This window comes from Haloarcula sp. K1, assembly GCF_001647155.1.
Taxonomy (GTDB): domain Archaea; phylum Halobacteriota; class Halobacteria; order Halobacteriales; family Haloarculaceae; genus Haloarcula; species Haloarcula hispanica.
Genome location: NZ_LRHL01000017.1, coordinates 1 through 55,239, shown reverse-complemented (window position 1 = coordinate 55,239; position 55,239 = coordinate 1). Strand labels below are relative to the sequence as shown.

Here is a 55,239-nt window from a genome sequence, read left to right as displayed (position 1 = left end):
ACGCAACACGTCTCGGTTACGAACGGCGAAGCCGTAGGCGTAGCGACTCGCGAGATTGCGGTCGCTGTCTGTGACGCTGTTTCTAACTCTCTGCTGACCCAGCTACGGCGGGCCGACCGGCTTCGCTTCGGCCCAGTGTTCTTCAAAGGCCTGGCTGATATCGGCAGTGAAATCGGAGTCCTTCATGTCGATGACGCCGAAGGTTTCCTCGCGGCCGAGGGGGTGTGGGACCTCGATACAGACCTCGACGCCGTCGAGTAGCTCGAACGTGGTCCTGATGTTCGGGCTAGCGCGGGCGCTGTAGTTGTCGTAGTGGAAGAGGCGCTCGTAGTACTCGCGGTTGGCCTCCTCGGGAAGGCTCTCGAACAGATCCGGTCGGACGAGCAGGGACACCTCGACGCCCCGTTCCAGCGCCGCTTCGAGTTCATCGACGATCCGCTCGGTGCCGGAAAGAATGTCCACTTGCCGGGCGGGTGCCGAGCCGACCATGATGATCTCGTCGTCGGCGGCAGCCAGCCGTTCGAGCAACAGGTCAAGCGAGTCGTTGGGGCCGACGGCAGCCGTCCAGAACGGCTCCTCGACGGGGTCTGCCGACTCCAGTTGTGACGAGAGGTCGTCGACGATTTCCTCGTACTGGCCGACCTTCTCCTGGAGTTCGCGCTTCTTGTCTTCGAGCAGGCGGTCGAGGGCGGTGTCCGGCTCGACGGCGACGTATTTCTTGGGTCGGCTGGCGGTCTGGCTGCGGACGAGATTGTACGTTTCGAGGCTGTTGAGCACGTCGTAGATGCGGCCCATCGGGACGTCGCTGGCCCGCGACAGTTCCTTGGCCGTTGTCGGTCCCGTTTCCAGTAGCGACCGGTATGCTCTAGCTTCGTACTCGGAGAGGCCGAGATCTCTGAGACTGGACATACCCATACATCAGGGTACGTGTGCAAAAACTTGTCGGGGGTTTACCGTTTGTCCACGTTTGCTGCCGTTGTTCGTGTCAGCGTTCGCCAGTTATCGAGGCTTCGAGGTCGGTCGGCGTCGTTCCCTCGGCGACGATAGCGTCCCCGTCGAGGAGTCGCGCCGTGCCGTCGCCGTCCGGCTCCGGGACGACGGTGGTCTCGTGGTCGGCCAGTCGCAGTGCCGCGCGGTGGAGGTCGGTCCCCGCTTCGGTGCCGACCGTGAGCGTCTGGGGCTGCTGGAGGCGGGCCGCGACGCCGGCGTAGCCGGCGACCTCGATGCCCATCCGTTCGGCCGCGCCGGCGAAGGACTCGACGGCGGAAAGCGCTGCGTTACGGTACCGGCCCTCGCCGGTGAGTGCCGCGAGGTCGACAAGGGCGTCAGCCAGTTCCACTGTCGCGTCGAGCGGGTGGAGCGAGCGGGTACACAGCCCTGCGCCGCTGTCGGGACCGTCCCGGAACGCGCCGTCATCTTGCTGGCGGTTTTCGATGGTCCAGTCGGCGATAGCCTTGGCCGGCCCCGGTTCACCGAGGACCTGCCAGCTCGTCGTCAGGCCCTGGAGGAGCTGGGCCTGGTCAAGCAGCAGACCGGTATCGCTGTCCGCGCCGTCGTAGTGGGCGACCTCGCCGCCATCGACAAGCGATTCACAGACGGCGTCGCGCGCGCGACTGGCGTACTGCTGTGCGCGCTCGTCGTCGGTGTAGGCTGCGACCCACAGCAGGGCATCGATAGCGAGGCCGTTGCGGTCTGCGAACACTGTCTCGTCGACGTTCGGCGACACGGTCCCTTCGCGCTCTGTCGGCTCCAGCCGGTAGTACTCGTCCGAGCCGGCTTGGCTCGCGGCGAACGCGTCGCCGGCCCACAGCGTCGTCGTGAGGTAGTCGACGGTCCGCTGGGCGGCGTCCCGGTACGCCTCAGTCCCAGTGTACCGGTAGCCGTGAGCGAAGGCCCGGACTAGGGCAGCGTTCTCGTCCAGTAGCTTCTCACGCCGGGGGTTCCCCCAGCTGCGCTCTGTCGAGTACCGGAAGAAGCCACCGTCGTAGGTGTCGAGCAGGTGTGTCCGAATCGCTTCGAGTGTCCGGGTGGCCTGGTCCCGCGCTCGGACAAGGGCGAACTCTACGGTCCGCGGCAGCGGGAACTTCACGTCAGTTCCCCAGCCGCCGAACTCGTCGTCGAACGCGCCAAGCAACTGTTCGACCATGTGTTCCTCGATGCGCGGCCGGAGTTCGCCAGTCGGCGGCGATTCGTCCTGTAGCTGCCGGGGAATCGAGCCCGCCGCCGCGCCCTGGGCGTCCCACGACTCCCGGACGGAGTCCAGAATACCGCGGAACCCGTCCGGCCCGAGGAACGTCGCGCCGGTGATGACCTCGCCCTCAGGAGTCAGGAACACCGTCGACGGGAATCCACCCATCGTGTACCGCTCCCGGACGCGTGGGTTCCGGTCGGCGTCAACGCGGACCGGGACGAACCCGTCGTTGATGTTGGCCGCGATGCGGGGCTCGCCATACGTACCTCGGTCCATCGCCCGGCACTCGGCGCTCCACGGAACCGTCAGCGCCAGCAGTACCGGCTTCCCCGACTCGGCGGCGTCCTCGAACGGGGCTGTGCCCCACTCGCGCCACTCGACCTTCGTGTCGCGTGCGTATTCGTCCATACCGGGTGTGGGCGGTGGGCGTACAAAGGCCCTCTCACTCCCGGCGAAAGACCGATTGGCGGCGCGGTCCAAGCGTGGGCGATGGATACCCAGCAGGCGATTCCCAAACCACCGGAGCCGGTCACGCCGGGCGACCAGCCACCCCGTCTCGGCCGTGTCCCGTTCGTCGACAACACCGCCGCGATGTTACGTGACCCGCTGGGGTTCTATGACCGCGCTGGTGCCCACGAGGCCGACGTCGTGGGGTACAACGTGGCCGGGACGACGGGCTGTTTCGTCTGCCATCCAGACCTCGTCGAGCAAGTGCTGGTAACCGATGCTGACGCCTACGAGAAGGGACAACTCCTTCAGGATACGCTCGGGCAGTTCATCGGCGAGGGGTTGTTCCTGCTGGAGGGCGAGGAGTGGCAACGCCAGCGAACGGCGCTCCAGCCGGCGTTCTACCGGGAGCGCATCGCCGCCTACGGCGACACGATGACTGAGTTCGCTGACCGGACGGCGGCGGGCTGGAGCGACGGCCAGCGCATCGATGTCCTCCCACACATGCAGTCGCTGACGCTGAACATTCTCGGCAAGACGCTGCTAGACGTGGATATCGAGACGACTGCTGACGCGCTGGAACCGCTACTCGACGCGCTACGTACGCGACTGGACCCGCGGTCGCTGTCGGCGTACCTCCCGCTGTGGGTTCCGACCGGAACGAACCGCGCCGTCACTAATTCGCTGGCCGAGTTCCAGTCCACGCTCGACGACGTTATCGCCGCCCGTCAGCGTGAAGACGAGCACGCCCGCGAGGCACGCGACGACGTACTCTCCCTGCTGCTTTCGCTCGACGACGAGACGATGGACCGCGAGCGACTGGGTCACCAGCTCCTGACGTTTCTGGTCGCCGGTCACGACACGACGGCGCTGACGCTCACCTACGCCTGGTTCTTGCTGGCAAACAATCCGAAGCGCCAGCAGCGCCTGCACGACGAACTCGACGCAACGCTGGGGGAGCGCCAGCCGACGCCCGAGGACCTGTTCGAACTGCCGTATCTCGATGCCGTGCTGAATGAAGTCCTGCGGCTGTACCCGCCCGCGTTCACGGTGTTTCGCCAGCCGACAGAGCCGGTGACGCTCGGAGGGTACGAGCTCTCGACGGACGCCCAGCTCACTCTCCCGCAGTGGCTCGTCCACCGGGACGACCGGTGGTACGACGCACCCGACGCCTTCCGCCCCGAACGGTGGGACGACGACCTCGAAGCGTCGCTCCCGGACTACGCCTACTATCCCTTCGGCGGCGGTCCGCGCCACTGTATCGGGATGCGCTTTGCCCGGATGGAGGCCAAACTCGCCTTGGCAACCATCGCCCAACAGTACGCCGTCGAAGCAGTCACCGAACCGCCGCTGTCGCTGGCGATGCAGATTACACTGAGTCCCACAGACCCCGTCGAAGTCCGACTGCGGGAACGCTGACCCGCTACGCCGGCGGTCGACAGCTCGGTCCTGCTCTCGAAAGGCGTTTGGGGGCGGGCCTGCAAGCAGTCGTATGCTCCGGGTCATCGGGCTATTGCTGCTCATCCCGCTGTTCGACATCGTGTTACTGGTGACGGTCGCGATACCGTTCCTCGGCTCGCTCGTGACGGTCGCCCTCGTCGTTCTGACGGCGCTGGTTGGCATGCTGCTGGTCCGCGCCGAAGGCCGTGCGACGCTTCGGAAGATACAACAGCGGCTCGCCGTCGGCGAACTCCCGACCGACGAACTCATCGACGGCGGCCTCCTTATCGCCGCTGGCGCGTTCTTCCTCACCCCCGGCCTAGTGACGGACTTCGTTGGCCTCCTGCTCGCGGTGCCGTTCACCCGGTACCCCGTCCGCGCTGCCACGCGCCGCTGGGTCGTCCGGCCCTACATCGATGCCAAGACCAGCGGTTTCGCCAGCGGCCAGGTGTACGTCGGCGGGTTCCCTAACGACGAGAACGGCCCGGCCGGCCCCGGTGCGACCGGTCCAGATGGCGGCCCCAGTTCGGGGTCCGGTTCCGGCTCCGGCACCTCCTTCGACCCCACCGAAGCCACTGACGTCGACTTCGACGATAGCGACGAAAACTGAAGCCCTGACGCGGTTTCACATCCCTAACCGGCCGCGAAACGTTACCCTTTTCAATACCCCTCGGGTACAAAAGAATGCGTTGGGCCAATAGCTCAATCAGGTTGAGCGCTCGGCTGATAACCGGGAGGTTCGCGGTTCAAATCCGCGTTGGCCCATACCGAGTTCTTCCCGTTGTTGGCTTTACCGAAACCGGAGCTACAGCGCTGTAGTTCGCTGATTTCGGCGGAATTGAAAAGTGCCGTTGAAGGAATTCTCTGTCAACTCGCAAGGGAACCTTGCGGACCCTGCCGCCGTCTGGCGTTTACTACGGCTCAGGCTGTTCTCACGAGGTGGTTCCGGTGACCAGCTCGAAGTCCCGAGAGACGTACGCCAACAAAGCTGCGACGTGGAAGCTGCACCCTATTAGACGGTAAACCGGCGCTTCTGGCCTTGCTCGGAACTGGTGACGGAAGAAATTGACCAGACGACCACACACAGTGTTGAACAGCTACGGGTGCGTTCGGCGTTGTCTAAAGAGACATCACATGACATACCACCGATAATACCATGAGGCCGTCCCACCGTGACGAACGTATGGACCTCGCAAAAGACTTTTTCGACGAGTGGGCGGGCTTTTACGATGCTAATTACGAGGATCAGGAAATCGGCGATGTTGAGTTCTACGTTGATCTGGCCGCAGAGACCGATGGCCCGGTTCTCGAAGTCGGTTGTGGAACAGGCCGCATCTATCTTGAACTCCTCCGGGCTGGTGTAGATGCGGACGGTATCGATATCTCTGCGGAGATGCTTGAGGTTCTAGAGCAGAAAGCCGACGAAGCTGGCCTCACACCCGCTGTCAGGCAAGCCGATATGACTGACTTTGCTACTTCCCGGAAGTACGAACTCATTATCGTCCCGTTCCGCACCTTCCTCCATAACGTCACAGTAGCGGAGCAGAAGGCGGCGCTCCGACAATTCCGCGAGGCTCTCGCGCCGGATGGACGACTTGTCCTGAACTTCTTTGTCCCGAGTTTCGATCTGATCTCCCAATCCTATGACGAGCCACAAACACGGTCTGTGACATATCAGGGCGAGGAATACGTTGTCACCAACATATCCCGGCTTGTCGACGAAGTTGCGCAGACTGTCGAAACGGAGCGAACGATTGCACACGACGGAGATGTGGTTCGACGGGCAACGTTTCAACTGGCCCTCCTTTCGAAGTCAGAGTTCGAGCTCCTTCTGGAGACAACCGGATGGAGCGACTGGACTGGCTATGGCGGCTTTGACTGGCAACCGCTGAAAGACGGGGCAAAAGAGATGGTCTGGGTTGTGGAAAAATAAGCTGGTCCCTCGGCTCCGTTTCGGCGAACCATCCACACCGATTTCATCATATTTGCGGTATTTCACACGGGGGAACGACCACTAGCAGAAGTGAGTAGACATCCTGCCAGTCAGTGCGCACGCTCACTCTGTTCATAGCGATTACCGGGGGTGACACAACAGGCCCAGCCCGGAAGACTTTCCTTCCAGTTGTCTGTCAGTAGCTGTATGCGACGACGCCAGTTCCTCGCGGGCGGCACAGTCCTCCTCTCGGCTGCTGTCGCTGGTTGTGGCCATCCCTCCGTCGTGCTGGACATGGACGACGCGACAGCGACCGATATTGCCGACGAAGTTTCGATATCGCCTGACTCCGAATCGGCGGAATACACGGTTGTCTCAGCGGCCATCGAAAACGGCTCCGCGACGCGCCGGGGCCGAAACGAACTGTTCGACCAGATAGATACCGTCCGGATCGATGAGACCTTCTACGAAGTTTCGGAGACGCCACTTGAGAGCAACGAAGTGACGGTGTACGAGGTGCGAATCGATTTCGACCCGGCTGATTCGACGGCTGAAATCGGTGAAATCGCCTATGAGGAGCTACCGGCGGTGGACCGCCAGCGCCTTGACCCAATTATTTCAGACGACAACCCGCCCAGCGGGGACGGATACGATGTGGGTATCGGATACGGAACCGCCGCGGAAGTGGGTGACGGGTCGGTGTTCGTTCCGGAGCGCCAGTACGATATTATCGTCCACGACGGCGACCGCTACCGGGTGACGGTCAGCACACGAACGACAACAGAGACGAAATACCGGTACGAAGCGACGGAAGTTGCGTCGGGTGTCGACTCGTTTGCTGACCAGATCCGAGACCAGTACCTGTTCACCCTTACGGGCCTTTCCGAAGCCGAACGAGAAGTCGTTGAAGAAGCGATTGACGGCGGCTACTTTCAGGATGACGAGGCCTTCCGGTCAGTCACTGACCGCATTCGGGAACACGAAGGGATCGAGGTCACAGATAGCTACGGGACGTGGCTTCTGGCGTACGAACAGGTCGAGTATCTCACGTACGTCGAGTGGTAGTCAGCAGTCAAGGACTAAGGCGACTCGGCCGGCGCATCGGACCGCTCTAACTTCAGCGTCTGCAGCAGGTATCGGTTATAGTAGCCACTGAAATTCAATGTACACCTGATCGCACGAGAGCAGTGCGCTCAATGTGTCACTCGTTTCAACTGATACTGCTGTCGGTGAATTCGTCGAACAGGTCGGCGACACGCTTCTCGATCGCATCTCGGATTTCCCGGACCTGTTCGATTGGCTGCCCGTGCGGGTCCTCTAGCGCCCAGTCGCGCACTGCGACATCGGCGTCGAGTTCAAGCGTCGAACATCCCATTGTCGCAACGACGGTACACTCGTTGAGTTCGTCGTTCGAAACTGCCTGCGGAACCCGGTCAGAGAGGTCCATATCGAGTTCACCCATCGCTTCGACGACCTCCGGGTGCACTTCGTCCGCGGGGTCTGTGCCTCCGGTCAGGATTTCGACCGCATCTTCGAGTCCGCGACGGGTGCGCTCCCGCTCGGCAAACGCTGCGGACATCTGGCTTCGGCCCGCGTTCTGGACGCAGACGAATCCGAACTTCAGTGGCGTATCAGTCATCGTGTAACCGTACCGAGCGAGTGGAATAATCCTTCCTAAGACCACTATTGTGGGCTATATATCTGAGACCGTCTACCGTACGGCAGTCGCGGTTGGCGAGCGGGACGCTCTCACGTGCGTATAGACCCTTCACATTGAGGGGACAGTTCCTTCGGCTATCCAAGTCCGTGCCTGAGTATATGCCGGAGTACCGCTTCACGTGCCCGAACTGTGATGCGTGTGCAACGGTCGACGGTGGCGTCCGCGAGCGCCTGTTGGTTGTTGGATGCCCAGTTTGCGCTGGAGGTGTCGATACCCCGGCGTTTGTTGAGGTCTCGCCACACGGGACTGACCGACCCTGAGCCACGCCGTTGCCCGTGCTGAATTGGTCCAAGAGCTGCGATGTCTGGGTCGCAGCTTTCAATCATTACACAACTTATTTGACCTATCTCAAGACTGACTGAACATGATAGAGGACGCACTTCGCTACCAGACACAGGGCGACGACTGGGTCAAACGCGTTGCCCTCGGTGGGGTTGTACTGTTTTTCGGCTTTTTGATCGTTCCGCTGTTCACGTTTCAGGGATACATGCTCGAAGTGATGCGCCGGGTCCTCAGGGGCGAGACTGACACGCCGCCGGCCTGGGACGAACTGGATCTGACCGACATAACCGTTGACGGAATTCGACATACCGTTGTCGTTATGGGGTACGGTTTGTTGCTCACGCTCGCGCTTGCTGTCCCGGGCCTGCTGGTGATCGGCGGTGGACTCGGCGGCTCTGAAGGATTGCTGCTCGTGGGCTTTCTCGTCGCCGCCTTGCTCTACCTTATCGGCGTTCTCGCAATGGCAGTGATACTGCCCGTCGCGACAGGGAACTTCGTCCGGGCTGATAGTATCGCTGCGGGTTTTGACCGGGATGTTCTCTCGTCTGTCGGGACGAGCCGAACAATGCTGATGGCTGTGGTGATGGCGTTTGCGGTCAACGTCATCGTCTCCGTTGGAGCGACCATTCTGGGATTCACCATCGTCGGCTACCTCGCGGTTCCGTTCCTCGCGTTCGTTGGCCAGTCGGCCATCATGTACGTCTGGGGGCGTGGCTTCGCGGACGCATACGAGGAGGAGTACGGCGAACCGCCGCTCGCACCCACGACTGCGACCGGCGGGACACACGGGTCCGGGCCAGCCACGACAGGGACCACTCCGAGCGTGGATGAACCGATAGGAGACAGCGATACTGACCAACCGAGTTGGAGCGACGACACCGACGAGAGCGGATTCGGCACTTCAGCCTGGGACGACGCCGGTGACGGTGACAGCGGGCGACGCCGATAACGGTTGCTGGATACGGGTCGTTTACCGCAACGCGAAGCGCTGTTAGAAATCGCTTAACTGCGACTGGAGCCCGGCGACCAGTTCGGACTTGCGCCGTAATTGCCCGAGGGTGACGGGGAGTTGGTCGGCGATGGCCGTCAGCGTCTCCTTGAAGGACTGGGCGGTCCCGGGTTCGCCGTCGAACGCGTTGCGGACACCCTCGCGTACCTGCCAGACGCCGACCGGGGCCCAGTAGTCGTCGGTGATCTCCCGCAGCACCAGACACTTCGCCTGTTTGTCGCGCTCCTGCAGGTGTTCGAGGACACCGAGGCGTGCCGCGTAGTACGCTCCCGCAGTCTCCTCGACATAGGCGGTCCGTCCCTCGTAGCCCTCGTGAGCGCTAGACATGTAGTAGCCCGTCTCGGGACGGGGGTTCCAGACGCTCTGGGGGGCTTTCATCTCGACGAGTTCGAACTCCCAGCGGCCGGGCGCAAGCACCACCCAGTAGCGGTTTCCCATGTACTCGTTGTACCACAACTCCGGCTTATCGATGGTGTCGGCGTTGCGGAGCGTCCCGCGGACGTACTGCCCGACCGTGTCGTCGACGGCGGTGATCGACCACCGTGTCGGCACCAGCGACCGCTCGCTGGCCTGCCCGAGCGCGCCTGCCGAGAGGATGGTGTTGATATCGTACACGTCGAACCCGCGGCGGTACAGGTACGCCATCGCACCCTCCGCGCGCCAGTCGTCGTCCGACAGCGTCTTTTCGACGGGCCGGGGGACGTGGGGGTTCTCCGCCAGGTCCGCACCCGTCGCGTGTGCCCGTGGCCCCGTTGGCGTCCCAACGTCGTCGAAGTTCACATCCATCTCGGGAGTGCCGTCGAGACCCACCTCCACGTCGACGGGATGGTCCGCGATGGCGACTTCACGCTGGACGCCGACGAAACCGTTCCAGACGTCGTGGACCCCGCTGGTACCGCGCCCACCACCGGCGCTGACCGAATCGACTGACGTGGTCTGGGTGGAGTTCACCATGCCGGTCCGGCGCTGGAGGACGTCCTCGATGCCAAGCCCCTCCTGATACCAGTCGCCGCTGGTCGCGAACCCGGCAGCGGCGGCGTCGGTATCGACTGGAGAGAGCAGGCCCGTTGAGACGTTGGGGTACCCCGACCGACCGACGAATATCTCGGGGGCCGTCGATCCGAACAGCGAATCGCCCTGCACTGCTGCCTCGAACTGCTGCTCGACGTCTTCGAGGTGGTCCGTGATGGCGTAGGATTTCTCCGCCGCAAGGCGGCGCCGCTGTGCGGCTTCGTCCTCCTCGAACCCCTCGATGAACTCGTCGAGTTGCATCTGTCACGCCTTCGGTCCTCCCCGATAAGAACCTTTCCGGCGGTCCGTGGGAGAGCAACTCTTACAGGGTTGGATTGAGTAACAACAGGTGATATAAATCATGGTAGATACAACGAAGTGGTTCCTCCTCGGCGCGACGCTGGTCAGCATGGTCGTCGTATTCGTCTCTGCCGTCATTCCCGTCGCGTACCAGCAGGCGCTGGTCAACCTTCTCGTCGGAGAACTCGCGGCCCTCACGCTCGCACACTCCACCTACCGCGTCTCGTCGGGGAAACAGGTAAGCCCCGTTGCAGCGGCGATAGCCATTCTGTCCGGGATTGTCCTGTTTCTCTCACCCATCCTCATCGAGCCTGTCGACCCAATCCTGTCGATAATGTTCGCCGCCGGAGCCGTTGTCACCGTCGGCGGGCTGGTCGGTGTTCTCGGTCGGGTACTCGGCGGTGAAGAGGGTCGACAGACCGGTGCCGAGCGAATCAGCAGAAACGCCGGAAACTGACGGGCCGACCACAACGTCTATACCGACGGGTCAGCCACCCTCGGACAATGCCGGTCATCGAATGCGATGAGACGACGGCCCGCGAGCGTCTGGCGGATGCGGGACTCGACATTGACGCGGGAAACACCGACCACGAGCGCTGGCGCGTCGAATACGGCGGCGCGACGGCGGTCGCCTACGACGGAAAAGTCGTCGTACAGGGTGAGGGGACTGCACGACTTGAGGCCCTGCTGCGCGGCACTGACGGCGGGCGCGTCCATGCATATTTTGATGGCGCATCGCGGGGAAACCCGGGACCGGCCTCAGTCGGCTACGTGCTGGTTGACGACAGCGGGATTGTCACGGAGGGTGGAGAAACGATAGGAACGGCGACAAACAACCAGGCGGAGTACAAGGCGCTCATCCGCGCGGTTGAAGTCGCACGCGATTACGGATTCGACGATGTCCATATCCGGGGTGACTCAGAGCTTATCGTCAAACAGGTTCGTGGCGAGTGGGATACGAACGACCCAGACCTGCGCGAAAGCCGTGTCCGCGTGCGCGAACTGCTGACCGACTTCGACGACTGGCAGATCGAGCATGTTCCGCGGGAAATAAACGACCGTGCAGACGAACTAGCTAACGACGCACTCGACGATGACTGACCTGCCGACAGATGTGACCGAACAGGCCGAACGGCTGACCAGACTCGCTCGCGAGGCGGTCGACGATGCCGAGGCCGACGCCTACAGGACCGAACGCGACGAAATCCTCGCCGAGTACGACTACACTGCCCGCATCAGGAACGACGAGACGGGTGACGTGCTCGTCTGCCATCCCGTCGAATGGGTCGATGACGGCGTCATCCGTCCGGAGCGGGTCGACGACATCGACCGTGGCGTCGAGATACGGCTTTCGGGTCCCGGCGACCCGGACGAGTGGGCGGAGATCGACGCTGCAAACCGAGCCGTCGTCGAAGCTGTGACCGAAACACACGGTGAGACACACGGCGCCAACGCGGAGCTGCTCGCCGATTTCATGGGTAACCACTACGCGAAACCCATCTCGGAGGCGACACCGGACGAAATTCAGGAGTTTCGGGACGACTACGTCCGACGGAACGCGTGGCCAACTGCGGAACAACAGTCGGTCCTCGACCAGTCGATCCGTCTCACTGTCGAAGAAGCCGGTGGCCGTGTCCCCGACGTGTAACCGTTCGGTATACCCGCCGGTAGTCAGCGTTTGGTTCGCATTAAGAATTGATTAACAGTAGTTCGCAGGTGCCCAGATGCGAGTCTACTGCTGTGCCGTGATCAGATCACGGAGTTCGTCGGCTCGTCCGTCGTCGGAGATGAACTTCCCGAACACCCATCCGAGCTGGTCGAGGACTGCGTCCTTGCCCGACTCAGTCAGGGAGTACTGGTTCGTTCGCTTGTCGAGCTCGCTCTTCTCGACGAGCCCCATCTCGACGAGGTCGTCGAGGTTCGGGTACAGGCGACCGTGGTTGACTTCGTCGTCGTAGTATTCTTCCAGTTCGCGCTTGATAGCGAGACCATACCGTGGCTCTTCAGCGAGTATTACCAGGATATTCTGCTGAAAAGCGGTAAGTTCTTTTGCGATGCCCGGACTGTCAGTAACTGTTTGTGCCTCTGACATAGTTAAGTAAATGTCAGCAAGCTATTTAACACTTGTTAACTCTGGCGCACAACGCCTGCTGTGGGGCATTAACCACCACACAACTAGCAGGTACAATAATATCGAGAAAATTATATTATATGGGTTCAGTTAAATTGAGTTTCCGATTAATCTGCTTTCAGATTGTCGTTTACAGGTAGTAAGTGTAATCTAAGAATATATCTATAGTTAGATATTATTGGGTTATATAGCGCATAATACCGAATAGCTGTGGCTATTACGAAAGGATTTTTTGACGGCGTCGCGCAGTCGCCGGTGATGACGAACCTCTGGGAAGACCTGGAAACTGGACCGAACCCGCCCGAAGAGATCTACGCTGTCGTCGAGTGCCTGAAAGGCGAGCGTAACAAGTACGAATACGAGAAGGACATCCCTGGTGTCGTCCTCGACCGTGTTCTCCACTCGAACGTTCACTACCCGTCTGACTACGGTTTCATCCCGCAGTCGTACTACGACGACGAGGACCCGTTCGACGTGTTAGTCCTCGTCGAAGACCAGACGTTCCCCGGCTGTGTCATCGAGGCCCGTCCCGTGGCCCTGATGAAGATGGACGACGACGGCGAGCAAGACGATAAGGTCATCGCAGTTCCGATCGAGGACCCGCGCTACGATCACATTGAGGACCTCGACGACATCCCGCAGCAGACCCTCGACGAGATCGACGAGTTCTTCTCGACCTACAAGAACCTCGAAGAAGGCAAAGAAGTCGAAACGCTGGGCTGGGAGGACAAAGAAGCCGCAAAGGACGCTATTGTCCACGCCCAGGAACTGTACGACGAAGAGTTCAACTGACGCTTCCGGGACCACATTTTTGCGGTTTTGTTCCACCGCCGCCGTATTTCCAGAAGTAATACCGGCAGGTGTCTCCGATTATGTATGAGCATGGGTAATTTTTTGTCCGTGTAACTACTATCGATATGTGTATGGCTACTGATGACACCGACGCGGCGCTGGACCACACGACTGTCGTTCCGCGAGTCGAGCGGCGGTCGACACCCGGAATCGCACATCTGACCGTGGTTCCGGAGAACGCGGACCAGTCGTCCTGAGCGTGGGCTGTATCGATGGTTTTGCCGCTTTCGGTGACGCGGCTCCGAAAAGAAGTTTCTTGTTCCTGACCTGACTAACGGGTCGTATGGGATTATTCGACCGATTGAAGGGAGACGACGCACCGCGTGTTGCCTTCTTCGGCATTGACGGCGTACCGTTCAGCCTCATCGACGAACACCCCGACGTGTTCCCGAACCTCACGGAGATGGCATCGGACGGAAGCGCCGGCCCCATTGACAGCATCGTCCCGCCCGAGTCTAGCGCCTGCTGGCCGGCTTTGACGACTGGCGTTAACCCCGGACAAACGGGTGTCTACGGCTTTCAGGACCGCGAGGTCGGGTCATACGACACCTACGTCCCGATGGGGCGTGACGTGCAGGCGACGCGCCTCTGGGACCGCGTCACCGACGATGGCCGCAATGCCACGGTTCTGAACGTGCCGGTTACCTTCCCGCCACAGCGGAACGTCCAGCGGATGGTGTCGGGCTTCCTCTCACCGGGCGTGGACAAGGCCGCCTACCCGGACGAACTCCGAGATCACCTTCAGGACAGCGACTACCGGATCGACGTCAACGCCAAACTCGGCCACGACGACGACAAGAGCGATTTCGTCGAGGACGCCCACAAGACGCTAGAAAAACGCTACGAAGCGTTCAAACACTACGTCGAGCAGGACGACTGGGACCTGTTTTTCGGGGTATTCATGACCACTGACCGGGTCAACCACTTCCTGTTCAAGGACTACGAGCGCGACGGCGAGAACCAGGAGGCGTTCTTCGAGTTCTACAAGCAGGTCGATGCCTATCTCGGTGACCTACGCGACCGACTCCCCGACGACGTGACGATGGTCGTCGCCTCGGACCACGGCTTCACCTCCCTCGACTACGAGGTTCACTTCAACGAGTGGCTCCAGCAGGAGGGGTGGCTCGACTATGCGACCGACGACCATTCCGAACTCGGCGACATCAGCGAGGACACGAAAGCCTACTCGCTCATCCCCGGCCGCTTCTACATTAATCTGGAGGGCCGCGAACCGAACGGCAGCGTTCCCGAATCCGAGTACGAGTCCGTCCGTGCGGACCTCAAGGAGAAACTCGAATCGCTGGAAGGCCCGGACGGCAAGAAGGTCGCCGACCGTGTCGTGACCAAGGAAGACGCCTTCCGCGGCGACCACGATGACATCGCACCGGATCTCACCGTCGTTCCGAACCACGGGTTCGACCTGAAGGCCGGATTCAAGGGCTCCGATGACGTCTTCGGTGTCGGGCCGCGAAACGGCATGCACAGCTTCGACAACGCGACGCTCCTGGTTGATGACCCGGACGTTCGCATCGAAGACGCCGACCTCTACGACATCGCGCCGACCGTTCTCGACCTGCTCGACCACGACTTCGACCGCGCGAAGTTCGACGGTAGCAGCCTCGCCTGAGGCTGCCGTCTCAGTCGAGTAATTCCGGTATCTGCGCCGAAAACAGTTTAGAACAGTCCGTCCAGTTTGTCGTTTGTGAACTCGTCCGGGTCGGTCGTCCCGCCCTGGGAGTCGGCCGCCTCGCGGGCGCGCTTCATGAACTCGTCGACCCGTTCGGACCGTTCGACGCCCGAAAGGACGATGAGCGACGCGATTTTGTCGGAGCCGAGCGGGAAGTCCCCGCCCCGGACCTCCATGCTCCCGGTCTGGTCTTCCACCCAGCGGCGCGCTCGTTCGACGCCCTTCCGCGAGAGGCGTTCGGGGTCGCCCGCGACGACGAGGAGGGCCGAGTCGGCCTTGACCGCGTTGGGCAGGCTCATGCTCGTGAGGAGGGCTTTCCGGGTGACGCTGGTGATGGTGTTGACGTTCTCGCCGGCGTCCTCGCTGGCCTCGGCGCTGGCGTAGCCGATGGAGGCGATGCCGCCGCCCCTGAGCGTGTTGATGATCTCCGAGGAGTCGACGACGCTCTCACCGACTCCCTCGACAGCCTCGCCGGAGGCAAACAGCAGGCCGACCCGCTGGGAGATAGCGTCGTTGACGCGTTCAAACCCGGCAGCGACGCTGTCGCCGCTGCCCCGCCAGGCGTCGTTGTCGACGAGGAGGAGGGAATCGGCCTCGCGGGCGGCGGTCTTGAGCGAGCGACCGGCGTTTGCCTGGTACAGACCGCCTTCGTCCCGGCCGGGGAGGATGCCGAGGACGTACACCGGCTTCTCGTAGATGCGCTTGAGTTCGCGGGCGAGCATCGGTGCGCCGCCAGAGCCAGTGCCACCGCCGAGTCCGGCGACGACGACGATGGCCTCGGCCTCGGTCGTGATGCGCCCGTCGAGTTCGTCGAGCACCTCGGTGGCGTTCTCCTGCATAATCTGGGCCCCGAGTTCGTTGTCACCGCCGACGCCGTGACCTTTCACGCGGTCCTGTCCGATGAGGGCCGTGTCGATATCGAGGTTCTGGAGGTCGGCTCGCGCCGTATTAACGGCGAGGGCCCCCCGGACAGCGTCGAACCCCATGTCGTAATCGAACTGGGCAAGCGACTGGGTTACTTTCCCGCCAGCCTGCCCGACACCAATCAGGACGACTTTCATACCAGATGTCTTGTGAGGCTGACTAATCAACGTTGTCCTCACACTGTCAACGGGCGACAAGGAGCGGTAAAACGGTTCTTGGCGCGGAATACAGGGTTCGATTACTCGACGTGAGTCGTGTCGGGTGGCTACTCGACCTGCAGCGTGTAGATCCGTTTTCGCGCGTCGGCGAAGGAAAACCGGGAGTCGATAACGCCGACATCTTCGAGGCGGGAGAGTGCGTACCGGACCGTCCGCGGTGGCAGCAGCGTCTCCTCGGCGAGTTGGCTCTGAGTCAGAGTCTCGTTGTACTCCAGGACTTTCGCGACGAGTTTCGCGCTCGGCGGGAGATCGCGGACGGCGTCCCACCCGCTGGTCTCGTGCTCGCTGTCGGTATCAGCGGACTGGATATCGGATGCACTCATGGTACTGTCACCATACCCAATACAGAGTGATAATATTTTCTGTTCGTAATTATGCTCTGTGGAAATGTTTCGGCAAAAAGCGCGGCCACGGCCGGGGTTCGATGCCCGAAAGTTTACCTTCAGTACATCCGGTGTCACAGACGTGGACGAAGTCGAGGTCAGCACGGTCGTGTACGTCCCACCCGAAGAGGTCTACGAGTTTCTGTTGGACTTTCCGGGCTACGCGCGATACTCGGAGTATCTCGATCGCGTGGTACAGGACGGCGACGGCTCGCCGGGGACGAACTACGACCTCGTGTTCTCGTGGTGGCAGCTCTCCTACACCGCTCGGTCGGCGGTGACTGACGTTTCACCGCCGACGCGCATCGACTGGCGGATCGTCAAGGACATCGACGCCGAAGGGTACTGGGCAGTCGAGCCTGACCCGGACGGCGTCCCGGCGGACGTGGAGACGGCGTCACGGGTGCGGTTTCACGTTGCGTTCGACCCCGGGTCGGCCTCGGACAATGCCGTCGACCTCCCCAGACTCGTTTCGATGGACTGGGTCATCGAGAAAGTCAAGCCGCTCATCCGCAAAGAGGCGACCAAAATCGTCGAACGTGTCGTCGAGGACCTCGAAGGGCAGGAACGGGACGTCGATCTGGAGATTCACGCCGGTCCGGATTCGGTGTAACGCGGCGACGGAGCGTTACTCGGGCGTCTCGTAGTCGCCGCCGTACCGGATGAAGAAGTACGCGAGTCCGAGCGTCGCGACCATCACGAACGAGGTTGCGACGCCGAGCGTTTTCGCGCTGTTTGGCACTTCCGGCGGGCCGGAGCTCCCACTACCACCACCGCCGCCGGAGGACTTCGCTGGGTAGTCCGTCCCGACGACGACGGCCCCCTTCATGCCGAGGCTCTCGTGTGGCACGCAGACGTAGGGGTAGATGCCGTCCTCCTCGAAGGTGTGCTCGTAGTTGACGCCGGCGCTTGAGACAGCGCTACCGGAGTCCAGCGGCCCGTCGCCGTCCGAGACGACGTTGTGGCCGCCGCCGTTACCTGTCCACTCGAACTGGACGGTCGCGCCGTTGTCGACGTGAATTGCGGGCGGGCCGAAGCCGAAGGCTCCGCCGTTGGCCTGCACGCCGACCTCCACCGTCGCTGTGTCCTGTCCGGTTGCGTCGACGGTCGACCCGTCGAAGTTCCCTACCTGGTCCAGGAAACCGCCGTAGTCCGGCTCGCCGCCGCCTCCACCGCCGTCGCCGCCCTCGGTGCCTTCCTGTGCGGTCGCGGTGCCTGCTGCGGCCGACGCAGCCGTGGCCCCTGCCGCCGTCCGCAGGAAGCCCCGACGGGACACGTCCGCTCTACCGTCTGTCATACCTGACCGTTTGTGACTCCCCGTCCTGAATATGTCGGTTTCGAATCGGGGCAGTACTCTTCACAGCATATCACAACTGCCACGGCTGCCGTGAAACATTTAACGCCGGTAGAACGAAACCACCGGTATGTCTACCGGAAGCCACGGGGTCGTCGGCGGGATCCGTATCGACCTCAATAGATTACACGAAACGTGGATGGAACTCGTGTATCCACGTCAGCGAAACGCTAACGACACCGTCCTCGGGACGTGGACGCCGGACTCCTCGGTTGGGTTGGCCCTCTATCGCCTCTGGTCTGCGCTCGGGGTCCCAGTCATCGCGCTGGTGTATCCGCTGGTACTGTGTGGCGTCGTCCTGCGCTACCAGACCCGTCGCATCGACGGCACGGCGACCCGCCTGGGCGTCGTCGGCGTCGTTCTACTCTCCGTCGTCGCCTGGGGTGGCCTGGCGGCTCTCGCGCGACTCGAACCGGGGAGTATCGACCTCGTGTCGGGTGGGTTCACCGCCGTGGTTGTCGCCGGCGGCGTTGCGACGCTATCGAGCGCGCTCGCGGTCACGTTCCGGCGGGTCGGCGGCCGTGGGACGACGGTCGCGCTGGCATATCCGTTCGCTATGACGGCCATTTTCCTGCCGCCGGTCGTCGCAGCGCTGTACTCGACGACCGTCGCCTCGGTCGTCATTCCAGCGAGCGACTCGCTGTCGCGGTGGTTCCTCTACGAGGTGCTGGCCTCCGTCGGCGTCGCTGAGTTCTTTATCGAGAACTTCGACCGGGAAGGTATCGCCTACGTCATCATCTGGCTCGGCATCTCTATCCCGCTGGGGTGGGTGCTCGGCCTACTGGTGACGCTTGCGGACTTCGTCCGCCCGACAGAGTAACCGCAAAGCCAACGTTTAGACGACCCGGGCTCCAATGATCGGCTGTTATGGAATTCGATACGACAAAGACTGCAATCGCCTTTCTCGTCCTTGTCGGGGTAATGGTGAGTGGCTCGTTCATGGGAATGCCTTCGAGTATCGCACTTCCCGTCAGTGTCGGGCAGATAGTCGTCTTCGCGCTAATTCTAGCGCTCGGCGTCAAACACGGCGAGTACCGCGCGACTCGCTAAACGGCCCCGTAGCGGACGATTAAAAGGAGCTACGACGGCGTCGTGTCGTCTGGCCGAACAACGGTTTCTTCCGGCGCATCCCCGTCAGCAACAGCGATATCCCCAGTCTCGTCGCCACCGAACACCACCGTCGCGCCGGCCCGCATCGGCGCAAGCAGTCCGGCGACGATTGCCCCCGCCGTCGTCATCGGTGCCCGGAGCGCGACAGTCGTCTCCGCGCCGATATCGTAGTCTGCGACGACACGACTGCTTTCGGCCATGAGATCGCCGTGCGTGTACGTTCTGTCGGCCGCCAACACGTCGTCCTCGGGCGCGACTTCGCCCGGCGGCTGGAGCGGGTTCTCGCTCCACAGCTCCCGCTCGAACTGGGCGATGGTGGGATCATCGACTGGGCCGCCGTATGCTAATCCCTTCGTCCCTGGCCCCTGCGTGTAGCGGTCGAGCCACGCCGCTGGTGCGATAAGCGCCGTCGCATCGACCGCATTCGGCGGGTCCATATCCACGACCGCGCCATCGAGCGCGGCCGCGAGGAAGGCAAGCAGCGCGTCCGGCCCGTCCCGAAGGTAGCCCGGCTGGTCCTCGTCAGTTGGCTCTTTCGGGCCGACGACGACGGCAACCCGCGTCCCGTGCCGGACGCCGTAGTGCCGCAGCAGATTTCCTCCTTTCCAGGCGTTCGTGGCGAAATCGGAGTAGCTGTACGGTGTCGACCGCTCCGGCGAGCGAAAGAGAACGCCGTCGCGGTCGCGGGCCTGCGCGACAAGGTCACCGAGTACCTGCATGTGTCGTCGTTCGGCCCCGCCGATGAAAAACAGCGCGGCCACAAAGCCGATATAAGTGGCCTCCTCCACGCTCTAGAAATGAAAAGACAACAACAAGTCGCCGACGTACTCAGATACAATGACTTCGACACACCGCCCGCCCACCGGCTGCTCGACGTGGTGGCTGAACTCGGTGACATCGCGGCCGAAGTCAACGAAACGACCGGCTACGGTACCGACTCGACGGCGCTGTCGATACGGGAGGAGGAACTCGGCGACGCCCTGTTCGCGCTGCTCGCGCTGTGTGAACAACTCGATGTCGATGCCGACGCCGCGCTCTCGGCGGCGCTTGCGAAGTACGAGGGTCAGTCCGGCTCAGACGGGACGCCGGCGAGCGGCGACTGACTACAGCGAGTTCTTCAGTTTCTCGAAGAAGCCTTCCTCGACGTCGACCTCCTCGCCACCGGCCTCCGCGAACTGTTCGAGGGCCTCCTTCTGTTCGGCGTTGAGGCTGTCGGGCGTGACGACCTGCACCTGTACGTAGAGGTCACCCTTGCCGCGTCGGCGGAGTCGCGGCATTCCTTTGCCCTCCAGTCGGAACACCTCGCCGCTCTGGGTCCCGCTGGGCACGTCGACTTCGACTTCGCCGTCCAGCGTCGGGACAGTGATGGTGTCGCCGAAGACGGCCTGCGGGAACGAGATGGCCTGCTGGTGTTGCAGGTCGTCGCCGTCGCGCTCGAAGTCCGGGTGGTCGCGCACGCTCACCTCGATGAGCAGGTCGCCGTTCGGGCCGCCGTTCTCGCCGGGCGCGCCCTCGCGCTCCATCCGGAGCGTCTGCCCGTTGGCGATGCCGGCCGGGATCTCGACTTCGAGGCTCGCGTCGTTCTGGACGACGCCGTTGCCCCGACAGGTCGAACACGTCTCGTCGTACAGCGTCCCCTCGCCGTCACACCGGCGGCAAGTCGTCCGCTGCTGCACCCGCCCCATCGGTGTCTGCTGGACCTGCGTCGTCTGGCCCTGCCCGTTACACTCCGGGCAGGTCTCCGAGTCGGCCCCCGGCGGATGCCCGGCCCCGTCACAGTCGTCGCAGGCTTCCGGCCGGGTGACGTTCAGCTGCTTTGTCGCGCCGTTGTACGCCTCTTCGAGGTCGATTTCCAGTCGCGTCTGGAGGTCCTGGCCCTGCCGCCGTCGGCTGCCGCCGCGCCCACCGCGGCCGCCGCCCCCGAAGAACTGGTCGAAGATATCCTGCATATCGAAGCCGCCAGCGCCGCCGCCAAAGGGGTCCCCGCCCATGCCGCCGCGGCCGCCGCCACCGCCAGCGCCGCCACGCTTCTCGGCCTGCTCGAAGCGCTCGTGGCCCATCTGGTCGTACATCTGGCGCTTCTCCTCGTCGGTAAGGACCTCCTTGGCTTTCTTGGCTTTCTTGAACTTCTCCTCGGCGTCGGGGTCGTCGCTCACGTCCGGGTGGTATTCCCGGGCTTTCTCTCGATAGGCCTCCTTGATCTCGTCTTCGGAGGCGTCCCGAGAGACACCCAGTATCTCGTAGAAATCCTGACTCATTCGTTGTACGAGGCTTAGACGATTGAGCTACTTCAAAAGAACGGGTTGCCGACTAGTAGTGTTTGACTGTACTGCTTACACACTGATCACACTGCTGTCGTGCGATCAGGTGTGCATTGCTGTTCAATGGCTACTATAGCTCTTTACCGTGGTCCAATTGAACGGGTCCTCGAACATTCAACTAACGACTCCAGCGTTCGGACCGTACCGGGGCGCTTATTTCCGTGCCGGGGGAGGATTCGGGCAATGAATCCTGAGTCGTCGCGTGGTCACCGGGGTCTCGTCACGGTCGAGCGAGTCGCAGTCTGGGGGCTCGCGGCGCTGGCCGTCGTCGGGCTGGCCGCACTCGTCGTCGGCCCCGGCGCGGACCTGCGGACGGCGTCCCCGTCGGTCACCATCGACGGCCAGTTCGACGCCGAGGCAGGGGCGGTCACGCTTACCCACGCTGGCGGGGACAGACTCACGGACACCAGCACGCACGCGCTGGCGCTCGTCGTCACTGATGCCGACCGGAACCGCTCGACCACGCTGACGTGGGCTGAGGCGGACCAGCTACCCGTCGAATCCGACGATACAATCGTTCTTGACGACCCGCGCGTGGACTCAGACGGTGACGGTAACTACCTTGACGGCGACGTCTCCGTCGGCTTCTTCCTCGACAGCGGCGATACGATTGCGGTTCGCTGGACCGGCCGCCCACTCGGTGCGCCGGGCGAGCGGACGACGACGCTCGACACAGTGACGCTCGGTAACGAGACTGGCTGACTGTTTGCACCTCACGGGCGGGTCCGTATAGCGTCTCCGGGAAGCGTCACCGGCCGCCATCGGTGGTGTGCCTGTCCTGCAAACGGTCACGAACGGACGGGCCCGGTGCGGACATACACGTCCCCGGCTCCGGTCACGGTCACTGCGTAGTCGTCCAGCTGAAACGAGAGCGAGACGGCTCTGTCCGGACCTGATGCATGGACAAATAGCTCGTCAAGCGCGTCCGGATCGAGCGTTTCGATGAGGGGCGATAGCTCTATGGCCTCTCGGTCAGCCGCGATCGCGACCGTTTGCATCACCGCGACTGACGGTGAGACAACGTCCCAGTCGAACTCCGCGTGGAGGGTGTCCGGGTCGTCAGATGTCCGGTCGGGCCGCCTGTCGGACCCACTCATTACTGGAAATATGTCTATCTATCATATTAATTCTACTGTCAATTCATCAGTTGGATATGTGATGTATAATACGGCTACCTAATACCCGAGTGAACACCGGTTACGTGTCCGCGAATGTACAGTACTGGTTACAGTTTATAACCGTAGGCTGATACAATAGCTATCTGATGAACTTGCTTTTCGGAGTGAACTGTTTCCATCGGGCGGTGAAGTTACGGGCAGCGAGATGACTGCTGAGTTCTATCTGACAGCGATCCGCTTCGGCCGAATCACGTTCCAGACACATCGCTCAAAGCCTGTCGGACCGACTTTTTGAAAGTAGCACGCAGCAGATGTGGTTGGGACACATAGATTGCTGCGTGCCAACTACTCATAGTCAGGACCCATGTATAACAGTTGTGTGATTAATTGAGTAAATATAACTGTCGCGTAGAAACAACGTCGACACACATCACCGATTACAACGGCTAGAGGCCCATTCAGTTACGATACACCGTGGATCGTTCGTCGACCACCGCTCACTGAGACGAGAGCCGACAGTGTTACAGTAACAACGTCTTTTACCTGTGGGCGTCATCTCTCTACACATCCTCGGCTTCCACCGAGATGAAGGTTGGGACACATGACATCTGATGCAACACACGAAGAAGCAGTAAGTTTACTCCAGGAGTTGGGCCTGAAAGAGTACGAGGCGAAATGTTTTGTCGGACTCTCTCGGATGTCCAGCGGTACAGCGAAGGGATTGAGCGAGGTAACGGAGGTTCCGAGAACGCGCGTCTACGACGCCGTTCGGATTCTCGAAGCGAAGGGGCTGGTCGAGGTCCAGCATTCGAGCCCCCAGCAGTTCCGGGCTGTCCCGCTCTCCGAGGCCACCGAAACGCTCCGCGATCAGTACGAAGAGCGCGTCGAACGCCTCCAGTCCGCGCTGCGCGAGATGGGAAGCATCGAGTCCGACGACGACGAGGCCGAGCTACAGGAGGTCTGGTCGCTTTCCGGGTCCGACGCTATCGAGAACCGTGCCGCGGCAATCATCGAGGAGACCACTGACGAAGTGGTCCTCGTCATCGGTTCCGACGCGGTCCTCACCGAGCCACTGATCGAGCAACTCAATTCCATCGACTCGGATATCGATCTTATCGTCGGTAGCGGGTCCGCATCGATACGGGACCGCGTGGAACGGGAGATCCCACGCGCCACCGCGTTCCTGTCGGAACTGGACTGGCTCCGCGGCGAGATAACCCCGCAGGAGGATGCTGCTGTCGGGCGGCTCCTGCTCGTCGACCGGTCAGCGATGCTCGTCAGATCAATCGACCCGCAGACCGGCAACGAACAAGCCATCTTCGCGACCGGACTCAGAAATGGACTCATCGTCATCGCGCGCCGCCTCCTCTCGCAGGGCGTCGTGGAAATGACGCCACTCGAACAGGATTAGCGAACAACGCAGTTCGGGATTTTGCGCTCCCTATCTCTCACTCGTCGTAGTTCTCGGAGAGGAACGCAAGGAGCGGCCGGACCTGCTCGTACTCCGGGCCGCGTGTTACCCAGTGGGTCTCCCGGTCCCATTCGATGAGCCCTATCTCCGCCAACTTCGGGAGATGCCGATGATAGAAGTCTGCCGGGATTGCTGGCTCGCCCACTGGTGTCCGACCGCCATCAAACTCCGAGACGGATGGCCGCCACCGCTCCGCGTCACGTAACGCGAATAGTATCTGACGGCGGTCCTCGTGTCGCACCGCGTCGAGTTGGGCGCTCAGACACTGTGGCTGGATTCGCTCCTGATTGCTCACTGCGCGGCTATACGCCCGTCTATCTGATATATATGCACTATTTTCATTATCTTATACTGTTTTGATTGTCAGGGTTACTTCCGTTAGGATAATCCTACTAATGCTCCGATTGCTTGGCTACAAGCATCGACAAGCGATGTGTCCACTTACTGCGATCATTGACCCAAAGTGATAGAACTCAGCTATGTACTGGATAGATTATCTTTCTGACCCAACTCACTCGCTTTACGAATTTGCTACTATTCCGCACACTCGCGGCCCCTGTCTCAGTACTTTCGTCCGATTAGAAAATACGCACTGATTGCCGTTGAACGTTCGTTAGGTTACGTCTAACGGGCTGATGAAAACGACTTATTCTTCGTCATCGTCTTCGAGACGTTCGCTCTGCTCACGTCTCGAAACACCGGAAGATATCGCTTCGCTCATCTTCCGAGCCGACGACTCGGCCCCGTCCTGTTAGTCCTCGTCCTCGTCGTCGACGTCTTCGAAGTCGGCGTCGACGTACTCCTCGCCCTGCTCGGCCGCGCCGCCCGCTGCGCCGCCCGGACCGGCAGCACCGCCGGGGCCGGCCCCGGCTGCGCCGCCCGGACCAGCGCCCGCTGCGCCGCCGGCAGCCTGCTGGGCCTGGTCCTGGTACATCTGCTTGCCGATCTCCTGCAGTTCCTCGCTCAGGGTTTCGGTGACCTCCTCGTAGTCCTCCTTCGTGGCGTCCTCGTCTTCGAGGACTTCCTCGACGTCCTCGATTTTCGCCTCGATGTCGGACTGGAGGTCCTCGTCGATCTCCTCCTCGTTCTCGTCGAGGAGCGTCTCGGCACGGCGGACCGAGGCCTCGGCCTCGTTGCGGGCCTCGATGCGCTCGCGGCGCTGCTCGTCTTCTTCGGCGTGCTGTTCGGCCTCCTGTTGCATCTCCTCGATCTGTTCGTCGGAGAGTCCGGCACCGCCCTCGATGGTGATGTCCTCCTTGTTGCCCGAGCCCTTGTCTTCGGCTTCGACGTTGACGATACCGTTCTCGTCGATGTTGAACGACACCTCGATCTGGGGCGTGCCCGCGGGGGCCGGCGGGATGCCGGAGAGCGCGAACGCGCCGAGCAGTTCGTTCTCCTCGGCGATCTCACGCTCGCCCTGGAAGACGCGGATCTGGACCTGCGTCTGGTTGTCTTGGGCGGTCGTGAAGATCTTCGATTCCTCGGTCGGGATGGTCGTGTTCTTGTCGATGAGCCGCTCGAACAGACCGCCCTTGACCTCGACACCCAGCGACAGCGGCGTCACGTCGAGCAGGACGATGTCGTCCACATCGCCCGAGAGGACGCCGGCCTGAATGGCCGCGCCCAGCGCGACGGCCTCGTCGGGGTTGACGTTCTTCTTCGGCTCCTGCCCAGTCATCTCTTCGACCTGGTCTTGCACCTGGGGCATCCGCGTCGAACCGCCGACGAGGATGACCTCGTCGATGTCGCTCTTGGTGTAGTCCGCGTCAGCAAGCGCCTGCTCCGTCGGCCCGACGGTGCGCTCGATGAGGTCCTCGGTAAGGGACTCGAACTTCGCGCGCGTGACCTTCTGTTCGAGGTCCAGCGGCCCGTCGTCCGTGGTCGCGATGAACGGGAGGTTGATGCGAGTTTCCTTGCGCGAGGAGAGTTCTATCTTGGCTTCCTCGGCGGCTTCGGTCAGCCGCTGGAGGGCCTGCCGGTCGTCGCGCAGGTCGATGCCGTGTTCAGCCTCGAACTCGTCTGCGAGGTAGTCGATGATGGCGTGGTCCCAGTCGTCGCCACCGAGGTCGTTGTCCCCGTTCGTGGCGACAACCTCGTAGACGCCCCCACCGAGATCGAGGATGGAGACGTCGAAGGTGCCGCCCCCGAGGTCGTACACGAGGACGGTCTGGTCGGACTCGTCGTCGAGGCCGTAGGCCATCGCGGCCGCGGTCGGCTCGTTGACGATGCGCTCGACCTCGAAGCCGGCGATCTCCCCGGCGTCCTTGGTCGCCTGGCGCTGTCGGTCGTTGAAGTACGCCGGGACGGTAATGACGGCCTTCTCGATCTCGTCGCCGAGGTACTCCTCGGCGTCGTGTTTGATCTTCTGCAAGATCATCGCCGAGACCTGCTCCGGCGTGTACTCCTCCCCGTCCAGTTCGACCGAGTAGTCGTCCTCGCCCATGTGGCGCTTGATCGACTGGATGGTCTCGTCGGGGTTCTTTACCGCCTGGTTCTTCGCCGGTTTCCCGACGAGTCGCTCGCCGTCGTCGAACGCGACGACAGAGGGTGTCGTCCGCTCGCCTTCGCCGTTGACAATGATTTCGGGGTCGCCACCTTCCATGACCGCGAACGCGCTGTTCGTGGTCCCAAGGTCGATACCCAGAATCTTGTTGCTCGCCATCTTACCCGCTCATAGCGGATTGCGCCGGTTAAAAGTTGCTAGATGTACTGACCGGAAAAACGGACAAAGGGGCCTCCTCCGGGCGGTTTTATACTCGGTGGCGTTCCCTGACCGGTGATTATTTAATGTACCGCAATACGACCGCTATACCATCGTGGTCGCCCGCTACTCCTCGCTCTCGCTGACGGTGACCTGTGCCTCGCGTAGCACTTTGTCGGCCATCTCGTAGCCCGGCCGGTGGACATCGGCGATGGCTCCGTCCGGCTGGTCGCTGTCGACGCGGGCGAGCACCTGATGCTGTGTCGGGTCGACGTCTCCGCCGGGCTCGGGGTCGATGACCTCGACGTTCTCGGCGTCGAGCACGTCGTCAAGCTGACGGAGCGTGGACTCGACCCCGCCTCTGATATCGGTGTCCTCGTCCTGTCCGAGCGCGCGCTCCAGATTGTCCCGAACGTCGAGCAGCCGCGTCACGAGGTCTTCGGTGGCGCGCTTCTGTTCCTGTTCGCGGCGCTTGTCCATCCGCTTTTTGTAGTTCTGGAACTCCGCTTGCTTGCGCTTGAGCTTCTCCTCTAGCTCCTCAATGTCGTCGTCCTGCTGTTCGACCTGCGATTCGAGACTGTCTACGCGTGTCCGCAGTGCGGAGAGTTCCCGAGCGACGTCTTCGGGGTCCGATTCGGCGACCCGGTCGACCAGATCGTCGTCGACGTCGAACTCGCCCAGGTCAACCTCGTCCGCGGTGACGTCCTCGGGGGCGTCTTCGAAATCCGCGTCGACGTTGCCGTCCGCTTGCGCCTCGCTCGCGGTCGACTCCTCCGTCGCGGCCGTGTCGTCGGCTGCGTCCTGCTCGGTCATACCCGATAGAAGTCGTCACATGGATAAAAGGATTCAGAAACGGTGTGGCGGTGACACTACCCACCGAAGCCGGCGTCACAGGAGGAAGCTAACGACCATCAGGACGAGGAACACGACGACGAGTATCTTCGCTATTCGCATGCTGAGCCCCGCCACGCCCCCCAGGCCGGCCAGCCCAGCAACGACGGCGAGGACGAGAAACAGCAGCGCCAGTTCGAGGAACCCGCCACCGGGCTGAAGCGGGACCGCAGTTAGTAGGTGCTTCATGCCGTTGTGTACCACCCCATCCTGATTTATTATAGATCCCCTAATCAGGGACCGATGGCGAACGCGCCGGGGTCGTACTGGAACCGCGCTCGATAGGCAGTCCACTCATCGAGTTCTTTCAAGCGGTATTTCGCGAAGGAGGGGTTCCGAACCAGTTCCAACTCTGCGAGCCGTTCCCGGACCGGGTCGAAAAGGGTCGCCCAGTCGAGTTCCCGGAGCGATTCGTCCGGGTTTGCCTCGCTCTCGGTGAAGGTTAGCCCGTCGTCTGTTCGCTCGATGGTCCCGTACTGGTACCGGCTCCAGACGGTGTACTCCTCAAACGGGACGGTTTCAGTGGGTGGCGGCGGTCGACGGTACTGCGCCTGGAACCGCTGGTGTAGTTCGTCGCCACCCCACAGCACTCCGCGGGTAAGGAGCTTGATCCGTCGGTTGGGGTCAACGCCGCTGTTGTAGACGATACGTGCGTGTTTGTATTCGCTGGACCGGAACTGTTCGGCGACGTCGTCGTCATGGTGGATCTCGATTTCGTACTGATACGGCAGTGGCGTCCGTATTGCGCGTTCGAGCACTGAGATCGTCTCCTCGCCCCGGCGCAGGTCATCGTACGGCCCCGTTCCACGCCACTGCGCCGGGTCGGCCTCGTCGGGATCGACCCATCGGTCCATACTAGTACTATGGGAGAGGCGTTCTTAGCTTTTCCCGCGGCTCATGAGTACCTGACCCGTAATTATCGACGTTGGTCCCGGAACGGCAACCTACACCAGCACGCGGTCGAGTTCGACAACGAGGCCGCTGTCGGCGTCCGGGTCGCCGACGAGCGTTCCCAGACAGACCGCAGCGCCGTCGGGCGTGACACAGACAACCTGCGAACCCGTCTCGGGCGTCGCGTCGCCGGCTTCGGCCGGCCCAGCTTCGATGACACCCGGCGCATACACCGGGGCACCGTCTTCGACTTCCCGAGCAGCACTCGGTGCAATCGTGACCCGCGGCAGGTGGACCAGCGCGCGCTCCGCCGGCTGGATTATCTCGCGCAGTTGCCCCTCGTCGCCGTCCTCGGCAAAGGCCAGCACGTCGACGAGGTCGTGCATCGTCGACAGCGACGCGTCGTCGAAGGTGCCGGTCGCCGTCCGGCGGAGGTCGCCCATGTGTGCGCCGGTCCCCGCCGCCAGCCCGATATCGTGACACAGTTTCCGAATGTAGGTGCCCGAAGCACACCGGACGCGCAGGAGCAGCCGACGCTCGCCCTGTTCGAGGATGTCCAGCGAGTGAATCCGCCGCGCGCGCAGTTGGCGCTTGACCGCGCTCTTCCGGGGCGGCTTCTGGTAGACCTCGGTCTCGAACTCGGCGACGATATCCGCGATGTCGGCGGGGGCCTGGTCGTGGAGTTCGAGCACCGTCACGTACTCCTTGACGGCGTCGTCGAACACCTGGGCCATCCGGGCGGCGTCGCCGAGCAACACGGGGAGACAGCCGGTCACCTTCGGATCGAGGGTCCCGCCGTGGGCGACCCGGTCCTGGCCGGTGGCGTCGCGGATCCAGGCCGCCACCTGGTGGGCCGACGGGCCCGGGGGCTTGTCGAGGTTGACGACGCCGAAAGAGCGAAGCGAATCGAGGTCCCGTTCGCCGGGCGGGGCACGGAGTGTCATCGGCTCAGAACTCGTACCGGATGTTCTCGACCGGTGCCTTCCCTTCGTCGCCGTCCGGGCTGTACGATTCGACGGCGTGCAGGGTCACGCTCAGGACTCCCTGTGGGTCCCAGCGAGCGGTGTTGACCGCCAGGTCGTAGATAGAGAGGTCGTCGAAATCGATGTCGTAGTAGTCGCTGTAGCGCTGGGCCTCGCTCTCGCCGCGCTCCCGGGTTTCGGTCTTTGCCTGCTCGAAGGGCTTGTTCTCCCGCGTCGCGATGCGGTCAGCGCGCACATCGAGCGGCGCGGTCAGCCACAGTTTCATGTCGGCGTACTCGCCCGCCATCCAGCCGGCGAGCCGGGACTCCAGCACGAGGTCGTCGCGCTCGGCGGCGATGTCACGCAGCCGACGGTCCAGGTCGCGGTCGATCTGGTCGTCCTCCTCGGCGGCTTTGTTCAGTTCGAGCGGTGTCATCCCGCGCTCTTCGGCCAGCGAGCGGAAAATATCGCCGCCGCTGACGTGCTCGTAGCTCAGGGCGTCGGCCAGGCTCTTGGCAAGTGTGCTCTTGCCGCTGCCGGCCGGGCCGGAGACGGTAATCAACATAGAGGTGTTCGGGGGGCCCCGATAGAAAGGGCTGTCTCTTCGCGCCTACCCGGTCGGCGTTGTCTCGACGTTGAGCGCCTTCCGGATGATCTGGGTGAACGACAGCGAACACAGGAAGTACCAGACAATCCACGCCTGGACTGGGCCGGCGACGCTGTTGCTCCACGCTTCGACCTCGCCGAAGATGGGGAGCGTAATCACCGGGCTCGCGTCGACGCCGGCTCCGAAGACGATCCAGTAGAGCCAGAGGAACAGCGGAATGTTGACCAGCATGATCCACACCATCGGGCGGAACTGCTGTTTGAACATCCCCATCTGGTCGGTCATCAGCTCCATCTGCTCCTCTTCCAGACGGTCAAGCGCCTCTTGGTCGTCGCGTTCCTTCGCGGCTTTGCGGCGCTCTTTCAGGTCCTCCATCTTCTCCTGATGGTCGCCCATCCCCGACATATCCATGAGGTTGTCCTGGAGAATCGTCGAGGTGGTGCCGGTGATGATCGCAAGCACCAGGATGACGACATAAAAGGGAAGCATATCGTTGAGCGGCCCGAGGACAATGTCGATGACCCCGCCTGCGATAACGTCACGGACCGAGGTCATCGAGTAGCCTGCAAACAGGCCGAGCGTCCCGAGGCCGGCGAGCTTGTCCCACTTCGACCAGCCGCTGTCGTCGTCATCGTCGCTGGGCTCGGCGTCGGACTCTTCAAGCGCCTCGCGGACGCCCTCGGGATCGTCGATGACGAACCCCTCGCCGTCGGCGTCGATGAGCAGGCCGGATTCGATGAGCCGGCCCCACTCGCCGCTCGTGAGGTCGTCGCTCACGTCGCTCCAGGTAACGGTCCCGTTCTCTTCGGCCGCAGCGAGTACCGTCGAGAGCGCATCAGTCATTGCCTCGCCGTCTTCGGCGAGTCGTTCTACCTTCGGCGCGGTACGTGCCATTGTGTGTGCTTGAGGTGCGACGGCATATCAACGTTTTACTCTGACTGTCTCGACGATATCGGCCTCGAACGGCGGTTCCGTCGCGTCTCAGGCCGTCTGTGCGTCGACGGCGTCCTGAATGTCGCTCCAGACCTCGTCGGGCGTCTGTTCGCCATCGACGGCGACGAAGCCGTCGTGGTCCCCGTAGTGGTCGATGACCGGTGCGGTGTTGTCGTCGAACACGTCCAGTCGGTTGCGGACGGACTCCTCGTTGTCGTCGTCGCGCTGGATGAGGTCGCCGCCACAGTCGTCACAGACACCGTCCTCTTCGGGCTGATTGAACTCGACGTGGTAGTTCGTTCCGCAGTCGTCACAGACCCGCCGGCCCGTGAGCCGGTCGACTAGCTCCTCTCGCGAGACATCGAGCGAGAGAATCACGTCGAGGTCGGTCATCCCTTCCAGCTCCTCGGCCTGTTCGAGGTTGCGCGGGTAGCCGTCGAGGACGAACCCGTCGGCCTGGGACAGCGCTTCGTCGACGATAGCGTTGACCACCGCGTCCGGCACGAGGTCGCCCGCTTCCATGTATTCGCGGGGCGTGTCGTACTCGGTGTCCATGTCGCTGATGTCCATGTCCTTGTTCGCCCGGAGCGCGTCACCGGTCGTGATGTGTTCGACGCCGTACTCTTCGGCGAGGTTGGCGCTCTGAGTTCCTTTACCGGCTCCCGGCGGCCCGAGAATCAGGATTCGCGGATTCGACATAGGCAGGGGTTCCCAGGGGTCAGTTAAATGGTTGTCCAAATCCTGCCGTCGGGTCGTGCTGCCGCCACCCAAAGGTGTGTCGGCCCCGCCGACCAACCGACGGTATGCTCGAACCCGGAGCGCCAGCGCCCGACGTCAGCGCCCAGAACCAGTTCGGCGAACCCGTCTCGCCCGACTTCGAGGAGCCGACGGTGGTGTACTTCTATCCCGAAGATTTCACCGGCGGCTGTACCATCGAAGCCCGCGACTTTCAGGAACACCTCCCGCAGTTCCGCGAGGGCGGTATCACCGTCTACGGCGTCTCGATGGACGACGTGGCGACCCACGATGAGTTCGCCGAGGAGGAAGGCCTGCTGTATGACCTGCTTGCCGACCCCGACGGGACCGTCGCCGAAGCGTTCGGCCTCGACACCAGCGGCGGCCGGACGGACCGCCGAACGTTCGTGCTCGCCGATGGCGAAATCAAGTCTGTCTACGACCCGGACCTCTCGGACCCCGACGGGCACGCCGAGGCAGTGCTCCGGGACGTTCGAAACGAGTTCGTCCAGGGCGGCTGACCTGCCTTTCGTCTTCGGCTTCTTGCTTTGAGTATCTGCCCGACCACGTCTCGCAGTCGAGGACTGGCGCGCTACTGCTGGTCGTCCGGCGGGTCCCGTGCCGGTAAATAAAAAAAGACGGCGTTCCCGTCACCGCTCCGCTCGAATCGGAGTTCACCGCCGAGAGACTCAATACACCACTTCATCACGAACAGGCCGACGCCGGTACCGTGCGCCGTTTCTGTGGCCTGCGTCGGGTCGAAGAGCGCGCTGATCTCCGTATCTGGAATCGGGGGGTTCGAATCGCGAATGCAGATCTCCACTCGGCCGGTGTTCGGTGACGGACCGACGGATACCTCGACTGACGGGGTGACAGCCTCACTGTGAATGATTGCGTTCTCGATGGCGTGGGTGAGTGCGTATGTGAATGCGTCATTGCTGTCTACCCACAGCTCTGCCCGTTCGGTAACGGTAATCTCTGAAGTAGGGTAGTCGGTCAGGATGGTGTTCACGACACCTCGTACCCTGCGCGTGACGTGACAGCGGGTGTAGTCTGTGCCGGGGCGCGCGACTGCCCGTTCGATCTGCTTGACGGATTCGACGATGTTCGTGAGGTTTTCGACGCGAGACCGAATCGTCTTGCTGGCATCCCGCACGGCCTCAGTCCCGGCCGAAGCTGTGATACGGGCTGTGTTTCCGGCGATGACTGTCGCTTCGTTCCGCAGGTTGTGTCGCAGTATCCGCCAGAGGAGCTCCTCGCGGTGGTGTGTCTCGAAGTACTCCGTGATGTCACGGATCTCCGCACAGACGTACGTCCTCCCGGACACGACCCGCTCCGAGAGGTGAATCCGGGCCCAGATGAGCTCGCCGTCCGCCCGTTTGATCCGCCACGTGAACTGGCGCGACCCGCCTGCGGCGCTGTCTTGCAACCGGGACCTGAAATCGGCGACAGAGTGGACGAATGTGTTTGCGGTGTACTCGCTGATCGACCGCTCGCGCAACTCCGAAACTGAGTATCCGAATATCTCTGCTAGCCGTTCGTTGCCGTCCAGAATAGCACCACTGTCGGGGTCGTACAGTGCGATACCGATGTTGAGCGCGTCGTATGCTGCTGGAAGCGCGTGCCCCGTCTGAGATGCCATTGCTATTCAGGTAGCGCGGCGAGACGCCTTGCTGTTACTAATAGCAGTACATAGTGCTATAACGCGGTACAGACGTCTCATCGCCCGACGGGGGTATCTCTCTTCGTCGACGACTGACCGCGTGCGGGATGAACAGCCCGGTCTTCTCGCTGATCTCCCGGCACGATATGGAACGAAGTAGTCCCTGTCATCCCCGGTGCACCCACACCGCCTGCATACCGGCCAAGTGCCCCAATCCCACCTGTAGACACCGCTGACGAGATGCTCCTTCCCGCTTTTCCGCGACTGCCTTCGAAACGGACCTGTCCGCTAGTCGCGGAGCGTACCGTCGCGGACCTGCGGACGGTCTCAGAACACTTCAGCGCCGCCGCCGATACGTGTCTGGTACACCCGGGCGTCGACCCCGCGCTCGCCGAAGGCGTCGAGCATCGTGCTCGCGATTTGCCGACGGTCTTCCTCTGCGCAGGCGGCGATAACCGTCGGGCCGGCCCCGGAGATTGTGACACCGGTTGCACCGGCCGCCAGCGCGGCTTCACGAACCTGTTCGTAGCCGTCGATGAGCTTCGCGCGGGCCGGCGTCACCACGGTGTCGTGCATCCCCTGGCCGACGAGTTCGGGGTCGTCGCGGTGCATCCCCGTCGTCAGCGACGCGGCGTTGCCGACCGTCTCTACCATCTGATCGACGCGGGCGGTCTCGGGGACGACGTTGCGCGCGTCCCGCGTGGAAACGACGATGTCGGGGAGACAGGCGACGAGGGGGATGTCGGCATCGACCTGCGTGACGCCCTTCTCGGTCGCGATGGTGAACCCGCCCATGATGGAGGGGGCCACGTTGTCGTCGTGGGCGTCCCCGGAGACGACGGCCTCGCCCTTGGCGGCGATTGGGACCAGTTCCTCGCGGGAGTAGCCGCGGTCGTACAGTTCGTTCAGCCCGACGGCCGCCGCGGCGGCGCTGGCCGCGGAGGAGCCCAGCCCCGATGCGGGACGGACCCCCTTGTCTATCTGAATGCGTGCCGGCGCATCGAGCGCCTCGGCGACCGCGCCGACGGTGTTTTTGTCGGGGTCCTCCGGGATATACTGGCTGCCAGCGCCAGTCATTTCGATGGTGACCCGGTCGGCCTTCTCCAGACGGACGACGTCGGCCGGACGCTCCAGTGCGACGCCGAACACGTCGAAGCCGCTCCCGAGGTTCGCACTGGTAGCCGGCGCCCGGACTGTCAGCATGCCTGCGAATTTCAGCAGTGTAGGCAAAAAGGTAGCGAACCGACACTGTGGCCGTTTCGCAGTACTGAGAACGCGGCCCAAAGGCATAATACAGGGAAACCTGACGTTGGAATAGGTATCGATATGGATGTCGACATCGCCACGGTCGCCATCCTCGGGAACGCGGGTGGGGCGCTCATCGGTTTCGCAATCGCTGTCGTCGCCGCCCGAAACCAGGATGTCCCCGGCGCTCGCCAGTACGGCTGGCTCGCGGTCGCTGGGGGCTGCTGGTGTGCTCTCTCGATATGGCAGATACTAGTTTCGGACCCCGCCGCTGTCAGGACAGTGTACCTGCTGTCGCGAACCGCCGCTATGCAGGTCATCGGGCTCTGGGTCGTCTTCGCGCTCGTCTACACCGGCCGACAGTCGTGGCTTCGGCCATCGTCTCTCGTCCCGCTGTTTCTCGTGGTGAACGCGGACGTGCTGTTACTGCTGACGGACCAGGCACACGACCTCGTCGAAGTGGTGGCCGTGCCTGTCACTCAGCTCGGTACGACGCTGGTCGCCATCCAGCGTGGTCCCACGTTCGCGGTACTTCTCGCCGTCAGTTACGGGCTGTTACTGCTCGGATACGCACTCCTGATTGAGTTCTTGTTCCGGTCGCAGAACGTCTATCGGCGACAGACAGCGGCGATCATTATCGGAACCGGCCTTCCGATATTCGTCGCTGTGCTGTATGATTTCGGCTACACGCCGCACCCGGCCATCGACTTCACGCCGGTAGCGTTCTCGCTCAACGCGGTGCTCGTCGGCTGGGTACTGTTCAAGGACGAGTCGCTGTCTGTGACGACGCTGTCGGGTGACACCCTCGTCGACAACCTCCCCGACCCGGTCATCGCTCTCAACGACGACTGTGTCATCATTGATTACAACGCCGCGGCGGCCAGCGCACTGGATCAGCCGGACCCCGACGGAGAGTTGCTTGACGACCTCGTCCCGGGGCTCGTTGACCACATCGAGCGTGGCGAGGTGTTCTCGTTCGGAGATTCGTTCACGTACTACAACCCACAGACGACGAGCCTCACCGACCAGTCCGGGACGGAACGCGGTCGGCTCGTCGTTCTCAGGGACGTGACCGGCCAGCAGCGCCGCCAGGACCGACTCGAAGCGTTACAGGCCGCGACCCAGCAGTTTATCGAGGCCGAGACCGCCGAGGCGGTCGCGGAGATGGCTGTCGAGTTCGCGACGGCCGTCCTCGACCAGAACGCGGCGGGCGTGTTCCTCGAAGACGACGGCATCCTCGAACCGGCCGTCATTAGCGAATCGATTGCGGAACACGTCGAGGACGAACTGCTGTACGCCTCGCCGACGGACGAGCCCGAAAGCAAGCTCTGGAAGACATACGAAACCGGTGAGATACAGGCCGTCTCGCTCGATAAGGACGGACTCGACCCACTGGACAACGCGCTGATGCTGCCGCTTGGCTCCCACGGCGTGATGGCGATCACGTCCCACGACAGCACCCTCGCCACGGAGGACAGGCGATACGCCGCGATTCTGGCACAGACGACGCAGGTCGCCCTCGACCAGGTGGAACGCGAGCGCGAACTCCGCCAGAGCCGCAGTTCTGTCCAGCGACGCCGCGAGCAGATCGAGTTCTTCAACGGCGTCCTCAGACACTCGCTGCACAACGCGATGGTCGTCATCCGCGGCCGCGCGGAGCACATCAGAACCGACGTGCCGCGGTCGAAACGACGGCATCTCGACAGCATCAGCAACTGGTGTGGGAAGCTCACGGAGATGAGCGAAACGATCCGGGATATCAACAACACCGTGACGGCGAGCGAAGCTGAGCGGTTGGACGCCGTCGACCTCAACGCCACACTCCGTCGCTCGATTGAGTCGCTCCGGGTCGAGTACGATTCGGTATCGATCTCCTGTGAACTGGACGGAGACTACAGCGTGCAGGCGAACGAACTGCTCGAAGAGGTCCTCCTGAGCATCCTCCGGAACGCGGTCGACCACAACAACGCTGACACCCCGCAAGTGACCGTCTCGGTCCAGCAGGCCAGCGACTGGCTGCAGGTCCGTATCGCCGACGACGGCCCCGGAATGAGCGACGAACTGAAGACGACGGTGTTCGAACGCGGGCTCTCGCCCGACCAGACCGCTGGCGGCTTCGGCCTCTACTTCGTCTCGGTCATGATGGACCTGTACGGCGGGACGCTCTGGTTCGAGGACAACCACCCGACGGGGACCGTCGCGATCCTCGAATTCCAGCAGGCGGTGACGGGTGATGAGGCGGAAGATGACTTCGGACACGACGACACGGAGACGGCGGCGACCGAAGCGCAAACTAAATCCCACGACCGCTGATAGGTCGGGGTATGATTGGCGTCGTCGGTGGCGGTATCGCCGGCCTCTCGGCAGCGTACCGGCTCCAGCAACGCGGCCACGAGGTCCGTGTGTTCGAAGCGAGCGAGGATCTGGGCGGCCTGGCAGCGACCTACGAGACGGCCGGGGACCCCATCGAGAAGTTCTATCACCACCTCTCGAAATCCGAGGAAACCATCGTCGAACTCGCCGAGGACCTGGGCCTCGGTGACGCGGTCGAGTGGCACATCGGGGAGAACGCCTACTACGTCGACGGCGTCGTCCACCCCATGGACAAGCCCTGGGAGATCCTCTCGTACCCGCATCTCTCGCTGTACGACACGTTCCGGCTGGGGATGCTCGTCCTCGACATCGACGTTCGCGGCGGCATCCCGTCGTTCGACACCTACGAACGCTTAGAGGACTTCGAGGACGTGCCTATCGAGGAGTTCGTGGTCGAACACACGACGCGGGGCGTCTACGAGAACTTCTTCGAGCCGCTGCTCGACGCGAAGTTCGGCGACCGGAAAGGCGACGTGAGCGCCGCGTGGCTGCTCGGGCGGGTCAAGTTCCGCGGCGAGCGGGACATCCTGAACGGCGAAATCCTGGGCTACTTCGACGGCGGGTTCGGCCGACTGCTCGACGCGCTGGTCGACGCCGTCGGCCCCGAGAACATCGAGACGGGCACGCGTGTGACCGACATCGAGACGAGCGGCGGGACCGTCTCGTCGTTGACGGCCACGGACGGAACCGAGACGACGGTTCACGAAGCCGACGACGTCGTCGTCGCGGCGATGCCGAACGTACTGGAGGAGTTGACCGGCTACACCTGCGATATCGATTTCCAGGGGACGGTGTGCTCGGTCATCAGCATGGACGAACCCCTGCTGGATACGTACTGGCTGAACATCGCCGACGACGCTCCCTTCGGCGCGCTCATCGAACATACGAACTTCGTCTCCGCCGAGCGGTATGGCGGTGAACATCTGCTGTACGTCGCGCGCTACATCCAGGACGAATCAGAAGCCATCTGGCAACAGAGCGACGACGAGGTTGCCGAGACGTGGCTGGACGGCATCGAATCGCTGTTCCCCGAGTTCGACCGGGACGCCGTCAACTGGATTCGGACGGGGCGCAATCCCCGGACGGCACCGGTGTACGAGCGTGGCTATCTGGACATGGTCATCCCCTACGACCTCGGCGACGCCGTCGCGGACGGCCTCTACTACGCCGGGATGGCCTCGCGCGCCCAGTACCCGGAGCGCTCGCTCAACGGCGGTATCGTCGCGGGCTTCGAATGCGCCGACCGGATCGCAAGCGGACCGACAGCGGCGACGGACCACGATTCGCCGCTTTCGGAAGCCCAGCGCTGAGAGCGTCCTGCCGAAGAAATCCTGTAATCGCCGCCCGAGTCAGTCGCCAGCCGCGCCTTCCACGTCGTCCTCGTCGATGACCGGCGCGTCGGTCGGGCTCACGTCCTCCGGCTCCTCGCGGCCGCCGCCGACGATCATCTCGCCGTCCTCGGTTTCGACGTACACGTCGTCGGCGAACCCACCGACGGCGTGGGGGTGTTCCGGCTCGTCCAGTCGCTCCGGCGTCGACGGTGCGTCGGCAACGCCACCGGCCGGGCGGAACGTCCCGAGCGGGTCGTCGATGGTGATGTCGTGGGCGTCGAAGAAGTCCGCGTACCGCTCGTAGTGGGCTTCGAGTTCGTCGGCCGGGAACTCCATCATCTCCGTCCAGCCGTGGTTGTAGAAGTCGAAGTTCGCCTGGATGTGGGTTATCTCCCGGGCCTCGGCCTCCGAGTAATCTGCCTGGAGCGTGGCCACGTAGGTGTCCATCGTGGCGTCGAAGAAGTCGTCGAGGTGGTCACGCCGCTCCTCCCGGTGGGCCTCGTCGGCCTTCCCGAGGAAGATTTTGGTGTGGAGTTTCACCAGCCCGTAGTTGGCCACCGACCGGACGCCGGGCGTGGTCAGCGCCTTCTTGCTCGCCCAGTGGCGCGGGTTCTGGTATATTTTCATTTCGATCACCGATACGGGCCCCAGCGCCTTCAAATCCTCGACTATCGGCGTCCTTCGCGGTGTTCCGCGCAATATCGCAAACGATACGCAGATAGCAATCCACATTAAGCCCGATTTCGTATCGGCCGTACATGAGCACGTCGCACGTAATCATCGGTGACGGCATCGCGGGTGCGTCCGCAGCCGAGACAATCCGGGAAGCGGACCCGGACGCGTCGGTCACAGTCCTGACCGACGAGGGGGAGGCACTGTATAACCGGATCCTCATCAAGGAGTTCGCCAAGGGGAAGCTGCCGGAAGCGCCGATCTCCATTCACGAGCCGGAGTGGTACGACGAGCGTGACATCGACCTGCAGCTGAACACCCACGTAACGGACATCGATCCCGACGCTCACGAGATCCACACCCACAAGGGGGACACCTACGAGTACGACAAGCTGCTGGTGGCCACGGGCGGGACGCCAGCACAGCTACCGGTCGAGAACAGCGACGCCGACGGCATCCACCACTTCTGGACGTTCCAGGACGCGCGTGGCATCCGCGAGCACGCTGATGAGTCCGATCAGGGCATCATCGTCGGGGCGGGCCTGCTCGGCATCGACCTCGCGGCGGTCTGTGCCGCTCAGGAAATCGACGCGAAGTACCTGATGCGTGGCAACCGCTGGTGGCGCTACGCGCTCTCGGAGGACGGCGCGGAGATCATCCACGAGGCCCTCGAAGAGAACGGCGTCGAACCCGTCTTCGAGTCCGGCGTCGACCACTTCGAAGTCGACGACGACGGCCACGTCACCGGTGCCGTCGACCCCGACGGCAACCACTACGACGGCGAGTGGGCCGGCGTCGCTATCGGCCTCGATTTCAACACCGAGTTCCTCAACGGAACGGGGCTCGAACTCGACGACGGCGTCGTCGTCGACGAGTACATGCAGACCAACGTCGAGGACATCTACGCCGCGGGCGACCTCACCAAGTTCTACGACACCATCCTCGACTCCCAGGCGCAAAACGGCGCGTGGGGCTCGGCCAAGGAACAGGGGTCGGTCGCCGGGACGAACATGGTCGCAGACGCCGAGGAGAAGGAGTTCCGCTGGGTCTCCTCGTACTCCATCACGCACTTCGACTTCCCGTTCCTCTCCTTCGGGCACCCGACCCGCGGCGACGACGAGGCCGAACGGAAGTACTCCGACAGCGAGTGGCGGCGTCTCGCCTTCGAGGACGGACAGCTCATCGGCGGCGTGCTGATCGGCGACCTCTCACAGCAGTCGGCGTTCAAACAGCTCATCCGCGAAGAGCGGCAGGTCGCCGACAAGAAGGAACTGCTGCTGGAGAAGGAAGTGGACCTCGAAGAAGTCAAGGCACAGACGCCCGCACCGGCCGAATAAGGCTCGCCGACACCGATCTTTTTCAGCGCTGCGGACGTTAGCGATGCGTATGCGTGACGCCCTCTCCAGCATCGTTGTCCGGCTCATTCGTCGTGACGGCCAGTCGGGTGCGGCAGACGCAGCAGCCGATGACAGCGGTAGCTTCGCCGGCTCGCTGCTCGATGCGTCGGTCAATTACAGTCACGGCCAGAGCGACCGTCAGGCCTCCAGCGAGATGGCGGAGCTACAGGAGGAGGCTAACCGGCTCGCCGAGCAGGACCAGCACCGAAAGTAACTGCCCGCGGGAGAACGACGCTCTTTTTTCGGCCTAAAGCGGAGTGTCGCGTATGGATGGCGGCAGCGGCGATATGACACTCGCGTTCGACCTCGACGCCCTCAAGCAACTGGCCTATCCGGACAGCGTGTTCAACGACGCGCGCCAGTGGTCTGAGTACGTCGGCGTCATCTCCGAACAGCCCACCTACGTCGTGACCAACTTCACCCGGAAACACCGGATCAGACAGGACTTCTTCTCCGGGCCGCGCGGCCGCGAGGAGAGTCTCGAAAACGTCAGAGAGCAGTTCGACACCGACCGGCACGTCTTTGTCGGTGCGGACGACGAGGACGCTGACCTCGCCGAGGCGGCGGGCTGGGAGTACCTCCCAGTCACGCAGGCCGCAGAGGCGGCCGACTGGGACCTTGGCGAACCCGAGACGCCGGACGCGACAACCGACGCGGACGAGGAGCGCGACGACTGGCCGTAGGCGGCACGGCTCCGCTGTCGGCGGGAACCTTCGATTCGAATAGTTTTATATTTTCCCGGAGAGCGACTGAAGATATGGCCCTCCATACCGGTGACGCGTTACGGCGCGGTATCGACGATGTGACCAGCGAAAGCGGCCTGCTGGTCATGGGCGTTTTTCTCCTGTACAACCTCGGAAACACCGTCGCAAGCTCGTCGCTAATGGAAGTGCTGTTCGACGAGTTGATGGCACAGGGCGCCCCCAGTGGCGCGGGTGGCCCTGCTGGGGCGGGCAGTCCGGGGTTCTCGATGGCGGATTTCGTCGGACCGTTCAGCCTTGATCTGGCAGCTCCGGTTGCCGTGGTGTTGCTGCTGGTGTTCCTCGTGTTCGGACAGCTCGTCAAGTTCTGGGGTATCCGGCTGTTCGCAGACCAGAGCGAAATCAGGAGCGACAACGCGTCGGAGCGTGCCGTGATGGCGGCTGTCCTCGGTGGCGGCATCGCAATCGTGATGTTCGCAATCTCGATGAGCTCGACGTTTTTCCAACTCAACGGACAGGCTATACTAAGTCTCGTCGCGTCGCTCGGTAGCGTTCTCGCCTCTCTGGTCGTCGGCCTTGCACTCGTGTACCTGCTGCAGGCGATCGCCCTGTTCGACGGCGGCTACGTCCAGACAATCAAACACTGTGTCGCACGCTTCATGGACGCCCCGGCACAGATCATCGTGCTTCTGTTCATCCTGTTCCTTCTCGGTATCATTCCGGGCATTCCCTCGACGGCGTCCGTCATCTCAGTGGTCCTTCCCGGGTCGTTTGACCTGCCGTCCCAGTCGGTTCTGCAGGTCGCGTCGATGGTGCTGAACGCGCCAGTGCAGGCGTTTAGCCTTGCCGTGATTACGGACGCTTACGTTCAGGTGCGAGCGGACCAGGACGACGACGGGTTCTGAACACGGACATAGCGCTTCGACTGCCCCTGCTGATACCATCGCGCCAGCCATAACCCTCCGCTCGCAGGTCTGCGCCGCGATCAGAGACCGCGGTGTTTAACCACGCGAGCATACAACGACAAGCAATGGCTGAACCGCGCGTGCCCGGCGGGCGCGAGTCCGAACTCGAACTGGCCTGTGGCGAACGCGTCGACACGCATGACCTCCATCTGGGCATGCGGGAGTTCGCGTGCGACTGCGGGAAGACACACGCCGTCGTGCTCGACCCGCACCCGCTGGCACGCTTCGTCCCGGAGTTTCTCACCGAAGTGCTGCACGCGACTATCGAGACCAACGACGACTACGACGAGTTCACCACCGTCCACCTGATGGGTGTCGTCATGGAGGAGTTCCCGGAGAAAGTCGTCGCCGCCGACACCAGCGAGGACGGGTCGGTCGGCTTCTCGCTGGCGTGGGTGAGCGACTTCGACTCCCGCCGCCTCCACGAAATCGTCGTCGAACTGCTCGTGGAACTGATGGAACACGCAATCAGCCACGCCGAGGACGACGACGTGATGGCGGAGTTCGAGGAGCAGATGCTCCAGTTCGACGTCGACGCGTTCGTCGAGCAGTACCGCGACGAGCGGAACTTCGACGGCCGGTCGGACACCGCCATCTGAGGCCGACTGCGACCTGAGTACTTAGTTGGTCCGGCCCCCACGCTGACGCATGGCGGGTCGCGTCGCGGTCGTGCTCTTGCTTCTGGTTTTTGCGGGCTGTGGAGCCTTCGGCGGGGCGGAGCGACAGACGGTGACGCCAGTTCCGGTCCCCGAGCAGTCTCAGGACGACCGGGTCGAACCCGCCCTGACCGAGAACACCGTCGATGCCAGGCGACTCGCGGCGGCCCATCGGCGTGCGACGTGGAACCGCTCGTACGTGCTGGGGATGCGGTTGTCGCTGGAATGGGGAACCCAAATCGTCAATCTCGTCGTCGAAGACAGGTATCACTACCAGTTTCGGACCGAAATTCTCGATCAGAACTACACCAAGCAGGTGTACACCAACGGGAACCGACGCTACGTCTACGACGTGCGAGCACAGGGGGCCTGGACCGCAACGAGGCGGCCAACTCCGGTCAGCGGGGTACTCGACCCCGACCCCGCGCGACTCATCGAAGCCTATCTCGCGACAAACGTCAGCGTTGAGCGACCCAGAGACGACTGCGACACCTGTCGCGTGACGCTGACGGCGACGGACCCACCGGCGGCGTTCGAACCGGCCGACAATTACAGCGCACGGGCGACTGTCCGGCCGGACGGACTCGTCCGGTCGCTCACCGTCTCGTACTGGGACCGCTCCAGAAACTCGCTGGTCAGCTACGAAATCCGGTACTCTGCAGTCGGCGAGACAACCGTTTCCCGACCGACGTGGGTCCGAAAGCGCTGGGGGAACGCGACAGACAGCGACCCCGAACTGTCCGACAGCCAGTGACTCGCCGCTGTCGGTCGATTTCCCGAAATCAGCCGTCTGACTGTTGTCTGACGGTGTTATATGATGGTTGCGGTGTTGTAACTGTGTATGGCTATACGTGAGGGAGAGTTCGAGCGCATCCTGACAGTGCTCGAAGAAGCTGACACCGACGGCACGCTGACAGCCCGCGAGATCTGTGACCTGCTCGAAGAGCACGACGAGGCGTTCGGGAGTGCCCACCGGGTAGCGACTGTCCTCGGTCGCCGTGCGCAGTCCGGCGAGGTCGAGGTCATTCAGGGCCAGCCCTACCGGTATCGCGTTCCCGACCGCGACAACTGACGCCTCTCAGCACCGCTGCCGTCGGAATTCTAACTTGTGGCCCCTCTATGAGACAGCCAATCGTGTGACACGCATACGTTACGATATTCGAAATTAGGCTTCGAGCTTCGCATTGTTTCGCCGGGCTTATTACGATGTATAGACTCCGCTCGTACAATGACAGCGGACGAGGACCGTACAATCCTACTCATCGGCAGTGGCCCGATCAAGATCGGACAGGCGGCCGAGTTCGACTACTCCGGCGCACAGGCGTGTCGTGCCCTTCAGGAAGAGGGTGCCCGCGTCGTGCTCGTGAACTCGAACCCGGCGACGATTATGACCGACCCGGAGATGGCGGACAAGGTGTATCTCGAACCCATCAACACCGAAGCCATCTCTGAGATTATCCGGAAAGAAAACCCCGACGGCGTCATCGCCGGTCTGGGCGGCCAGACCGGCCTGAACGTCACGGCCGAACTCGCCGAGGAGGGCGTCCTCGACGAGTACGACGTGGACGTGATGGGGACGCCACTGGACACCATCTACGCGACGGAGGACCGCGACCTGTTCAAACAGCGGATGGAGGACATCGGCGAGCCGGTGCCGCGCTCGACGACCATCACGCTCGATGAGGGCGAGTCGGTCACCGACCTGGACGAGGAATCGCTCGTGGACCGCGTCGAAGCGGCCGTCGACGAGGTCGGCGGGCTCCCCGTCATCGCACGCACGACGTACACGCTCGGTGGCTCCGGCTCCGGCGTCGTCGACGAGATGGACGAACTCATCGAACGCGTCCGCAAGGGCCTGCGCCTCTCGCGCAACAACGAGGTCCTCATCACCGAGTCCATCTCCGGCTGGGTCGAACTCGAATACGAGGTGATGCGCGACGCCGACGACTCCTGTATCATCATCTGCAACATGGAGAACATCGACCCGATGGGCATCCACACCGGGGAGTCGACCGTCGTCACCCCCTCGCAGGTCATCCCCGACGAGGGCCACCAGGAGATGCGCGACTCCGCGCTGAAAGTCATTCGCGACCTCGGCATCCAAGGCGGCTGTAACATCCAGTTCGCCTGGCACGACGACGGCACGCCCGGCGGCGAGTACCGCGTGGTCGAGGTGAACCCGCGTGTCTCCCGCTCCTCTGCGCTGGCCTCGAAGGCAACCGGCTACCCGATTGCCCGTGTCACCGCGAAGGTCGCGCTCGGCAAGCGCCTCCACGAAATCGACAACGAAATTACCGGCGAGACGACCGCCGCTTTCGAGCCGGCTATCGACTACGTCGTGACGAAAGTGCCGCGCTGGCCTATCGACAAGTTCCGCGACACGGAGTTCGAACTGTCGACGGCGATGAAATCCACCGGCGAGGCGATGTCCATCGGTCGGACCTTCCCCGAGAGCCTGCTGAAGGCCCTTCGCTCCTCGGAGTACAACCCGGCTGCCGACTTCAACGAGATCGCCGATGCGGAACTCGAAACGGAGTACCTCGAAAAGCCGACGCCCGACCGCCCGTACGCGATGTTCGAGGCGTTCTGCCGCGGCTACACCGTCGAGGAAGTCGTCGATATCACCGACATCAAGGAATGGTACGTCGAGCGGTTCAAAGAGGTCGCCGACGCCGCCGACGCCGCCCGCGAGGGCGACTACGAGACCGCCGCACAGGCCGGCTTTACCGATCAGGAGATCACCGCGCTGGCCGGCGGCGAGTTCAATGACACGCACGTCTCCTGGCTCCCGGCGGACCTCGACGAGGACGGCGGCGACGAGCCGGAAGTCGAAGCGGCGACGGATGGCTCTGGTGTCACAGTGGACACTGTCGAGACGGAGACGACCGACCGCGACTTCAAACTGGTCGACACCTGCGCTGGCGAGTTCGAGGCGACGACGCCGTACTACTACTCGACGCGGGACCCGCTGTCGGGTATCGACCGCGACGAACTCCAGATCGACCCGGACCTCGAAAGTGTCGTGGTCGTCGGTGGCGGCCCCATCCGTATCGGGCAGGGCGTTGAGTTCGACTACTGCTCGGTCCACGCGGTCCGCGCACTGGAGGACCTGGGCATCGACGCCCACGTCGTCAACAACAACCCCGAGACGGTGTCGACGGACTACGACACCTCCGACGGGCTGTTCTTCGAGCCGGTCACCGCCGAGGAAGTCGCCGACGTGATCGAGGCGACCGAAGCCGACGGCGTGATGGTCCAGTTCGGCGGCCAGACCTCCGTCGACATCGGCCACCCGCTCGAACAGGAACTGCAGCGCCGCGACCTCGACTGTGAGATCATGGGGACCTCCGTCGACGCGATGGACCTCGCCGAGGACCGTGACCGCTTCAACAAGCTGATGGACGAACTCGGCATCTCACAGGCCGAAGGCGGCTCCGCGACCTCCAAGGAGGAGGCCCTCGACCTGGCCCACGACATCGGCTACCCCGTCCTTGTGCGCCCGAGCTACGTGCTCGGCGGCCGCGCGATGGACGTGGTGTACAACGACGAGGACCTCGAAACGTACATCGAGGAGGCCGTCCGCGTGAGCCCGGACAAGCCGATTCTCGTCGACGAGTTCCTCGCCGACGCCGTCGAACTGGACGTCGACGCCGTGGCCGACGAGGACGACGTCCTCATCGGCGGCGTGATGGAACACGTCGAGACGGCGGGTATCCACTCGGGCGACTCCGCCTGTATGATTCCGCCACGGTCCCAGGAGATCAAAGACGTGATGCCGCGCATCCGCGAGGTCGTCGAGGACATCGCCGACGCGCTCGACACCGTCGGTCTGCTGAACGTCCAGCTCGCCGTCCGTGACGGCGAGGTGTTCGTCCTCGAAGCGAACCCGCGCTCGTCCCGTACCGTTCCGTTCATCTCCAAGACGGCCGGCGTCCCGATCGCGAAGATCGCCGCCAAGGTGATGTCCGGCGCGACGCTATCGGAACTCGACGTGCAGGAGCAGATCCCCGAGCAGGTCTCTGTCAAGGAAGTCGTCCTGCCCTTCGACCGCCTGCCGGGGTCGGACCCGCGTCTCGGCCCGGAGATGAAATCCACCGGCGAGGTCATGGGCACCGCCGGTTCCTTCGGCAAGGCCTACCAGAAGGCCCAGATGGCCGTCGGCAAGGCAATCCCGCTTGAGGGGACGGCCATCGTCGACCTGCCCATCCTCGGCTTCGAGGAGCACTTCGACGTACAGGACTTCGACGACTACGAGGACACCGACGCTATCATCGACGCCATCCAGAGCGGCGAGGTCGACCTCGTCCTCTCCCGCGACCGCGACGTGCTGGAAGCCTGCGTCGAGGAGACAGTGACGTACTTCTCGACCCACGAGAGCGCCGAAGCGGCGCTGGAAGCCATCAACTCCGCCGACCAGCCACTCGCCGTCCAGGCCATCGACGAACGGCCAAAGACCCAGCGCGAGTGGGGCGCTGAGTAACGCCGGCTAGCCGCGGGAGCAAACCGCTCACCGCGGCGGCACCGATTCCTGTCACTCGAACAGATCGGCACAAATACTTATTCGTTGGACACGCTCATATACTCTCCATGGCCGATGCAGTACGTGTCCTACACGTCGAGGACGACCCCGAGTTCGCGTCGATGACGGCGGCGTTTCTCAGCCGTACCGACGACCGCTTCGACGTGATTTCGGCAACATCGGCGAGCGAGGGGCTCACCCGGCTCAGCGAGGAGCCTATCGACTGCGTCGTCTCGGATTTCGATATGCCCGGCCAGGACGGCATCGAGTTTCTGGAATCCGTCCGGGCCGTCGACGAAGACCTCCCGTTCATTCTCTTTACCGGGAAAGGCTCCGAGGAAGTAGCCAGCGAGGCGATTTCGGCCGGTGTGACGGACTACCTCCAGAAGCAGCAAGGCACTGACCAGTACACGATTCTGGCCAACCGAATCGCCAACGCGGTCGAGCAGTACCGGTCACAGCGAGCACTGGATGCGAGCCGGAAGCGGCTCTCGCTGTTTATCGATAAGTCACCGCTCGGCGTCATCGAGTGGGACGAGAGCTTCGAGGTGGTTCAGGTCAACGAGAAAGGCGAGGAGATTCTCCGGCGTGGGGAAGCGGACCTCGTCGGCAAGGAGTTCGAGACGCTCGTCCCGGACTCAGCGCTGGATGCGGTCGAAGAGACGATCACGGCCCTACAGGAAGCCAGCGGTGGCTACTATACCGTGCTCGATATCGAGACCGGCGACGGCGAGCAGATCGTCTGTGAGTGGCACAACCGCACCATCCGAGAAGACGGGGAGACCGTCGCGATCTTCTCACAGTTTCGGGAGATCACTGAGCGCCGGCAGCGACAGCAGCGTATCGAGGCGCTGCACGACACGACCCGGAAGCTGATGCACGCTGAGTCACGCGAGGCTGTCGCCGAACTGGTCGTCGAAACCGCACGCGACCTGCTCGGGCTGCCGCTCAGCGCCGTTTTTCTCGCCGACGAGTCGGCCGACGCTCTCAGACCGGCTGCGGTGACCGACCAGGCACAGGCGATCATCGACGAGCATCCGACGTTTCGCGAGGGCGACAGCCTCGTCTGGGAGGTGTTCGAATCCGGCGAACAGCGTGTCTTCGACGATGTCTCCACTATCCCCGGCCGCTACAACCCCGACACTGACATCAGCAGCGAGATTCTGATCCCACTGGGCGACCACGGGGTGCTGATCGCCGCATCAACCGATGCCGCAGCGTTCGAGGACGCATCGGTCTCACTGATGCGGACTCTCGCTGCCAACACCGAAGAGGCGCTTTCCAGACTCGACCGGCAGCAAGAGCTCAGAACGCTCACGGAACGCCACGAACTCGCGCTTGAAGGTGCCGAACTCGGCGTCTGGGACTGGAACGTCAAGACGGATGAAGTCACCTTCGACGAGCGCTGGGCCGATATGCTCGGCTACTCGCTCGACGAACTCGAGCCGTCGGCAGACACCTGGGACGAACTGATCCACCCCGAAGACCGCGAGCGGACCTACGAAGCACTGAACGCACACTTCGACGGTGAGACGGAGATCTACGAGTGCGACCACCGACTCAAGACGGCCACCGGTGATTACCGATGGATCCGCGACATCGGTAAGGTGTTCGAACGCGACGAGAACGGCGACCCGGTACGTGCGGTGGGGATCCATCAGGACGTGACCGACCACAAAGAACGGAAACAGGCCCTCGAAGACACGAGCCGCAAACTGCAGGTCATTCTCGATACAGCGCCGACGTACATCCTGATGAAAGACACCGACAGTCGCTTTCTCTTCATCAACAGCGCGGCCCGTGACCTCTACGGGATCGACGCTGACGAGTCCGTCGTCGGGACGAGCGATTACGATATTCTCCCGGACCACATCGCGGAGCAGACCCACGCCGACGATCAGCGGGCCCTCGAACAGAGAGAGACCGTCGAAGTCGAGACGGTGATTCCTGTCGACGGGACGGAGCGGACACATCTGACACGGAAGACGCCGATACTCGACGAGGGCGGCGAGCCGTACGCCCTCTGTGTCGTTGCGACCGACATCACCGAACAGAAACGGCGCGAGCGGGAGTTGGCCCGCCTCACCGACGAGTACGAGGCGGTGTTCGAGAACACGAACGACGCCATCGCGCTCGTCGACATCGAGGACTCGGCGGACGATCCGACGTTCCGCTACGTCCGGACGAACGAGGCCTACGAACGACAGAGCGGGTTCGAAACCGAGTCACTGACCGGTCAGACCCCAATCGAGGCTGCCGGCCCGGACACCGGCCGTCGAATCGCCGACCACTACGAGCGGTGTGTCTCGGCCGGCGAAACCATCACGTTCGAGGAGCGGGGCCTCCACCCGACCGGCGTCTGGGAGACGCAGGTGACACCGATCTTCGCTGACGGGGAGATCGACCGACTCGTTGCTATCTCCCGGGATATCTCCGACCGCATCGAGTACCGCGAGCAACTGGAGCGGCAGAACGACCGGCTCGAAGAGTTCGCGAGCATCGTCAGCCACGACCTCCGGAACCCGCTTAGCGTCCTCGAAGGTTCGCTCGCCCTCGCCAGAGACACCGGCAACGACGAGCAGTTCGACCGCTGTTACCGTGCCATCGACCGCATGAAGGAACTCATCGAGGACCTGCTGACCCTGGCCCGTGAGGGGGACACGGTCTCGGAAACGGAGCCGCTCGCCCTCGAATCGACTGTCCTGTCCTGCTGGCAGGCCGTCGAGACGTCTGATGCCACCCTCGAAGTCACTGCCGAGAGCACGATCTACGCCGACGAGAGCCGCGTTCGCCAGCTCCTCGAGAACCTCATCAACAACGCCGTGACACACGGCGGCCCGGCTGTCACTGTCGAGGTCGGTGATCTCACCGATTCGGGCTTTTACGTCGCCGATGACGGCGGCGGTATCCCGGCTGAACAACACGAAACGGTGTTTGAGAGCGGCTACACCACCACTGACGGTGGCACCGGGTTCGGCCTCGCTATCGTCAAGGAGATCGCGGCGGCACACGACTGGTCGGTGTCCGTGACTGAGAGCGACGACGGCGGCGCACGGTTCGAGTTCCGGGGCGTCAGACAGGAGTTCTGAGCCTGTGGAGCTGTGATGACTGCTCGCCGTGGATACCTCTCTTCCTGGCCTTACAACTCAGCAGTATTACGCCAATATGGTGGCGATAGATAGTAACTATTCATATATTGGTGCCTATCTGTCTTTTTCTGGGACAATAATGGCACGTTCGTAACACTCATTCCTGCGGCTGTGGCAGTAGCTGTATGGATCGCGTTGCAATCACCGTCGCCGCTCCGGAAAGCCGATGATAGAAGACGTCACCGAGCGGGCGGAGACAGTTGCGGAGATGGCTCCCGGTAGCTCGGTAACGACGGCAGTTCTCGCCGGACACGAGAGTCGGTTCTCCGAGTCACCACCGCTGAACAACCCACCGCTGACGTACCTCGACGGCGCGGAAGCCCCGGCGTATCTCCTGACCAACGGGAAGCGCGGCATCGGGCGCGGGACGAAACGCAAGACCGACTCACCGGTCGGCGACCGTCGGACGGTCATTCTGATTACTGGCCGCCGGACGCTCTGTCTCATCGGGAAAGACGAGGACGACGAAGTCATCGAGGTCCCACACGAGGCGGTTGCCGACGTTACCACCAAGTCCGGATTCCGTGCGCACCGCCTCGCGCTCCGCACCCCACGGAAGATGTATCACTGCTGGGTGCACCGCAAGACCGACAAGACAACCCTGAACGCGGCCGCCGAGTTCATCGAAAACCATCAGCAGGACAGCCCGGACGCAATCGACGGCGACGACACCGCCAACCGGGTCATGTACCGCGGCCGCCCCGTCGCACCACAAGACACCACAAACGAAGACGAAGACAGCGACCAGACCACGTACTACCGCGGACAGCCAATCGACGACGACAGCGACTGAGAGACGTGGCTTATGTGCGTGCGAACCGCGCTGCTCACGGTTCCTGTCGTCATCGTTCGCGTCTCGCGGTTCTCACTCGCTTCGCTCGCTCCGAACCGCGCTGCTGCTCGCGGGTCACTCCGTTCCCCGTCTTCGGGCGGCAATGCCGCCCGACTGCCTGCGGGACCAAAGGTCCCGCTCCCCGCTCACAATTCCGAGGGCCGCTCCTTTCAGTCGCGCCCCTCGCTACACCTCACGGCTCCTACCGTCGCCGTTCGGGCATTCGGAGACCCCTCGCTACGCTCGGGTTCTCCCTACTCCCCCGCCATCCCTAGCACATCATCAAAGAAGCCGAGCGAGTCGTGCGGGCCGGGGTTGGCCTCGGGGTGGTACTGACGCGTGATGATGTCCAGGTCGTCGTTTTCCAGCCCTTCCGGCGTATCGTCGTTGACGTTGACCTGGGTCACGTCGAGTTTGTCGCCGGGGTCGGCGACGGTGTAGCCGTGGTTCTGGGTCGTCATCACGACCCGATTGGAGCGCAGGTCACGGACCGGCTGGTTCACGCCGCGGTGGCCGAACTCCATCTTCTCAGTTTCGCCGCCGAGCGCGTTGGCAACGACCTGCTGGCCGAGGCAGATGCCCGCGAGCGGCACGTCGCCGACGTAGGTTTCGACGAGTTCACCGGCCTGTTCGAAGTTCTCGGGGTCGCCGGGGCCGTTCGAGATGAACAGTAGGTCCGGGTCGACAGCGGCCACGTCGTCCTCGGTGGCGTCGTACGGGAACACGTGGACCTCGGCGTCGCGTTCGACGAGCGACTCGGCGATAGAGCCCTTCGCACCGCAGTCGACCAGCGCGACCGTCGCACCGTCGCCGCCCTCGTTGTGGACCTCGACCTCGTCGACGGAGACCTGCGCGCCGATGTCGGTGTGGTCAGACATATGCTTACACTCGTGGAGTTCGTCGAGCGCGTCCTGCTCGGTCACGTCCGGCCCGGCGGCGATGCCGCATTTCATCGCCCCCTCGTCGCGGATCTCGGTGACGATATCGCGCGTGTCGAGGTGGTCCACAGCGGGGACGCCCTCGGACTCCAGCCACTCGGCCACGTCGTCGGTCATCTCGCGAGCCACTGCCGCGCGCGGGTGGACGCGGTCGGACTCGAAGCGCTCCTCTCGGACGCCGTAGTTCCCGATGAGCGGGTAGGAGAACGTCAGCACCTGCTCCTCGTAGGACGGGTCGGTGAGGCTCTCCTCGTAACCGGTGTACGCTGTTGTAAAGACCAGTTCGCCACGGGCGGTGCCCGGAGCGCGAGCGCGCGCCTCGATGACGCGGTCGCCCTCGATTGCCACGTATGCGTCAGCCATTACGAGATGCGTACACTATAGTCGGCCATAAGGGTTGCTTTCGAAGACGAGTTTCGAATTTCGTAATACTCAAGTCACGGCCGGTGATACTGTCACATCTCGATGGACGACCTCGACAGAGAGATACTCTCGATACTTCGCCGGGACGCCCGAACCCCGTATACTGAGATCGCGGACCGGGTCGGCACGTCGGAAGGGACTGTGCGAAACCGCGTCGAACGACTGGTCGAGGACGGTGTTATCGAACGCTTCACTGTCGCGACGCGGACCGGCAACGTGAAAGCGATGATCGAGGTCAGCGTCGATGTCAACGTCGACACGGCCGAGGTTTCGGACCGCATCGCTGACTGGCAGCAGGTCGATTTCGTGTGGCAAGTCTCCGGCGAGGAGGACATCGTCGTCGTCGTCGACGCCGCCGACACCGACGCGGTTAACGGGCTCATCACGCAGGCGCGCGAGCTGGAGGAGGTTGTGGGGACGAAGACGAGGCTAATTTTGAACGAGCGAGTTGGGTAACGCGCAGCACCGCCGCGAACAGCAGGCGGAGCCGTGGTCCCCACCAGCACCGACGTGGCACCCTGATTTCATATCTATTGGGCTACGACAGACAGTATGCAGTTCCCGGTGGGCCTGGATACCGACATCGTCTCGGCGTACGGACAACTCGCGACCGACGGGGCGCAATTCCTCGCTGTCGCGGCGCTACTCTACGCTATCGGCCGGCTAATCGTCGTGCCAGCAGTTCGATGGCTGCTGTCACGAACCGAGACTAACAAGACAGTCGCCAGCGCGCTGACCAGCGCTGTCCACCTGATATCGGTCATCCTCGCGGTGGTCATCGGCGCCAGCGTCGCGGGCTTCCGGGGCGCGCTCGCGGGGTCGACCCTGCTGGCGGCGGGCATCACGCTTGCGGTGGGGTTGGCGGCACAGGACGTCCTCGGGAACTTCGTCGCCGGGGCGTTCATCGTGACCGACCCGGATCTGAACGTCGGTGACATCATCGCATGGAACGGGATGCAGGGCACGGTGGTCGACATCGACTTGCGGGTGACGCGGATTCGGACGTTGGACAACGAGCGCATCATCGTCCCGAACACGACGCTGGCGACGAGCGCGGTGACGAACCAGACTTCGACGGGTCCAATTGGAGTTTCCTATCAGTTCGGTATCGGCTACGACGACGACATCGACACGGTCCGGGCGATTATCGAGAACGCCGCCCGCGACCTCGACCATGTCTCGGAGAAACCGGCACCGACGGCCAGAGTCAGCGACCTCGCGTCGACGGCGGTCATCTTGACAGGCCGGATCTGGATCCCTAACGAACGGCGGAACCGCCTCGCATCGGTCAGATCGGACTTCATCCAGCAGGTCCAGGAGGATTGCCGCGCTGAGGGTATCGACCTCAGCGACACGAGCCAGCACGAACTCTCCGGCAACATCGGCGTCCACGACAGCATCGGGCCGGTGCGCGAGCGAACCGAGTAGCCACCGATTGGGACCATGTCCGGCCCCATGTTGTCTGTGAGGTTCCCTGCGCCCGTATGTTTATAACTGTTCATAAGCTGGTACGTATATGGACGAGAAGCGCTTCGTCGTCGCCCTCTTCGGCCTCGCTGTCGCGGTGGTGGTCGGCGTACTCGCATATCAGTTTATCGCGGCGTTGACTGTCTCCGTGTTCCTCTATTATTCGACGCGACGGTACTACAGTTCTTTGCGCAGACTCCGCCTTCCGGCGCGAGTGCGTGCGGTCGTGGTCATGGCATCGCTGGCGATTCCGCTCCTATTGCTCGTCAGCTATGCGGCCGTCCTCCTCATTGTCGAAGCCCGGCAGTTCGTCACCCAGTACGCGCTCATCGACGTGGCCGCGACGCACGTCAGTTGGCTCGACGGCGCGGAGTCCGTGCCGGACCTCACCGTCGAGGGGCTGTACAGCGCCTACCAGTCGGGACAGCTCTCACCGTTCGTCGACTTTCTCAGCGAGAACGCCATGGTGCTTACGTCGGTCGCCTCACAGTTCGTCCTCAATCTGTTTATTACGACCATCGTCACATACTACCTCCTGGTGGACGGCCGGCGCATCCGCGAGTGGCTGCTCCGGTTCGATGACGGGGCCATCATCCGCGAGTACCTCGAAGCTGTCGACGAGGAACTGGAAGCGGTACTGTTCGGCAATCTCCTGAACGTGTTGGCGATTTCGCTCATCGCTATCGCCGCGTTCACCGGCTATAACGTCGTAGCGCCGGCGGCTGTCGAGGTCCCGTATCCGACGCTCGCCGGCGCGCTGACCGGTATCGCGAGCTTGATTCCTGTCGTTGGGATGAAAATAATCTACCTCCCGTTGACCGGTTTCACCGCGCTCCCAGTGGTGCTCGACGGGCAGTCTTCGCTGCTCGCGTATGTGCTCGGATTCCTCCTCGTCGCGGTGGTCGTCGTCGACACGATCCCGGACCTGCTGCTTCGGCCACTTCTCAGCGGCGAGAGCACGCACGTCGGGCTCCTGATGCTCGCGTACACGCTTGGCCCCGTCGTGCTGGGCTTCTACGGTCTGTTCTTCGCCCCCATACTGCTCGTCGTCGGCATGACGTTTGCGAACACGGCCCTGCCTCGTCTGCTCGGCGCGAGCGAACCGGACGGTCTCCACCCCGACCAGTTACGTCTTGAAGACTTCAGCTAGCCCTCGTGGCCGATAACGGGGAGTCGAACGCGAACGGGGCTTCCGAACGGACGAGCATCGACGGCCAGGTGGGGTGTGTCCGTGTCACAGGCCCATCGTGTTCAGATAAGCTGATTCCATGCGAAGCTGAACGATC

Annotated in this window: 57 protein-coding genes and 1 tRNA gene; 34 read left to right on the top strand and 24 right to left on the bottom strand. The window is 62.9% G+C overall.

The annotated features are described in order from the left end of the window. Positions 1-102 precede the first annotated feature (102 nt). Together AV929_RS06960 and AV929_RS06955 are read right to left on the bottom strand one after the other, a co-directional pair. On the bottom strand, positions 103-909 hold the full coding sequence (locus AV929_RS06960) for a TrmB family transcriptional regulator (RefSeq protein WP_008310877.1): 807 nt from the start codon (positions 907-909) through the stop codon (positions 103-105). Positions 910-985: 76 nt separating this feature from the next. Continuing rightward, positions 986-2,599, bottom strand: coding sequence for a DUF255 domain-containing protein (locus tag AV929_RS06955; RefSeq protein ID WP_064287840.1), 1,614 nt, complete (start codon positions 2,597-2,599; stop codon positions 986-988). An 81-nt stretch (positions 2,600-2,680) separates the two neighbouring features. On the opposite strand from AV929_RS06955, the gene AV929_RS06950 reads away from it, so the two are divergent. From AV929_RS06950 to AV929_RS06930, 5 genes are all read left to right on the top strand, one after another. Next, positions 2,681-4,057 (top strand): cytochrome P450, encoded by a 1,377-nt coding sequence (locus AV929_RS06950; protein ID WP_064287839.1) that lies wholly within the window; start codon positions 2,681-2,683, stop codon positions 4,055-4,057. A 73-nt stretch (positions 4,058-4,130) separates the two neighbouring features. Then, positions 4,131-4,688, top strand: a complete 558-nt coding sequence (locus tag AV929_RS06945) for an FxsA family protein (protein WP_007189126.1) — start codon at positions 4,131-4,133, stop codon at positions 4,686-4,688. An 81-nt stretch (positions 4,689-4,769) separates the two neighbouring features. After that, a tRNA-Ile gene (locus AV929_RS06940) sits at positions 4,770-4,843 on the top strand. Positions 4,844-5,261: 418 nt separating this feature from the next. After that, positions 5,262-6,011 (top strand): class I SAM-dependent methyltransferase, encoded by a 750-nt coding sequence (locus tag AV929_RS06935; RefSeq protein ID WP_064287838.1) that lies wholly within the window; start codon positions 5,262-5,264, stop codon positions 6,009-6,011. Positions 6,012-6,218: 207 nt separating this feature from the next. Further along, positions 6,219-7,076, top strand: coding sequence for a hypothetical protein (locus AV929_RS06930; protein WP_007189124.1), 858 nt, complete (start codon positions 6,219-6,221; stop codon positions 7,074-7,076). A 145-nt stretch (positions 7,077-7,221) separates the two neighbouring features. Here the strand turns inward: AV929_RS06930 and AV929_RS06925 are convergent, their stop codons facing one another. Next, a complete protein-coding gene (locus tag AV929_RS06925; protein ID WP_014039526.1) occupies positions 7,222-7,650 on the bottom strand; it encodes a low molecular weight phosphatase family protein in 429 nt (142 codons plus the stop codon). A gap of 445 nt (positions 7,651-8,095) precedes the next feature. On the opposite strand from AV929_RS06925, the gene AV929_RS06920 reads away from it, so the two are divergent. After that, positions 8,096-8,962, top strand: a complete 867-nt coding sequence (locus AV929_RS06920; RefSeq protein ID WP_014039527.1) for a DUF4013 domain-containing protein — start codon at positions 8,096-8,098, stop codon at positions 8,960-8,962. 42 nt (positions 8,963-9,004) lie between these two features. Here AV929_RS06920 and nreA read toward each other — a convergent pair whose 3' ends face one another. Continuing rightward, entirely contained in the window at positions 9,005-10,294 is a 1,290-nt protein-coding gene (gene nreA, locus AV929_RS06915) for a DNA repair protein NreA (RefSeq protein ID WP_014039528.1), read from the bottom strand. A gap of 100 nt (positions 10,295-10,394) precedes the next feature. On the opposite strand from nreA, the gene AV929_RS06910 reads away from it, so the two are divergent. From AV929_RS06910 to AV929_RS06900, 3 genes are read left to right on the top strand one after another with little or no spacing between them, the layout of a single operon-like run. Further along, complete coding sequence (locus AV929_RS06910) at positions 10,395-10,790, top strand: hypothetical protein (protein WP_008310867.1); 396 nt, start codon at positions 10,395-10,397, stop codon at positions 10,788-10,790. A gap of 47 nt (positions 10,791-10,837) precedes the next feature. Continuing rightward, complete coding sequence (gene rnhA / locus AV929_RS06905; RefSeq protein WP_014039529.1) at positions 10,838-11,434, top strand: ribonuclease HI; 597 nt, start codon at positions 10,838-10,840, stop codon at positions 11,432-11,434. Next, complete coding sequence (locus AV929_RS06900; protein ID WP_064287837.1) at positions 11,427-11,981, top strand: hypothetical protein; 555 nt, start codon at positions 11,427-11,429, stop codon at positions 11,979-11,981. Before rnhA ends, AV929_RS06900 begins: the two co-directional genes overlap by 8 nt. Positions 11,982-12,065: 84 nt before the next feature. Here the strand turns inward: AV929_RS06900 and AV929_RS06895 are convergent, their stop codons facing one another. Next, positions 12,066-12,425: a PadR family transcriptional regulator gene (locus tag AV929_RS06895; RefSeq protein ID WP_064287836.1), complete on the bottom strand. Its 360-nt coding sequence runs from the start codon at positions 12,423-12,425 to the stop codon at positions 12,066-12,068. 297 nt (positions 12,426-12,722) lie between these two features. Between AV929_RS06895 and AV929_RS06890 the strand changes: the two genes are divergently transcribed. The 3 genes from AV929_RS06890 to AV929_RS06885 all read left to right on the top strand — a co-directional run bounded on the left by AV929_RS06890 (position 12,723) and on the right by AV929_RS06885 (position 14,943). Next, positions 12,723-13,256 carry an inorganic diphosphatase gene (locus AV929_RS06890; RefSeq protein WP_004593839.1) on the top strand — a complete coding sequence of 178 codons (534 nt, stop codon included), beginning with the start codon at positions 12,723-12,725 and terminating at the stop codon, positions 13,254-13,256. Positions 13,257-13,387: 131 nt separating this feature from the next. Beyond that, entirely contained in the window at positions 13,388-13,513 is a 126-nt protein-coding gene (locus AV929_RS22760; protein WP_004593838.1) for a hypothetical protein, read from the top strand. 86 nt (positions 13,514-13,599) lie between these two features. Further along, the gene (locus tag AV929_RS06885; protein WP_014039532.1) at positions 13,600-14,943 is read left to right on the top strand and encodes an alkaline phosphatase family protein; all 1,344 of its coding nucleotides are present in this window, start codon (positions 13,600-13,602) and stop codon (positions 14,941-14,943) included. Positions 14,944-14,990: 47 nt separating this feature from the next. Here AV929_RS06885 and AV929_RS06880 read toward each other — a convergent pair whose 3' ends face one another. Together AV929_RS06880 and AV929_RS06875 are read right to left on the bottom strand one after the other, a co-directional pair. After that, positions 14,991-16,064: a tubulin/FtsZ family protein gene (locus AV929_RS06880; RefSeq protein ID WP_008310846.1), complete on the bottom strand. Its 1,074-nt coding sequence runs from the start codon at positions 16,062-16,064 to the stop codon at positions 14,991-14,993. 128 nt (positions 16,065-16,192) lie between these two features. Next, positions 16,193-16,468, bottom strand: a complete 276-nt coding sequence (locus AV929_RS06875; protein WP_014039534.1) for a helix-turn-helix domain-containing protein — start codon at positions 16,466-16,468, stop codon at positions 16,193-16,195. Between the two features lie 142 nt (positions 16,469-16,610). On the opposite strand from AV929_RS06875, the gene AV929_RS06870 reads away from it, so the two are divergent. Next, a complete protein-coding gene (locus tag AV929_RS06870) occupies positions 16,611-17,141 on the top strand; it encodes a type II toxin-antitoxin system RatA family toxin (protein ID WP_064287842.1) in 531 nt (176 codons plus the stop codon). A gap of 15 nt (positions 17,142-17,156) precedes the next feature. Here AV929_RS06870 and AV929_RS06865 read toward each other — a convergent pair whose 3' ends face one another. Continuing rightward, positions 17,157-17,825 (bottom strand): halocyanin domain-containing protein, encoded by a 669-nt coding sequence (locus tag AV929_RS06865; RefSeq protein WP_014039536.1) that lies wholly within the window; start codon positions 17,823-17,825, stop codon positions 17,157-17,159. Between the two features lie 127 nt (positions 17,826-17,952). Here AV929_RS06865 and AV929_RS06860 point away from each other — a divergent pair, with 127 nt between their 5' ends. After that, a complete protein-coding gene (locus tag AV929_RS06860) occupies positions 17,953-18,702 on the top strand; it encodes a hypothetical protein (RefSeq protein WP_014039537.1) in 750 nt (249 codons plus the stop codon). Between the two features lie 47 nt (positions 18,703-18,749). Continuing rightward, positions 18,750-18,932: a hypothetical protein gene (locus AV929_RS06855; protein ID WP_014039538.1), complete on the top strand. Its 183-nt coding sequence runs from the start codon at positions 18,750-18,752 to the stop codon at positions 18,930-18,932. Between the two features lie 29 nt (positions 18,933-18,961). Here the strand turns inward: AV929_RS06855 and AV929_RS06850 are convergent, their stop codons facing one another. Continuing rightward, positions 18,962-19,711, bottom strand: a complete 750-nt coding sequence (locus tag AV929_RS06850; RefSeq protein ID WP_064287841.1) for a hypothetical protein — start codon at positions 19,709-19,711, stop codon at positions 18,962-18,964. 78 nt (positions 19,712-19,789) lie between these two features. On the opposite strand from AV929_RS06850, the gene AV929_RS06845 reads away from it, so the two are divergent. Further along, positions 19,790-20,095 (top strand): MazG-like family protein, encoded by a 306-nt coding sequence (locus AV929_RS06845; RefSeq protein WP_050007456.1) that lies wholly within the window; start codon positions 19,790-19,792, stop codon positions 20,093-20,095. Here the strand turns inward: AV929_RS06845 and dnaJ are convergent, their stop codons facing one another. Beyond that, positions 20,096-21,250, bottom strand: a complete 1,155-nt coding sequence (dnaJ, locus tag AV929_RS06840) for a molecular chaperone DnaJ (protein WP_050037554.1) — start codon at positions 21,248-21,250, stop codon at positions 20,096-20,098. Between the two features lie 246 nt (positions 21,251-21,496). Between dnaJ and AV929_RS06835 the strand changes: the two genes are divergently transcribed. Further along, entirely contained in the window at positions 21,497-22,015 is a 519-nt protein-coding gene (locus tag AV929_RS06835) for a hypothetical protein (protein WP_014039542.1), read from the top strand. Between the two features lie 86 nt (positions 22,016-22,101). On the opposite strand, the gene AV929_RS06830 is transcribed toward AV929_RS06835, so the two are convergent. After that, the gene (locus tag AV929_RS06830) at positions 22,102-22,410 is read right to left on the bottom strand and encodes a HalOD1 output domain-containing protein (protein WP_014039543.1); all 309 of its coding nucleotides are present in this window, start codon (positions 22,408-22,410) and stop codon (positions 22,102-22,104) included. Positions 22,411-23,032: 622 nt separating this feature from the next. Between AV929_RS06830 and AV929_RS06825 the strand changes: the two genes are divergently transcribed. Then, positions 23,033-23,842, top strand: a complete 810-nt coding sequence (locus AV929_RS06825; protein WP_064287835.1) for a TrmB family transcriptional regulator — start codon at positions 23,033-23,035, stop codon at positions 23,840-23,842. 37 nt (positions 23,843-23,879) lie between these two features. Here AV929_RS06825 and AV929_RS06820 read toward each other — a convergent pair whose 3' ends face one another. From AV929_RS06820 to AV929_RS06780, 9 genes are all read right to left on the bottom strand, one after another. Next, positions 23,880-24,197: a hypothetical protein gene (locus AV929_RS06820; protein WP_050007978.1), complete on the bottom strand. Its 318-nt coding sequence runs from the start codon at positions 24,195-24,197 to the stop codon at positions 23,880-23,882. 456 nt (positions 24,198-24,653) lie between these two features. After that, the gene (gene dnaK, locus AV929_RS06815; protein WP_064287834.1) at positions 24,654-26,564 is read right to left on the bottom strand and encodes a molecular chaperone DnaK; all 1,911 of its coding nucleotides are present in this window, start codon (positions 26,562-26,564) and stop codon (positions 24,654-24,656) included. Positions 26,565-26,729: 165 nt separating this feature from the next. Further along, the gene (locus AV929_RS06810) at positions 26,730-27,416 is read right to left on the bottom strand and encodes a nucleotide exchange factor GrpE (protein ID WP_014039547.1); all 687 of its coding nucleotides are present in this window, start codon (positions 27,414-27,416) and stop codon (positions 26,730-26,732) included. 75 nt (positions 27,417-27,491) lie between these two features. Next, positions 27,492-27,683, bottom strand: coding sequence for a DUF1328 family protein (locus tag AV929_RS06805; protein ID WP_014039548.1), 192 nt, complete (start codon positions 27,681-27,683; stop codon positions 27,492-27,494). Positions 27,684-27,727: 44 nt separating this feature from the next. Further along, a complete protein-coding gene (locus tag AV929_RS06800) occupies positions 27,728-28,348 on the bottom strand; it encodes a hypothetical protein (protein ID WP_064287833.1) in 621 nt (206 codons plus the stop codon). A 90-nt stretch (positions 28,349-28,438) separates the two neighbouring features. Further along, a complete protein-coding gene (locus tag AV929_RS06795) occupies positions 28,439-29,329 on the bottom strand; it encodes an RNA-guided pseudouridylation complex pseudouridine synthase subunit Cbf5 (protein WP_064287832.1) in 891 nt (296 codons plus the stop codon). 4 nt (positions 29,330-29,333) lie between these two features. Further along, on the bottom strand, positions 29,334-29,912 hold the full coding sequence (gene cmk, locus AV929_RS06790; protein WP_008310814.1) for a (d)CMP kinase: 579 nt from the start codon (positions 29,910-29,912) through the stop codon (positions 29,334-29,336). Between the two features lie 45 nt (positions 29,913-29,957). Beyond that, positions 29,958-30,848, bottom strand: a complete 891-nt coding sequence (locus AV929_RS06785) for a DUF106 domain-containing protein (protein ID WP_014039551.1) — start codon at positions 30,846-30,848, stop codon at positions 29,958-29,960. An 87-nt stretch (positions 30,849-30,935) separates the two neighbouring features. Then, positions 30,936-31,586 carry an adenylate kinase gene (locus tag AV929_RS06780; RefSeq protein ID WP_050037558.1) on the bottom strand — a complete coding sequence of 217 codons (651 nt, stop codon included), beginning with the start codon at positions 31,584-31,586 and terminating at the stop codon, positions 30,936-30,938. Positions 31,587-31,690: 104 nt separating this feature from the next. Here AV929_RS06780 and AV929_RS06775 point away from each other — a divergent pair, with 104 nt between their 5' ends. Next, positions 31,691-32,143: a peroxiredoxin gene (locus tag AV929_RS06775; protein ID WP_064287831.1), complete on the top strand. Its 453-nt coding sequence runs from the start codon at positions 31,691-31,693 to the stop codon at positions 32,141-32,143. A gap of 71 nt (positions 32,144-32,214) precedes the next feature. On the opposite strand, the gene AV929_RS06770 is transcribed toward AV929_RS06775, so the two are convergent. Together AV929_RS06770 and AV929_RS06765 are read right to left on the bottom strand one after the other, a co-directional pair. Continuing rightward, on the bottom strand, positions 32,215-33,264 hold the full coding sequence (locus AV929_RS06770; RefSeq protein WP_011224748.1) for a PAS domain-containing sensor histidine kinase: 1,050 nt from the start codon (positions 33,262-33,264) through the stop codon (positions 32,215-32,217). 348 nt (positions 33,265-33,612) lie between these two features. Continuing rightward, positions 33,613-34,488: a homoserine kinase gene (locus AV929_RS06765; RefSeq protein ID WP_050037560.1), complete on the bottom strand. Its 876-nt coding sequence runs from the start codon at positions 34,486-34,488 to the stop codon at positions 33,613-33,615. A 123-nt stretch (positions 34,489-34,611) separates the two neighbouring features. Between AV929_RS06765 and AV929_RS06760 the strand changes: the two genes are divergently transcribed. Together AV929_RS06760 and AV929_RS06755 are read left to right on the top strand one after the other, a co-directional pair. Further along, a complete protein-coding gene (locus tag AV929_RS06760) occupies positions 34,612-36,843 on the top strand; it encodes a histidine kinase N-terminal 7TM domain-containing protein (protein ID WP_064287830.1) in 2,232 nt (743 codons plus the stop codon). An 11-nt stretch (positions 36,844-36,854) separates the two neighbouring features. Next, positions 36,855-38,213: an NAD(P)/FAD-dependent oxidoreductase gene (locus AV929_RS06755; protein WP_050037562.1), complete on the top strand. Its 1,359-nt coding sequence runs from the start codon at positions 36,855-36,857 to the stop codon at positions 38,211-38,213. Between the two features lie 39 nt (positions 38,214-38,252). On the opposite strand, the gene AV929_RS06750 is transcribed toward AV929_RS06755, so the two are convergent. Further along, positions 38,253-38,861, bottom strand: coding sequence for a DUF6149 family protein (locus AV929_RS06750; protein ID WP_064287829.1), 609 nt, complete (start codon positions 38,859-38,861; stop codon positions 38,253-38,255). 131 nt (positions 38,862-38,992) lie between these two features. Between AV929_RS06750 and AV929_RS06745 the strand changes: the two genes are divergently transcribed. The 10 genes from AV929_RS06745 (at position 38,993) to AV929_RS06700 (ending at position 51,086) form a co-directional block, all read left to right on the top strand. Beyond that, positions 38,993-40,243, top strand: coding sequence for an NAD(P)/FAD-dependent oxidoreductase (locus AV929_RS06745; protein ID WP_014039558.1), 1,251 nt, complete (start codon positions 38,993-38,995; stop codon positions 40,241-40,243). Positions 40,244-40,292: 49 nt separating this feature from the next. After that, a complete protein-coding gene (locus tag AV929_RS06740; RefSeq protein ID WP_050007783.1) occupies positions 40,293-40,517 on the top strand; it encodes a hypothetical protein in 225 nt (74 codons plus the stop codon). Between the two features lie 52 nt (positions 40,518-40,569). Continuing rightward, positions 40,570-40,986: a hypothetical protein gene (locus AV929_RS06735; RefSeq protein ID WP_050037564.1), complete on the top strand. Its 417-nt coding sequence runs from the start codon at positions 40,570-40,572 to the stop codon at positions 40,984-40,986. A gap of 74 nt (positions 40,987-41,060) precedes the next feature. After that, a complete protein-coding gene (locus AV929_RS06730; protein ID WP_064287828.1) occupies positions 41,061-41,909 on the top strand; it encodes a hypothetical protein in 849 nt (282 codons plus the stop codon). A 125-nt stretch (positions 41,910-42,034) separates the two neighbouring features. After that, complete coding sequence (locus AV929_RS06725; RefSeq protein ID WP_008310796.1) at positions 42,035-42,568, top strand: DUF5815 family protein; 534 nt, start codon at positions 42,035-42,037, stop codon at positions 42,566-42,568. A 49-nt stretch (positions 42,569-42,617) separates the two neighbouring features. Beyond that, a complete protein-coding gene (locus AV929_RS06720) occupies positions 42,618-43,379 on the top strand; it encodes a hypothetical protein (protein ID WP_014039560.1) in 762 nt (253 codons plus the stop codon). A gap of 87 nt (positions 43,380-43,466) precedes the next feature. After that, a complete protein-coding gene (locus tag AV929_RS06715; RefSeq protein WP_014039561.1) occupies positions 43,467-43,697 on the top strand; it encodes a hypothetical protein in 231 nt (76 codons plus the stop codon). A 156-nt stretch (positions 43,698-43,853) separates the two neighbouring features. Beyond that, the gene (gene carB / locus AV929_RS06710) at positions 43,854-47,105 is read left to right on the top strand and encodes a carbamoyl-phosphate synthase large subunit (protein ID WP_064287827.1); all 3,252 of its coding nucleotides are present in this window, start codon (positions 43,854-43,856) and stop codon (positions 47,103-47,105) included. A 107-nt stretch (positions 47,106-47,212) separates the two neighbouring features. After that, positions 47,213-50,233, top strand: a complete 3,021-nt coding sequence (locus AV929_RS06705) for a PAS domain S-box protein (protein WP_064287826.1) — start codon at positions 47,213-47,215, stop codon at positions 50,231-50,233. Between the two features lie 226 nt (positions 50,234-50,459). Continuing rightward, positions 50,460-51,086: a hypothetical protein gene (locus AV929_RS06700; RefSeq protein ID WP_064287825.1), complete on the top strand. Its 627-nt coding sequence runs from the start codon at positions 50,460-50,462 to the stop codon at positions 51,084-51,086. Positions 51,087-51,379: 293 nt separating this feature from the next. Here AV929_RS06700 and carA read toward each other — a convergent pair whose 3' ends face one another. Beyond that, positions 51,380-52,426: a glutamine-hydrolyzing carbamoyl-phosphate synthase small subunit gene (gene carA, locus AV929_RS06695; protein ID WP_064287824.1), complete on the bottom strand. Its 1,047-nt coding sequence runs from the start codon at positions 52,424-52,426 to the stop codon at positions 51,380-51,382. Positions 52,427-52,528: 102 nt separating this feature from the next. Between carA and AV929_RS06690 the strand changes: the two genes are divergently transcribed. The 3 genes from AV929_RS06690 (at position 52,529) to AV929_RS06680 (ending at position 55,103) form a co-directional block, all read left to right on the top strand. Beyond that, complete coding sequence (locus AV929_RS06690; RefSeq protein WP_008310783.1) at positions 52,529-52,942, top strand: Lrp/AsnC family transcriptional regulator; 414 nt, start codon at positions 52,529-52,531, stop codon at positions 52,940-52,942. 96 nt (positions 52,943-53,038) lie between these two features. After that, complete coding sequence (locus tag AV929_RS06685) at positions 53,039-53,914, top strand: mechanosensitive ion channel family protein (RefSeq protein ID WP_014039566.1); 876 nt, start codon at positions 53,039-53,041, stop codon at positions 53,912-53,914. Between the two features lie 88 nt (positions 53,915-54,002). Next, entirely contained in the window at positions 54,003-55,103 is a 1,101-nt protein-coding gene (locus AV929_RS06680; protein WP_064287823.1) for an AI-2E family transporter, read from the top strand. Positions 55,104-55,239: the final 136 nt, after the last annotated feature.

What these genes read in the sequence shown, in the direction of transcription:
- AV929_RS06960 (WP_008310877.1), bottom strand. Translation starts at nt 909, where the DNA reads ATGTCCAGTCTCAGAGATCTCGGCCTCTCCGAGTACGAAGCTAGAGCA.
- AV929_RS06955 (WP_064287840.1), bottom strand. Translation starts at nt 2,599, where the DNA reads ATGGACGAATACGCACGCGACACGAAGGTCGAGTGGCGCGAGTGGGGC.
- AV929_RS06950 (WP_064287839.1), top strand. Translation starts at nt 2,681, where the DNA reads ATGGATACCCAGCAGGCGATTCCCAAACCACCGGAGCCGGTCACGCCG.
- AV929_RS06945 (WP_007189126.1), top strand. Translation starts at nt 4,131, where the DNA reads ATGCTCCGGGTCATCGGGCTATTGCTGCTCATCCCGCTGTTCGACATC.
- AV929_RS06935 (WP_064287838.1), top strand. Translation starts at nt 5,262, where the DNA reads ATGGACCTCGCAAAAGACTTTTTCGACGAGTGGGCGGGCTTTTACGAT.
- AV929_RS06930 (WP_007189124.1), top strand. Translation starts at nt 6,219, where the DNA reads ATGCGACGACGCCAGTTCCTCGCGGGCGGCACAGTCCTCCTCTCGGCT.
- AV929_RS06925 (WP_014039526.1), bottom strand. Translation starts at nt 7,650, where the DNA reads ATGACTGATACGCCACTGAAGTTCGGATTCGTCTGCGTCCAGAACGCG.
- AV929_RS06920 (WP_014039527.1), top strand. Translation starts at nt 8,096, where the DNA reads ATGATAGAGGACGCACTTCGCTACCAGACACAGGGCGACGACTGGGTC.
- nreA (WP_014039528.1), bottom strand. Translation starts at nt 10,294, where the DNA reads ATGCAACTCGACGAGTTCATCGAGGGGTTCGAGGAGGACGAAGCCGCA.
- AV929_RS06910 (WP_008310867.1), top strand. Translation starts at nt 10,395, where the DNA reads ATGGTAGATACAACGAAGTGGTTCCTCCTCGGCGCGACGCTGGTCAGC.
- rnhA (WP_014039529.1), top strand. Translation starts at nt 10,838, where the DNA reads ATGCCGGTCATCGAATGCGATGAGACGACGGCCCGCGAGCGTCTGGCG.
- AV929_RS06900 (WP_064287837.1), top strand. Translation starts at nt 11,427, where the DNA reads ATGACTGACCTGCCGACAGATGTGACCGAACAGGCCGAACGGCTGACC.
- AV929_RS06895 (WP_064287836.1), bottom strand. Translation starts at nt 12,425, where the DNA reads ATGTCAGAGGCACAAACAGTTACTGACAGTCCGGGCATCGCAAAAGAA.
- AV929_RS06890 (WP_004593839.1), top strand. Translation starts at nt 12,723, where the DNA reads ATGACGAACCTCTGGGAAGACCTGGAAACTGGACCGAACCCGCCCGAA.
- AV929_RS22760 (WP_004593838.1), top strand. Translation starts at nt 13,388, where the DNA reads ATGGCTACTGATGACACCGACGCGGCGCTGGACCACACGACTGTCGTT.
- AV929_RS06885 (WP_014039532.1), top strand. Translation starts at nt 13,600, where the DNA reads ATGGGATTATTCGACCGATTGAAGGGAGACGACGCACCGCGTGTTGCC.
- AV929_RS06880 (WP_008310846.1), bottom strand. Translation starts at nt 16,064, where the DNA reads ATGAAAGTCGTCCTGATTGGTGTCGGGCAGGCTGGCGGGAAAGTAACC.
- AV929_RS06875 (WP_014039534.1), bottom strand. Translation starts at nt 16,468, where the DNA reads ATGAGTGCATCCGATATCCAGTCCGCTGATACCGACAGCGAGCACGAG.
- AV929_RS06865 (WP_014039536.1), bottom strand. Translation starts at nt 17,825, where the DNA reads ATGACAGACGGTAGAGCGGACGTGTCCCGTCGGGGCTTCCTGCGGACG.
- AV929_RS06860 (WP_014039537.1), top strand. Translation starts at nt 17,953, where the DNA reads ATGTCTACCGGAAGCCACGGGGTCGTCGGCGGGATCCGTATCGACCTC.
- AV929_RS06855 (WP_014039538.1), top strand. Translation starts at nt 18,750, where the DNA reads ATGGAATTCGATACGACAAAGACTGCAATCGCCTTTCTCGTCCTTGTC.
- AV929_RS06850 (WP_064287841.1), bottom strand. Translation starts at nt 19,711, where the DNA reads ATGCAGGTACTCGGTGACCTTGTCGCGCAGGCCCGCGACCGCGACGGC.
- AV929_RS06845 (WP_050007456.1), top strand. Translation starts at nt 19,790, where the DNA reads ATGAAAAGACAACAACAAGTCGCCGACGTACTCAGATACAATGACTTC.
- dnaJ (WP_050037554.1), bottom strand. Translation starts at nt 21,250, where the DNA reads ATGAGTCAGGATTTCTACGAGATACTGGGTGTCTCTCGGGACGCCTCC.
- AV929_RS06835 (WP_014039542.1), top strand. Translation starts at nt 21,497, where the DNA reads ATGAATCCTGAGTCGTCGCGTGGTCACCGGGGTCTCGTCACGGTCGAG.
- AV929_RS06830 (WP_014039543.1), bottom strand. Translation starts at nt 22,410, where the DNA reads ATGAGTGGGTCCGACAGGCGGCCCGACCGGACATCTGACGACCCGGAC.
- AV929_RS06825 (WP_064287835.1), top strand. Translation starts at nt 23,033, where the DNA reads ATGACATCTGATGCAACACACGAAGAAGCAGTAAGTTTACTCCAGGAG.
- dnaK (WP_064287834.1), bottom strand. Translation starts at nt 26,564, where the DNA reads ATGGCGAGCAACAAGATTCTGGGTATCGACCTTGGGACCACGAACAGC.
- AV929_RS06810 (WP_014039547.1), bottom strand. Translation starts at nt 27,416, where the DNA reads ATGACCGAGCAGGACGCAGCCGACGACACGGCCGCGACGGAGGAGTCG.
- AV929_RS06805 (WP_014039548.1), bottom strand. Translation starts at nt 27,683, where the DNA reads ATGAAGCACCTACTAACTGCGGTCCCGCTTCAGCCCGGTGGCGGGTTC.
- AV929_RS06800 (WP_064287833.1), bottom strand. Translation starts at nt 28,348, where the DNA reads ATGGACCGATGGGTCGATCCCGACGAGGCCGACCCGGCGCAGTGGCGT.
- AV929_RS06795 (WP_064287832.1), bottom strand. Translation starts at nt 29,329, where the DNA reads ATGACACTCCGTGCCCCGCCCGGCGAACGGGACCTCGATTCGCTTCGC.
- cmk (WP_008310814.1), bottom strand. Translation starts at nt 29,912, where the DNA reads ATGTTGATTACCGTCTCCGGCCCGGCCGGCAGCGGCAAGAGCACACTT.
- AV929_RS06785 (WP_014039551.1), bottom strand. Translation starts at nt 30,848, where the DNA reads ATGGCACGTACCGCGCCGAAGGTAGAACGACTCGCCGAAGACGGCGAG.
- AV929_RS06780 (WP_050037558.1), bottom strand. Translation starts at nt 31,586, where the DNA reads ATGTCGAATCCGCGAATCCTGATTCTCGGGCCGCCGGGAGCCGGTAAA.
- AV929_RS06775 (WP_064287831.1), top strand. Translation starts at nt 31,691, where the DNA reads ATGCTCGAACCCGGAGCGCCAGCGCCCGACGTCAGCGCCCAGAACCAG.
- AV929_RS06770 (WP_011224748.1), bottom strand. Translation starts at nt 33,264, where the DNA reads ATGGCATCTCAGACGGGGCACGCGCTTCCAGCAGCATACGACGCGCTC.
- AV929_RS06765 (WP_050037560.1), bottom strand. Translation starts at nt 34,488, where the DNA reads ATGCTGACAGTCCGGGCGCCGGCTACCAGTGCGAACCTCGGGAGCGGC.
- AV929_RS06760 (WP_064287830.1), top strand. Translation starts at nt 34,612, where the DNA reads ATGGATGTCGACATCGCCACGGTCGCCATCCTCGGGAACGCGGGTGGG.
- AV929_RS06755 (WP_050037562.1), top strand. Translation starts at nt 36,855, where the DNA reads ATGATTGGCGTCGTCGGTGGCGGTATCGCCGGCCTCTCGGCAGCGTAC.
- AV929_RS06750 (WP_064287829.1), bottom strand. Translation starts at nt 38,861, where the DNA reads ATGAAAATATACCAGAACCCGCGCCACTGGGCGAGCAAGAAGGCGCTG.
- AV929_RS06745 (WP_014039558.1), top strand. Translation starts at nt 38,993, where the DNA reads ATGAGCACGTCGCACGTAATCATCGGTGACGGCATCGCGGGTGCGTCC.
- AV929_RS06740 (WP_050007783.1), top strand. Translation starts at nt 40,293, where the DNA reads ATGCGTGACGCCCTCTCCAGCATCGTTGTCCGGCTCATTCGTCGTGAC.
- AV929_RS06735 (WP_050037564.1), top strand. Translation starts at nt 40,570, where the DNA reads ATGGATGGCGGCAGCGGCGATATGACACTCGCGTTCGACCTCGACGCC.
- AV929_RS06730 (WP_064287828.1), top strand. Translation starts at nt 41,061, where the DNA reads ATGGCCCTCCATACCGGTGACGCGTTACGGCGCGGTATCGACGATGTG.
- AV929_RS06725 (WP_008310796.1), top strand. Translation starts at nt 42,035, where the DNA reads ATGGCTGAACCGCGCGTGCCCGGCGGGCGCGAGTCCGAACTCGAACTG.
- AV929_RS06720 (WP_014039560.1), top strand. Translation starts at nt 42,618, where the DNA reads ATGGCGGGTCGCGTCGCGGTCGTGCTCTTGCTTCTGGTTTTTGCGGGC.
- AV929_RS06715 (WP_014039561.1), top strand. Translation starts at nt 43,467, where the DNA reads ATGGCTATACGTGAGGGAGAGTTCGAGCGCATCCTGACAGTGCTCGAA.
- carB (WP_064287827.1), top strand. Translation starts at nt 43,854, where the DNA reads ATGACAGCGGACGAGGACCGTACAATCCTACTCATCGGCAGTGGCCCG.
- AV929_RS06705 (WP_064287826.1), top strand. Translation starts at nt 47,213, where the DNA reads ATGGCCGATGCAGTACGTGTCCTACACGTCGAGGACGACCCCGAGTTC.
- AV929_RS06700 (WP_064287825.1), top strand. Translation starts at nt 50,460, where the DNA reads ATGATAGAAGACGTCACCGAGCGGGCGGAGACAGTTGCGGAGATGGCT.
- carA (WP_064287824.1), bottom strand. Translation starts at nt 52,426, where the DNA reads ATGGCTGACGCATACGTGGCAATCGAGGGCGACCGCGTCATCGAGGCG.
- AV929_RS06690 (WP_008310783.1), top strand. Translation starts at nt 52,529, where the DNA reads ATGGACGACCTCGACAGAGAGATACTCTCGATACTTCGCCGGGACGCC.
- AV929_RS06685 (WP_014039566.1), top strand. Translation starts at nt 53,039, where the DNA reads ATGCAGTTCCCGGTGGGCCTGGATACCGACATCGTCTCGGCGTACGGA.
- AV929_RS06680 (WP_064287823.1), top strand. Translation starts at nt 54,003, where the DNA reads ATGGACGAGAAGCGCTTCGTCGTCGCCCTCTTCGGCCTCGCTGTCGCG.